The sequence below is a fragment of the Citrobacter sp. Cm038 genome (assembly GCF_030333105.1).
Lineage (GTDB): Bacteria > Pseudomonadota > Gammaproteobacteria > Enterobacterales > Enterobacteriaceae > Citrobacter > Citrobacter murliniae.
Genome location: NZ_JAOWGO010000022.1, coordinates 230,685 through 288,355, shown reverse-complemented (window position 1 = coordinate 288,355; position 57,671 = coordinate 230,685). Strand labels below are relative to the sequence as shown.

The following is a 57,671-nucleotide window of genomic DNA, read 5'->3' as shown; positions in this document are numbered from 1 at the left end:
TTCCCTCTTTTCGACTCAACCGTTATGGCAAATCGCTATGGTGCTACAGGCAACACAAGCGCAACAGTTGGGGCTACGAGCAGAATACGGAATTGATTACCAGTTGCTAAAGGCGGCAAAACGGGAGCAGAGGCCAATCGTTGAGCTGGAAGGCGCATCCAGCCAAATCGATCTGTTGTGTCAGTTACCGGATAATGGTCTGGCTTTACTGGACGACACCCTGACACACTGGCATACCAACGCCAGACTGCTGCAACAGATGATGGGGTGGTGGCTAAAAACGCCACCGGAGAATAGCGATCTTAAGCTACCCAATACCTTCAGCCAGTCGTTGTATGACGTACTGATGCACCAGCGAAATGAAGCCTGGCGGGATCGACTCTGTGCAATGCCAGCTGGCCGCTATGTGGTGGCTGTGGGCGCGCTTCATCTATATGGAGAAGGAAATTTGCCGGAGATGTTGCGATAAAAAAATGGCCAATATTTCTATTGGCCCGTCAAAGAGGAATTTCATCGTTATTATTATGCCGATGCTTAATGCATCGATCCAGGTTGATTGTCGCTCAAAGTCAGCATCCTGCCAATACTATTGCGCAAGATGGTACTATTTTTTACACCGTCATCAGGCGTATGCTTAAAGCGTATTTAGTGTTAGTCAGGAATAATTGCTATGACACCCGCCGTTAAATTACTCGAAAAAAACAAGATTTCTTTTCAGATCCACGCCTACGATCACGATCCGTCGGAGACAAACTTTGGCGACGAAGTGGTACGTAAATTAGGTCTGAATGCAGATCAGGTCTACAAGACATTGCTGGTTGCTATGAATGGCGATATGAAACAGCTGGCGGTCGCCGTCACGCCGGTCGCCGGACAATTGGATCTGAAAAAAGTCGCGAAAGCGTTAGGGGCTAAAAAAGTCGATATGGCCGACCCCATGGTCGCACAGCGCGTTACCGGCTATCTGGTTGGCGGCATTAGTCCGCTGGGACAGAAAAAACGCCTGCCTACGGTGATCGATGCACCAGCCCAAACCTTTGACTCCATTTATGTCTCCGGTGGTAAACGCGGGCTGGACATCGAACTGGCCGCAAGCGATCTGGCAAAAATTCTGGATGCTAAATTCGCTGATATCGCACGTCGTGACTAACTCTCTTTTGCCCGGTAACGCAACGTTTACCGGGCCTGCTACTGATACAGGGCGCAACTCTGCACATTCTGTCCGAGCAGTGCCCGGGTTCAAAATGGCGAACAAAATAGCCCTGTTACTGCCAGCTCACTTCACCTTTCGGTTCATACGCGCTGGCATCCAGCGGTGAATTCTTCTGTACGAACTCTTTCAGCACTTCCGCATCGATAAACCCGGTATTCACGTATCCCGGTTTGTTATCAATTCGCGGATACCCATCTCCCCCCGTGGCGTTGAAGCTTAGCGTTGCCATGCGATAGGTTTTTGCCGGATCAACAGGTTCGCCCTTGATCTGCAAATCATTCAGCTTGCCGTCTTTCGCCACAAAGCTGACGTTAGCAAACTGAGGATAAGCACCGGAGTCAGGCTTCATTTGCGCTACCGCGGTCAGATAGTCAATGGCCTCTTTACCGCTCATATCGGCATACACCACTATGTTGCCAAACGGTTGTACCTTCAGCACGCTCTTATAAGTAATATCACCGCCTTCAATGGAGTCACGAATTCCCCCCCCGCTCATCACACCAAAATCAGCGCTGGTACGCGCCATTTGTGCGGCCAGAAGCAAACGCCCCATATTGGTCTGCACAAACCGCACTTTGCTACGGTCACCTTCGAGACGCGCATTTACGCTACCAATTTTAACTTCCAGTTGCGCTTTGCCTTTATTCTGGAAAGGCGTCAGCAGAGAGAGCATCTGCTGATTTTCAACGATTTCCGGGGTGTAAAGTACGCGCTCACTTTTACCGTTATCCCAGGTGACTTTTTTCTTCAGGTTTACCGGAATAAGTTGGTAGTTCACCATTTTCATTTCGCCGTTACGGAATTCAAAGTCTGCACGACCAACATATTTCCCCCACTCATGCGCCTGTACAATCCAGATACCATTTTGCTTGTCTGGCGCACATGGTGTTCCCGGCACGTAATCAACCTGCTTTTTATTCTCCGACGCCATACACACTGGATCCTGTGAGTGACCACCCACAATCATCGCCAACGCTCCCGCAGGCAGGCTGCGCGCCATTTCCACATCACCTGGAGCGTTTGAACCATGGTTGCCGTTGTCATAATGCCCCATATGTGTGGTAGCAATAATGACATCTGGCTTTTCACCCATATTGAGTTCCTGGATCACCAGTTTGGCTTCGTCCGCAGGCTTACGAAACTCAATATCGGTGAAAAATTCCGGGTTACCAATTTTCGCCGTATCGTCAGTAGTCAGACCAATAACGGCAATTTTTAAATCCTGACGCTTAAAGATGGCCCACGGCTTGAATAAACGCTCACCGGTACTTTTCTGGTAAATATTGGCAGAAAGAAACGGGAATTTTGACCATTTTTCCTGCTGTCGCAATACGGTCAATGGATTATCAAATTCGTGGTTTCCCACCGCCATTGCGTCATAACCAATCAGGTTCATACCACGAAAATCAGGCTCCGCATCCTGGAGATCAGACTCCGGTACGCCGGTATTTATATCGCCGCCGGATAACAGCAATACGCTACCGCCTTCTGCAGCAACCTCATTACGAATGCCATCCACCAGCGTTTTTTGCGCTGAAAGTCCGTATTCACCATATTCGCTGCGCCAGAAATGGCCGTGGTGATCGTTGGTATGCAGAATAGTAATTTTGTAGGTTTTATCTTTTTCGTAAGCCTGAGCAGGCTGACCTGCCACCGCAAATGCGGCCAATAACGCCAGCGCCACGCCCCGTTGCAAAAATTTCATGTTTCTCTCCCTGACTCAATATCAACCGCTGAAATTACAATGATATGAAATAATAGCCGAAAATGTTTTCAGAAATGAGACTTCCTTCAAACACCAACCGCAGGTATGTTAGTCGGATAATAATTTCATCTGCACCCTCTAATAATCATTGAAGTGAACCTATGGCAACGAATCAAACCGCTCAACCGATCCCCGGCTCCGCTGCGCCGTCGCAAAAAGCACGCACCTCATTTGGCATTTTAGGTGCCATCAGCCTCTCCCACCTGCTTAACGATATGATTCAGTCGCTGATCCTGGCGATTTACCCGCTGTTGCAGTCAGAGTTCTCGCTGACGTTTATGCAGATCGGGATGATTACTCTGACCTTCCAGCTGGCCTCCTCTCTGCTTCAGCCTGTTGTCGGCTACTGGACGGATAAATACCCGATGCCGTGGTCGCTCCCCATTGGAATGTGCTTCACACTCAGCGGGCTCGTCTTACTGGCCATGGCGGGCAGTTTCCACATGGTGTTGCTTGCCGCAGCGCTGGTCGGTACCGGTTCATCGGTATTTCACCCAGAATCGTCCCGTGTGGCGCGTATGGCCTCCGGTGGTCGCCATGGACTTGCTCAGTCGATCTTCCAGGTCGGGGGCAACTTCGGGAGCTCTCTGGGGCCCTTACTGGCGGCTGTCATCATCGCGCCATATGGAAAAGGTAATGTGGCGTGGTTTGTTCTGGCGGCATTATTAGCGATTGTGGTACTGGCGCAAATCAGCCGCTGGTATGCAGCACAGCATCGAATGAGTAAAGGTAAGCCGAAAGTCGCTATTGTGAATCCACTACCACGTAATAAGGTGGTGTTGGCCGTTGGCATTCTGTTGGTGCTGATTTTCTCCAAATACTTCTATATGGCGAGCATCAGCAGCTATTACACCTTTTATCTGATGCAAAAATTCGGATTATCGGTACAAAATGCCCAGTTTCACCTGTTTGCTTTCCTGTTTGCCGTTGCGGCCGGAACGGTTATTGGTGGACCATTAGGCGATAAGATTGGCAGAAAATATGTTATTTGGGGCTCTATCCTTGGTGTAGCGCCATTTACCCTCGTTTTACCCTATGCAACGCTCCACTGGACCGGGATTTTAACCGTGATTATTGGTTTTATCCTCGCATCGGCCTTTTCGGCCATTCTGGTCTATGCGCAGGAGCTACTTCCAGGGCGTATCGGCATGGTTTCTGGGCTATTCTTCGGATTTGCCTTTGGCATGGGGGGCCTCGGCGCTGCGGTGTTGGGGCTGGTTGCCGACCATACCAGTATCGATTTGGTCTATAAAATATGTGCTTTCCTTCCACTTCTTGGGATACTGACCATATTCTTACCTGATAACCGACATAAAGCTTGATTTTCCTGCGGCCAAAAGTACTTTTTGGCCGCTCACACTTACAGAGACCATCAGCCTTTACCCCGAATATACCCCTCAGCTTTTCCGATCCGTGCTTTTTTATGTCTAAAATCCTGTTTTCATCAAAATTCAATAATTATTCATAAACATAATCATCAAAATTGTCATAAACTATTACCCGGAGTTAGTTTTTTTCAGGATCAACACAGCAATCAAAGGAGACGGAATGCATCACGCCACCCCGCTTATCACCACCATTGTTGGCGGCCTTGTGCTCGCTTTTATATTCGGCATGCTTGCCAATAAACTGCGTATTTCTCCTCTGGTGGGATATCTGTTAGCGGGCGTTCTGGCCGGTCCATTTACACCTGGTTTTGTTGCTGATACCAAGCTTGCGCCGGAGCTGGCGGAACTTGGCGTTATTTTGCTGATGTTTGGCGTCGGGCTGCACTTTTCTTTGAAGGATTTGATGGCGGTAAAGTCCATCGCCATTCCCGGCGCGATCGCCCAGATAGCCGTGGCGACGCTGCTGGGTATGGCGCTTTCAGCTGTGCTGGGCTGGTCGCTGATGGTCGGTATCGTCTTTGGACTGTGTCTTTCAACCGCCAGTACCGTGGTGCTACTGCGTGCTCTTGAAGAACGACAACTGATTGACAGCCAGCGCGGGCAAATCGCCATCGGCTGGCTTATTGTAGAAGATCTGATGATGGTTCTGACGCTGGTTCTCCTGCCAGCCGTCGCCGGAATGCTGGAAAAAGACAATGTCGGCTTTGCTTCGCTGGCCGTAGATATGGGCATCACCATCGGCAAAGTAGTGGCGTTTATCGCGATTATGATGCTGGTTGGCCGTCGCCTGGTGCCGTGGATTATGGCCCGCAGTGCCGCAACAGGCTCACGTGAGCTGTTCACCTTATCAGTACTGGCTCTCGCCCTGGGTATCGCTTTTGGTGCCGTGGAGCTGTTTGATGTCTCCTTTGCGCTTGGTGCGTTCTTCGCCGGGATGGTATTGAACGAATCTGAATTGAGCCACCGTGCGGCGCACGACACCCTGCCGCTGCGCGATGCATTTGCTGTGCTGTTCTTTGTTTCCGTCGGGATGCTGTTTGACCCATTAGTTCTGATCCAACAGCCGCTGGCGGTACTGGGTACCCTGGCCATTATCATATTTGGTAAATCGGTTGCCGCATACTTCCTGGTACGCCTGTTTGGTCACTCACAGCGCACGGCATTAACCATTGCCACCAGCCTGGCGCAAATTGGTGAATTCGCCTTTATCCTGGCAGGGCTGGGAATGGCGCTTAACCTGTTGCCGCAGGCCGGACAAAACCTGGTGTTGGCCGGGGCGATCCTCTCCATTATGCTCAACCCGGTACTGTTCGCCGTGCTGGAAAAATACCTCGCAAAAACCGAAACGCTGGAAGAGCAGACACTCGAAGAAGCTATCGAAGAAGAGAAACAAATCCCGGTCGATATCTGTAATCATGCCCTGCTGGTTGGTTATGGCCGCGTCGGCAGTCTGTTGGGTGACAAATTGATGGCAGCGGGTATTCCTCTGGTAGTTATCGAAACCTCTCGTACCCGCGTGGATGAACTTCGAGCACGAGGGATCCGCGCCGTTCTCGGAAATGCTGCTAACGAAGAGATTATGAATCTGGCGCACCTGGATTGTGCTCGCTGGCTGTTGCTGACGATCCCGAATGGTTATGAAGCGGGTGAAATTGTCGCTTCATCGCGTGAGAAATGCCCGACGATTGAGATTATCGCCCGCGCACATTATGACGATGAAGTAGAGTACATCACCGAGCGCGGAGCCAATCAGGTAGTGATGGGCGAGCGTGAAATTGCACGTACGATGCTGGAACTGATCGAAACGCCGCCTGCCGGTGAAATGGTCACGGGTTAATGCTCCGGATGTCAGTCAGTTAAACACGCAGGCCCGGTAAACTCAACGCTACCGGGCCCTTCGCTTAACGATCCCAGTAAGACTCTTCGAGGCTGTCTTCACGTTCAGGCAGACCCCGCGTCAGGCGCGGAGAATGCTGATTCAGCACCTGATAACTCACGCGATTAGCATATTTACATACCTGAGCTAACGATGAATAAGTCAGCCAGGTGTATTTGTGTTTACTCGAGTTCGGTACATTGCTGCGGTGGTAGCTGTTGGCGGTAATATCATGCAGCAATGCCGCCAGTGCACCATCACCAGCCCCGTTGGTGTTCATGATTTTTTCCGGCCCGCCCATGTACGGCGCAATGTGCGAATAAACGCGCAGCGGATTCGTACAATCTTTATAGCGCATCGCGCGGCTGAACTCGTACTGATTGAATTCGGCAATGGCCCCCGGCAGCAGCGGATGCTGAGTTTTGCGTTTGACCTCATCTTCCGTGAAGCCGGCCATATACAGCCCCACGGGTCCCGCAGTACAGAGCACCAGATCCACCCAGTCCAGCGCCTTGTCAGAAGCCAGTAGCGGATCATTTTCACCGGTCAGCGCCTCAGCCTCTTCTTCATTCATAGCCAGAATTGAGACATTCTCTTTCAGGAATTCCTGCCACCATTGCGGGTTATCAGCAATAACGAATTTCGTTCCCAGGGTCAGTACCACCGGAACATTGTGCTTTTTAGCAAACTCAATCGCCTTCATGGTTGCTTCCGGCATCGGCTCACCCGGCTCACAGCGCACCAGATACGATGTCAGCACCAGCGCAGAAGCACCGGCAATCACTGATTCAGGAATGCTATCCGCACGCAGCTTATTCATATGCCCGGGGCTTATTGCAAAGGTACGCTCACCGGATTCGCCAATCAGAGTGAAGCAGCGACCGATAGGGCCATCAACACCCTGGAGGTAGTTCAAATCTGTGCGGCTGGAGGTATTGCATAAATAGCGATACGCGTAGCTGCCAATTTCGATATTGCTGCACATGACGCCCAGCAGTACTGAGCGATCATCCGCCAGCACCGAGTAGTTGTGCATAGTGTTGCCGATGGTTCCACCTGCAAACTGATGGGTGATCAAATTTTCACGTACCAGCTCCTGGTAGAGCGCTTCTGCGACATCATCACCAATCACCAGAGAATGCCCGGCGCTTAATCCATAACGTTTCACAAAGTCGTCATCAACTCTGGCTTCAATATCCACCAGCGTTTGATCAATACCGACCACCCAGGCTGCGCTGGTCTCGTTTTCAGTTTGAATTTGTTGCAGCAACGGATCGCGCGCGTTGACAGGAAAATAGTGTTTGGATTTACGTTTACCGGGAAATTTCATGGTCGATTTTACGGGTGGTTAACTAAGCGGTGCATGGTAGCACATTCCTGACTGCGCATGCGATGAGGCATAAGTTTCAATATCAGACGGTGAGATCTCAGTTTATCCGGCATCAGTTTCTACAATAAATCACCCTTCACAAGGAGCGTTTTATGAAGCCAGATAACAAGATCCCCGTACTTGACAGAATTTCAGACGAAATGAAAGCCGTGGTGAATTTTCATCGTGATGATCTGCCGCCGTGGCCCGCCGCCGATGATTTTGTGGCCCAACGTCAGCATTATATCCATGAACGGCAGTTCTGGAATGCTGATGGCCCACAAATGAGTACCAGAGAGTGTGTCATTTCTACCGCACAAAGCCCCGTTACCACACGCATCTATTCGCCGCAGTCCTATAGCAAGGCCACGCTGTACTACCTGCATGGCGGGGGTTTTATACTTGGCAATCTCGACACACACGATCGCATTATGCGTCTGCTGGCGCACTACACCCAGTGTACCGTGATTGGTATCGACTATTCGCTGTCACCGGAGGCTCGCTTCCCGCAGGCCATCGAAGAAATTGTCGCCGTGTGTCAGTACTTCCATCTTCACGCCCGTGAGTACTCACTTAATGTGAGTAACATCGGTTTTGCTGGTGATTCTGCCGGCGCAATGCTGGCGCTCGCCAGTGCGCTATGGTTGCGTGATAAGCAGATAGAATGTGGCAAGGTGACAGGCGTGCTTCTGTGGTACGGGCTTTACGGTTTACGCGATTCACTTAGCCGCCGGCTGATGGGGGGAGAGTGGGATGGCTTAACTCATCAGGATCTGGAGATGTACGAGAACGCGTATCTGCGTAGCACTGAAGATCGTGAATCACCCTATTATTGCCTGTTTAACAATGACCTGACGCGCGACGTGCCGCCATGTTTTATCGCAGGTGCGGAGTTCGACCCGCTGATCGACGACAGTCGGTTACTCTATCAGACGCTACAGGCGCACCAGCAGCCTTGTCAGTACAAAATGTACCCCGGCATGCTGCACGCCTTCCTGCACTATTCGCGGATGATGAAAACCGCCGACGATGCCCTGCAGGATGGCGCGCATTTCTTTAGGGCGCAGCTTTAGCGGTACGCTTCAGTCAGTTTCAGCATCATCTCGATATGTTCCGGTGCGGCATTCAACGCCGGAATATACTCATATTTCTTACCACCTGCCTCGAGGAATATTTCCCGGTTTTGCACCGCGATCTCCTCCAGCGTTTCGAGACAATCTGCCGCAAATCCCGGACACATAACCTGGATATGACCGGTACCTTTCTCCGCCAGCATTTTTAGCGTTTCGTCGGTGTAGGGCGTCAGCCACGGCTCCCGGCCAAAACGGGACTGGAAAGTCATCATCACTTTTTCCGGTGCCATACCGAGGGCCGACACCAGCTCACGCGTGGTGTCGCGACAGCGTTGCGGATAATCATCACCTTCATCGGCGTAACGTTGCGGAATACCGTGGTATGAAAGCAGCAGCAAATCGGGTTCGCCATGTCGTGCAAACGAGTCACGGGCGCTTTTAGCCAGCGCATCAATATAGGCGCTGTCATCGGCATAATCGCGAATAAAGGAGATACCGGGAATGCCCCGCTTACGCGCTAAAATTCGCGCCAGTTCGTCCCACACCGCCGCCACCGTAGAGCAGGAATATTGCGGGTAAAGCGTTAAAACTACGATGTGCTCGACCCCATTCGCCAGCAGTTCATCTACTGCACTTTCCAGCGAGGGGGAACCGTAGCTCATACCCAGGGCAACGGGGGTATCCGGCAACTGTGCAGCCAGGGCCTGCTGCTGCGCCCTGCTGTATACCATCAACGGCGAGCCATCTTCCATCCAGATGGACTGGTACAACTTCGCCACGCGCGGCGCGCGCAGCGGCAGGATCACACCGCGCAACAATGGCCACCATAACAGGCGGGAAGTATCGACCACGCGTTTATCGCTTAAAAACTGACGCAGATAGCGTTTAACGGCTTCGGGGGTTGGGGCATCGGGGGTGCCAAGATTAGCCAGCAGGATACCGGTTTTCGTCTGACGCATTACCGCCTCTTATCGATTCAAATTGTTGATAATTGTAGCGGAAAAGCGAGGAAGAAGAACTAATTGCTGTAAGAGGTAAAATAAGAATATGCCTGATGGCGCTACGTTTATCGGGCCTACACGAAAACGGTAGGCCGGATAAGGTGTTCACACCGCCATCCGGCACTGACTGCAGTAAAACTTAACCGAGGATTTTTTCAAGAGAAGCGCGAACGGCGGCAACAGCCTGAGTACCGTCTACTTTCGCATATTTAGTATTACCCGCTTCCGCTTCTTTCTGGTAGTAACCAATCAGCGGAGCAGTCATCTGATGATATTCAACCAGACGCTTACGCACAGTCTCTTCCTGGTCATCTTTACGGGTGGTCAGCTCATCGCCGGTCACGTCGTCTTTACCTTCAACTTTAGGCGGGTTGAATTTGATGTGATAGACACGACCAGAGGCCGCATGAACGCGACGACCTACGATACGGTCAACGATCAGTTCGTCCGGTACGGCGAATTCCAGAACGTAATCAACAACAATACCCGCTTCTTTCATGGCGTCAGCCTGCGGAATAGTGCGCGGGAAGCCGTCCAGCAGGAAACCATTGCGGCAGTCTTCCTGAGCGATACGCTCTTTTACCAGCGCGATCACCAGCTCATCAGTTACCAGTTTACCGGCATCCATGATGTCTTTCGCTTGTTTGCCCAGCTCGGAGCCAGATTTCACGGCAGCACGCAGCATGTCACCGGTGGAGATCTGCGGAATACCGTACTTCTCCATGATGAACTGAGCCTGAGTTCCTTTACCCGCGCCCGGAGCGCCAAGCAGAATGATACGCATTACGAAAATCCCCTTAAAGGTTGTCGATATTTTTAAAAAGCGCTAAACGATACCACCATCACGCAATTGGCTCAAGAAAGGTGCTTGCCGCTGAAACGGTTAATGGCGGGAAAATTAAGAAAAGAGCGGTTTCAGAAGGTAAAAAGCCGGATTAAGGTGCTCGCACCTTAATCCGGCTTACAAAAATACTCGGCATTGTGCCGGATAATCGCCATCCGGCACTAAAGAACAGCTATCAGGAAACCAGCAGCTGATTCATACGACGGATAAACTGGTTAGGATCTTCCAGCGTGCCGCGCTCAGCGAACAGCGCCTGATCCAGCAACAGTTCAACCCACTCTTTAAACTGTGCTTCGTCCTGGGTATCTGCCGTGCGTTTTACCAGCACATGATCCGGATTGAGTTCAAAGATATATTTCACTTCCGGTACGGCCTGGCCCGCAGCGGCAAACAATTTCGCCATCTGAGTGCTCATTTCGTCCGCGTCGGTAGTGACAATCGCCGGAGTGTCGGTCAGACGGTGCGTCAGACGCACTTCTTTTACACGATCGCCCAGCAGAGTTTTCACGCGCTCAACGAACGGCGTCAGCGCTTTTTCCGCCTCTTTTGCCGATTCGTCAACTTCGTCCGCCAGCTTGTCGATGGACTCGTCAGCTTTAGCCACAGACTGGAACGCTTTACCGTCGAACTCGGTCAGGTAGTTCATCATCCACTCATCAATGCGGTCAGAAAGCAGCAGGACTTCGATGCCTTTCTTACGCAGCAGTTCCAGGTGCGGGCTGCTCTTCGCTGCCGCATAGCTGTCTGCAGTGATGTAGTAGATTTTCTCCTGCCCTTCTTTCATGCGTGACACATAGTCTTCCAGCGACACCGTTTGTGCAGAGGAATCGGTATGTGTGGACGCGAAGCGCATCAGTTTAGCGATAGTTTCCTGATTGGCGTGATCTTCCGCCGGACCTTCTTTCAGTACCAGGCCAAACTGTTTCCAGAAGGTCTGGTATTTTTCTGCATCGTCTTTCGCCAGTTTTTCCAGCATTTGCAGCACACGCTTGGTCAGCGCACTGCGCAGGTTACGGGTGACGCTGCTGTCCTGCAGGATCTCACGGGAAACGTTGAGCGGCAGATCGTTGGAATCTATCAGACCGCGCACAAAACGCAGGTAGTTCGGCATGAACTGCTCAGCGTCGTCCATGATAAATACACGCTGGACGTACAGCTTCAGACCGTGTTTATGATCGCGGTTCCACATATCCCACGGCGCCTGAGACGGGATATACAGCAGGCTGGTGTACTCCTGCTTACCTTCCACACGGTTGTGGCTCCAGGTCAGCGGGTCAGTGAAATCGTGCGCGATATGCTTGTAGAATTCGTTGTACTCGTCATCTTTGATTTCCGACTTGTTACGCGTCCACAGCGCCTGCGCCTTGTTGATTTTCTCCCAGGAAACGACGGTTTCACCGTCTTTCTCTTCCTGTTTCTCAATCTCTACCGGCAGTGCGATATGGTCGGAATATTTGCTGATGATGGAGCGCACGCGCCAGTCATCAAGGAATTCATCTTCACCTTCACGCAGATGCAGAGTGATTTCCGTACCGCGATCGTCTTTGGTAATGTCCGCAACGGTATACTCGCCTTCGCCAGCAGATTCCCAGAACACGCCGTTTTCCGGTTTGTCGCCCGCCGCACGAGTCCGCACGGTAACTTTGTCAGCAACAATAAATGCAGAGTAGAAGCCCACCCCGAACTGGCCGATCAGTTGGCTGTCTTTAGCCTGATCGGATCCCATGGATTCGAGGAAAGACTTGGTACCGGATTTAGCAATGGTCCCCAGATGATCGATAACGTCATCACGGTTCATCCCCACGCCGTTATCGGCAATGGTCAACGTACGCTTATCTTTATCGAAGGAGACACGCACACGCAGTTCGCCGTCACCTTCATACAGGTCCGGGTTAGACAGCGCGCGAAAACGCAGCTTGTCTGCCGCATCAGAGGCGTTAGAGATAAGCTCACGCAGGAAGATTTCTTTATTGGAATACAGAGAATGGATCATCAGGTGCAGAAGCTGTTTTACTTCTGACTGAAAACCACGAGTTTCTTGTCCTTTCATGTCGAAAATACCTCAATGCCAATTACAAGGTAAAAAAGCGTTGAGAGGGAGATGGGGATAGCGGAGGGGTATTTCAAGCGGGAGCAAAAATTTTTGCTCCCGATTGATTAAAAACGAATCTTATGCCGTCCGGCAAGAGAATGGGACAACGTAGTGCCGTCAACCATTTCCAGCTCGCCGCCTACCGGTACGCCATGAGCGATACGGCTGGCTTCAACGTCATACTGCATGCAAAGCTCGGCAATATAGTTGGCGGTAGCCTCTCCTTCGACCGTCGGATTGGTCGCAAGGATAACTTCATTGATTTGCTCAGACGCCAGACGCTGTTCCAGACGGTCAAGCCCGATATCATCAGGCCCGATACCATCCAGCGGCGACAGGTGTCCCATCAGCACGAAATAACGCCCGGAAAATTGCCCTGTTTGCTCAATGGCATAGATGTCCGCCGGACTCTCAACCACGCAAATTTGACCATTTTCCTTGCGACGCGGATTCGCGCAGATGCTACATACTTCTTGCTCTGTGAAGGTGCGGCAATCAGCACAGTGACCGATTTCCGACATCGCCTTCGTTAACGCCTGCGCCAGACGCATCCCGCCGCTGCGATCGCGCTGTAGCAGCGTGAACGCCATGCGCTGCGCTGACTTCGGGCCTACGCCCGGCAGACAGCGCAGTGCTTCCATAAGCTGAGTTAACAGCGGGCTGGTTTGCATCAGAACGGCATCTTAAAGCCAGGAGGCAGTTGCATACCGGAAGAAACAGAGGCCATTTTCTCTTTCTGGGTCTCTTCAATGCGACGTGCCGCATCATTGAATGCCGCAGCAACCAGATCTTCCAGCATCTCTTTGTCGTCTTCCAGCAGGCTAGGATCGATTTCCACGCGACGGCAGTTGTGCGCGCCATTGATGGTCACTTTAACCAGACCTGCGCCTGATTCGCCAGTCACTTCCAGCTTGGCGACTTCTTCCTGCATCTGCTGCATTTTTTCTTGCATCTGCTGGGCCTGTTTCATCAGGTTACCCAGACCGCCTTTACCAAACATAGGCTTCTCTCTCAATCACGTTAAGGGATGACGACCATAAAACCATGAGATATGGCTTACGATCAAATGGGGCGAATACTCTCTTCGTCCAGGTCCGCATCAAAAAAACGACGCAGCGTCTGAATGTTATTATCCGCAATAATCGACTCACGCGCCTGCGCGAGTTTCTCTTCATAAATGGCCTGACGCCACTCCAGCGGCGTTCGCACCACAGGATTATCATCTTCAACGATGGTCAATTCAACCGCTGAGCCCATTAAGGCGCTCAATGCTTCCGTAAGTTTCTGCTGTGCGCCACTGGAATTGAGGTGCCGCTGCGTGGAACGCAAGTGCAGGCAAACGACATTGCCATTCTCTTCTTTCCAGGCATTAAGCGCCACCTGCTCTACCAGCTTGGGTAGCGAAAGCTGGCTAACCTGCGCGGCCCAGGGGTCGCGCTCAATCGCTTCTGCTGCCAGCTTAGCGGCCAGCTCCGGCGTTTTTTCATGCTCCAGCGCTTTTTTCAACGCTTTCGGTGTGGCAACAACCTCTTTTACTTCTGCTACCGGATTGGTTGCTTTCCAGCGATAGGCTTCTTTTTTCGCCGGAGTCTGCTCCAGCGCAGACGCTGCCGGACGAGCCTGAACACGTTCCGACACCGAAGCCAGTCTTTCCAGCGCAGCATTATTCACCGGCCGCGCGCGGGGAGCGGCTGCCGGTTCACTCTTTTTTGTTTTGGTTGCTCCCTGAGCTCGCTGCAGTTGGTTGCGCGCGGCAAGAACCCGACTGGTAGCGTCAGATAACGGTACATCCGAATGTGCAGGTGCAGGTGCAGACTGCTGTACAGGGACCTGCGTCGGTGTCATCACCGCGGTAGGTGCAGCAGGCGCAAATGACTGTTGCGGTACTTCAGGTTCCGGTAACGGAACTCGCGGATGAAAAGCTAACGCACGCAGCAGCGTCATTTCTACACCCATTCGTCTGTCCGGCGCATACGGAAGCTCTTTGCGCCCGATTAACAGGGTCTGGTAATAAAGCTGCACATCGGTCGGCGGTACAGTGCGTGCCAGATCACGCATACGCTGTTCAATGGCAGCCATATCGCTGCTCAATGCCGCAGGCGATAGCTGAACCATCGCAATACGGTGAAGCAGGGTCAACATCTCAACCAGCAACGTTTCCCATTCAATTCCGCGAGCGGCGGCATCATTCACCAGCGCCATAACACGCTCGCCATTCCCTGCCACAACAGCTTCAACCAGAGAAAGCGCCTGGTCGTCATCAAGCGTGCCGAGCATCGCGCTCACTGCCTGAGTCGTGACCTGCCCATCACCGCTGGCAATCGCCTGATCGGTCAGACTCAGCGCATCGCGCAGGCTACCGTCTGCAGCACGAGATAACAGCTGCAGTGCGCGTGGTTCGTGGGTGATGTTTTCCTCATTGAGGATATGTTCAAGCTGATGGCGAATTTGTTCGACATCCAGCGCTTTAAGGTGGAATTGCAGGCAGCGAGACAGAATAGTAACCGGCAACTTCTGCGGATCGGTAGTCGCCAGCAGGAACTTAACGTGTGCAGGCGGTTCTTCGAGCGTTTTAAGTAGCGCATTAAAACTGTGGCGCGACAGCATGTGCACTTCATCGATCAAATAGACCTTAAAGCGGCCACGCGCCGGCGCATACTGAACGTTATCCAGCAGATCGCGAGTGTCTTCGACCTTAGTACGAGACGCGGCGTCAATTTCAATCAAATCGACAAAACGCCCCTGCTCAATTTCACGGCAGTTGTCACACACACCGCAAGGTGTAGCGGTAATGCCAGTTTCACAGTTGAGTCCCTTCGCCAGCAGACGGGCGATAGAGGTTTTTCCGACGCCACGGGTGCCGGAAAAAAGATAAGCATGATGAATACGCCCTAACGACAAGCCGTTCGCCAGTGCCGTCAGCACATGTTCCTGGCCGACGACGTCAGCAAAGGTTTGTGGGCGCCATTTTCGGGCTAAGACCTGATAACTCATTGGCAGGCTCTGAAAGGCTGGAGGGTGGATTCACAAGGGGGTAATGCTAACACAACCTCGCGCAGACGGCGAGGTTGTGTGTCTCGGTATTACTTTGGCCGATAAAAGATCGTCCGAAATCAGTGCCCCGGGAACGGAACCAGGCTGTAGCAGGTCAATCCCTGTTTTTCCAGGCGCTGTTCACCGCCCAGATCGAACAGGTTGATGATAAAAGCCGCATCGGTGACTTCACCACCCAGACGACGGATCAGCTTCACTGTTGCTTCAATTGTTCCGCCGGTTGCCAGCAAATCGTCCACTACCAGTACTTTGTCACCCGGCTTGATGGCATCAACATGGATTTCCAGCTGATCGGTGCCGTATTCAAGCTCATAGCTCTCAGCAATCACTTCACGTGGAAGCTTACGCGGTTTACGTACGGGTACAAAACCAACGCCTAACCCCAACGCTACCGGTGCGCCAAACAGGAAGCCACGCGCTTCGGTGCCGACAACTTTAGTAATGCCCGCATTTTTGTAGCGTTCAACTAACAGTTCAATGCTGAGTGCATACGCTTTCGGGTCTTCCAGCAAGCTGGTGACATCACGAAAAAGAATGCCAGGTTTTGGGTAGTCGTTGATGCTTTTGATGCTATTTTTGAGAAACTCAAGCTGCTGTGCAGTCGCGGTCATAAGTTTGTGCCTGATTAATACAGTATTGCTTCACGGCGCACTATACACTTTATCCTTCAAGCTGCCTCTTTGTTGGCCGCCTTCATTCATCCCAGGCACTTACTGATGTAAGCTTCGGGGATTCATTCAGTTGCCGTTTCGACGCAACTTGAATGATTTTGTGTCTATATAAGAGCAAAGGTTACATTTGTTTAACCTTTGACCGCCTGCGCCTGTGCTCGAAAACGGTCAAATTTACTGGCTGCGTGAGACAATTGCAACTGGCATTATTGCGCTTCAGTGCTTTTGTTGCTTTTCATCAATCACCGGTATCCGCCACATGAAAATCAATAAACAGGCGAGAATAACCAACAGTAATCCACGCACCCACATCATATTAACCAGCCACAGCGAGATTCCAAATGTAACCAATATCAACAATATAGCGCGCGGCTTTGCCCCCGGAGGCATCGCACGGTGTTTTTGCCAGTGGCGCAGATAGCCGCCAAACCATGAACGGTAGAGCAGCCAGTCGTGAAAACGCGGCGATGAGCGGGCAAAACACCAGGCAGCCAGCAGGATAAACGGCGTAGTGGGCAACAATGGCAATACCACACCCAGCGTTCCCAGCACTACCGCTATCCAGCCAATGATGATTAGAATAATGCGTTGCATAGTTTAAGTACTTAACACAGAGAATCGCTACTTTAGCATAACAGTTCTCATTTTCATCGGAGTGTTATCGTGAAAACCGTCATGCTGTTACAGAAGCTCGAAAGCCAGTTCAACAGCCTGCAACAACTTTGCGCACCACTGGCGCACCACGCAACACTCAGCGCCCGTTTTGATCGCCATCTTTTTCGCACGCGCAGTACGCTGTTGCAGGCCTGTCTGGATGAAGCTAGCGCGAATCTCACCGCACTGCGCCACGCTGTTGAACAGCAACAACTACCACAAATTACCTGGCTTGCGGAACACCTTGCCTCACAGTTAGAGGCTATTATGCGCGAAACTGCTACCTGGTCGCTCAGGGAGTGGGACAGTGCCTCCCCTGGGCTCGCTCGCTGGCAGCGCAAGCGCGTCCAGCACCAGGAGTTTGAGCGCCGTCTGGTCGAGATGACGCGTGAACGCAAAGAGCGTCTGGCTCAGGCTACAGGCTTTGAAGAACAGCAAAAACTGCATCGTGAAGTGGAAGCTTTCGAAGCGCGTCTGGCACGCTGTCGTCATGCGCTGGAAAGAATAGAAAACGTGCTGGCGCGTTTAACCCGTTAACCCCGGAGAAATTATGTCACTTGAGAACGCCCCGGACGACATCAAACTGGCTGTCGATTTAATTATGCTTCTGGAAGAGCATCAGGTTGCGCCTGAAACCGTACTGAAAGCGCTGGAGATTGTTAAGCGGGATTACGAAAAGAAAATACAGCAGCTCCCTGCATCATAAAAAAGAGCTGAATCTGTTGGTATCGGCCTACGAGTCCAGAATTATTGCACTTCGTAGGCCAGATAAGGCGTTTACTTATCACCCCACAGCCGGTGTCGGGTCATCACCTTTGAAGTCACGTTTAACTTCAGTCACTGTGTCACCTTTGGCGTTATGCAGGTGAACTTCGAGTTGGTTAAAGGCGATATCAATATCGTTTTCACGGCACAGACGGTCAACCGCGCGGTTAAGTTCATCCACCGTATGGCTGCGATCGCGCAGTTCACGAACATATAATCGCAGCTCATGATCCAGCGTGCTGGCACCAAAGGCGGTAAAGAACACCGCCGGTTCCGGATCATGCATCACTTTCGGATGTTCCTGCGCCGCCTGCAGCAGCACCTTCTTCACCTTGTCCAGATCTGAGCCATAAGCAACCCCAATACGGATCACCAGGCGTGTGGTGGTATCAGAGAGCGACCAGTTGATCAGACGTTCCGTTACAAACGCTTTGTTCGGAATGATCACCTCTTTGCGATCAAAGTCGGTGATGGTGGTTGCACGAATGCGAATCTTACTTACCGTACCAGAGAACGTCCCAATCGTGACCGTATCGCCAATACGGACCGGGCGTTCAAACAGAATGATCAGGCCCGAGACAAAGTTACCGAAGATCTCCTGCAAGCCAAAACCGAGACCGACCGACAAGGCCGCAGCCAGCCACTGTAGTTTATCCCACGATACCCCGAGCGATCCGAACACCGTCATCGCGCCGATAGCAATGATCGCGTAATTGAGGATCGTAGTGATGGCATAAGATGCGCCCTGACGCATTTTGAGTCGTGAGAGCACTAACACTTCTAACAGTCCGGGCAAGTTGCGGATCAGCGCCCATGCCACCATTGACGCAATTATCGCAAACAGCAGGCTGCCCATGGTGACATCTTTCACTACTGCGGCCCCGGCCTCTGTACCGTTGTAATGCCAGAGCGTGATGCTGTCGAGGTAGCTGAACACGGTGATCAGATCGGACCAAATTGCCCAGAACAGAACGCCAAACAGAGCAACCATCAGTAACATCGTAATACGCAGCGTTTGCTGGTTAACCTGCTCCAGCGCAATGGTCGGTTCTTCCTGCGGTTCAGCGCCTTCGGCCCCTTCTTTTACCAGGTTCTGACGGCGCGCTAATGCACGGCGCCAGGCAATGCGACGTGCGGCCACGCTCAGCCCACGCAGTACAGTCTGATACAGCAGGTTCCAGACAATGACCAGATAGACCGTTTCAATCCAGCGCCCAGACAAACGCAGCGTGGTATAGAAATAACCGGTAGCCGTCAGCACCATTAACGCAATCGGGATAATCGACAGCACGGTAATAGTGACCAGGCGCAGACCATGCGACTCTTTATCACGCCAGCTTTCGCGACACATTGGCCATACAAGGAAGGCGATCAGCAACAGGTTCAGGAAAATGACGACCTGTCCGAGAACGTCGTCCATCAGATTAAGCGGCGAGAGTTCAGCAACCACTGACCAGAAGTTCAGCGGCAATAATGCCAGACTAATGCGCACAATCTGGCGACGCCAGTGGCTGGTCTGTTTCGCAGGCATACCGAAGTGGCGGATCGCCACGCCATCTTTTTCCAGTACTTTCCAGCACAAACCAAACACCAGCCAGAAAATAGCCATCTTCTTACTGAATGCCCACAACAGATCGCTGACGTTCAGTTGCATGGTAAGCAGGATCAGACCAACGGCAAGGATAATCAGGCAGGCAGGTAACGCTCTAATCAGATCAATCAGTATCGCTTTTGGCGTATTGAGCTGACTGTCATTACGCAAGTTACCTACCGCAGCAGCGAGTTTTTCCTGGTACGCTTTCAACCATTTCAAACGCCAGCGAATTAGTCCGGCAATCAACAGCAGCGGTAGCCCCGCCAGAAAAGCAATAAATACCGCTGGCCAGGCTTTCTCCCAGTTCACCGTGATTTTCATCGACTTGAACTGATCTTTTAACGTTTGAGGGAAGGCTTTGATCCAGTCCCAGTCCATCGGACGGTTACTGTTAACCCAAAAGATTTGCTGGGTCAGGATCCCTTTCAGATTTTTCGATACGCTCATTAACTGCTGCTGGTTAATCTGCAGGTTAATGGCCATCATCAGTTGATTACCCAATTGCTTATTCAGTTGGTCCAGCAGCTCACGGCGCATATCCACGACCTGGAGCAAGGCATCATGAACTTCAGTGTTCACTTCGCTGGTGTGCCCTTCCTCCAGTTTGGCGACAAAAGCGTCATTCTGGAACAGCGCGTCACGCTGCTGGTTAACCTCGAATTGTTCCAGACGCAAATCGGCGATCCGATTGGTCATATCAGCAAGTTCATCCGCTGAGGGTAATGTTTGCTGTTGTTGATACAGAATACGCGACAGCAGCAGACTACCTTTCAGAACAGCAATTTGTTCTTTAATGTTGCGTTCAGACTGCATCGCCCGATCAAGCCAGTTTTTGACCTTGATATTTTGCTGCATCAGCGCATTGCCGTTTTCGGTGGCGGAAATCAGACGCTGGCTTAGCTGATGGTTGACCTCAAGTTCCTGTTTGACTAGCGGATTGGTCTGGATACGTTCAGCTTCATCGGGCGTTACCGCTTCCTGCGCCGTCTTTTCGGTGAGCGTCAGCCGTTTGCTGTTCACCGCTTCCTGCAGGAGCTGTAACTGATGTTCAAGTCGGTTGCTGTTGGCTGTCACATAATCACGTTGTTTCTGCAAGGTGTCCTGCAAAACCGTGTTGCCTTCCAGACTTTTACGCTGCTGATCGATCTGCGCATTGAGTAGCGCTTGCTGCGCCTGCAGCAGAACCTGCTGGCTGGGGCGTAATGCCGCTTCACCGACGTTGGTACCATCCAGGCGATTGCGGATTTGCTGCATTTGCTGTGATGCGGTGTACATCGCATTTTGTACACGCTCAGGCTGCGTCTGCAACGAGACCAGTTGGCTGTTGTAAGCCGCCAGATCGTTTTGCGAGCTTTGCAGGTCATCCAGCACCTGAGCGACGCGTGTTTCAAGTTGTCGTAAAGAGAGCGTGCTCAGCGTTTTTCGCGTTTCATCGTCATTATCGACATCACTGAGCGAATTTAACGCCTCCGTCGCCTGGCGCATTTTCTCTGGCGCCTGGGCAACTTTCTGGCGAAGCTGAACGGTCTCATCCTTCACGCGGTCAATCTTATCCAGCGTGGCGAGGGTCTCGATAAGATCCTGCTGAACCAGTTTATCCTGCGCGGAAAGATCTTTTTGCTTACTCAGCGCATCCAGTTGGCTCTGGATATCCGCTTTCGTCGGCAGTTCACCATTCTGTTGCGCTCGCGCAAATGCGGATGACTGACAAGACAGCAAAATAATGAAGAATAAAGTGGTAATAGCAATAAGATGCTTTGAGCGTTTATAAAGCTGCAACATAGTCATGAGAATGAACGTTTCTAACCGGAAAGTGACCGAAAATAGTCAAGCGGCTAGAATATCACGGCGCTGACAGACAGAATAGCGCCAGGGAAAATGTCCAGGAAAATTCCTGGACTGAAATCGAGGGGTTAGCTTGTTTCCGGCACTCGCAGCGTTGGGCAAAGAAGGCACATTTCCAGCAGCACTGCGACGTATTCACGTGCGTTTTTTTTCAGGTCAAAAGATTCCGGGGCGAACAACCAGTTTTCTATAATCCCGGAAAGGTAGCTGCGCATTAAGACCGCTACACGGCGCGTGTTCAGATTCTCTGGCAGCATTCTTGCGTTCATACAGTGACGTAGCGTTTGTTCAATACGGTCATAGTTTTCAAGACACAGGCTGCGTTGCGCCATTTGAAAAGCAGCTATTTCCCCGACAAATTCGCATTTGTGGAATATAATCTCCATCAATAAACGCCGGCGTTCTTCTGTCACGGTAGCTTCAAGAACGTAAACTAAAATTTCTCTTAATACTGATAGTGGATCGTCGGGGAATTTTGCCTGATACTCAGTCTCTAGTTCATCAATATTGGGTTTTGCCAGATCCCAGATTTCACTGAATAAATCCGACTTGTTTTTGAAATGCCAATAGATTGCACCGCGAGTGACGCCAGCAGCTTTTGCGATCTCCGCGAGCGAGGTGGATGATACCCCTTGTTGCGAAAACAGACGCAGAGCGACATCCAGAATGTGCTGACGTGTTTCCTGCGCTTGTTGTTTGGTTTTTCGTGCCATATGTCGGTGAATTTACAGGCGTTAGATTTACATACATTTGTGAATGTATGTACCATAGCACGACGATAATATAAACGCAGCAATGGGTTTATGGGCTTTAAGCCATTGATCAATTTGAAATCGGACACTCGAGGTTTACATATGAACAAAAACAGAGGGTTAACGCCTCTGGCAGTCGTTCTGATGCTCTCAGGCAGCTTAGCGCTAACAGGATGTGACGACAAACAGGCCCAACAAGGGGGCCAGCAGATGCCAGAAGTTGGAGTTGTGACGCTCAAAACTGAACCTCTACAGATCACAACTGAACTCCCGGGTCGCACCAGTGCTTACCGCATTGCGGAAGTTCGCCCTCAGGTCAGCGGCATTATCCTGAAGCGTAATTTCACAGAAGGTGGTGACATCGAAGCGGGTGTGTCTCTCTATCAGATTGATCCTGCTACTTACCAGGCCGCGTATGAAAGCGCAAAAGGCGATCTGGCCAAAGCACAAGCAGCGGCAAATATCGCTCAGCTGACGGTTAAACGTTATCAGAAATTGTTGGGTACCAAGTACATCAGTCAACAGGATTACGATAGCGCGCAGGCAGATGCACAACAGGCGAATGCCGCCGTTGTTGCAGCTAAAGCGGCAGTAGAAACTGCTCGTATCAATCTGGCCTATACCAAAGTCACATCGCCAATCAGCGGCCGCATTGGTAAGTCATCGGTCACTGAAGGTGCTCTGGTGCAAAACGGTCAGGCGACCGCACTGGCAACCGTTCAGCAGTTGGATCCAATCTATGTCGACGTGACGCAGTCAAGCAACGATTTCCTGCGCCTGAAACAAGAGCTGGCGAATGGCACGCTGAAACAAGAGAACGGTAAAGCAAAAGTCGAACTGGTCACCAGCGACGGAATTAAATTCCCGCAGTCCGGTACGCTGGAGTTTTCTGACGTGACGGTTGATCAAACCACCGGGTCGATTACGTTACGCGCAATCTTCCCTAACCCGGATCACACCTTACTGCCGGGTATGTTTGTCCGTGCACGTCTGGAAGAAGGGACCAATCCGACCGCATTACTTGTACCTCAGCAGGGCGTTACCCGTACGCCGCGTGGTGATGCCAGCGCATTAGTTATCGGTGCGGATGACAAAGTGGAAACCCGCCAAATTGTGGCAGCACAAGCGATTGGCAATAAATGGCTGGTCACTGAAGGACTTAAGCCGGGCGACCGCGTGATTGTAAGTGGGCTGCAAAAAGTACGTCCTGGCGCACAGGTAAAAGCGCAGGAAGTCACCGCTGATAATAACCAGCAAGCCGCAAGCGGTAACCAGCCTGAACAGTCCAAGTCTTAACTTAAACAGGAGCCGTTAAGACATGCCTAATTTCTTTATCGATCGCCCCATATTTGCGTGGGTGATCGCCATAATCATCATGTTGGCAGGGGGGCTCGCGATCCTCAAATTGCCGGTGGCGCAATATCCTACTATTGCACCACCTGCAGTGACGATCTCCGCGACCTACCCTGGCGCTGATGCAAAAACAGTACAGGATACTGTTACGCAGGTTATCGAACAAAATATGAACGGTATCGATAACCTGATGTACATGTCCTCAAACAGTGACTCCACGGGTACCGTGCAGATCACCCTCACCTTCCAGTCTGGTACTGATGCGGATATCGCCCAGGTACAGGTGCAGAACAAACTGCAGTTGGCGATGCCGTTGCTGCCTCAGGAAGTACAACAGCAAGGGGTTAGCGTTGAGAAGTCATCCAGTAGCTTCCTGATGGTTGTTGGTGTTATCAACACCAACGGCACGATGACGCAGGAAGATATTTCGGATTACGTCGCCGCTAACATGAAAGACGCTATCAGCCGTACCTCGGGTGTTGGTGACGTACAGCTGTTCGGTTCTCAGTACGCAATGCGTATCTGGATGGATCCGACTGAGCTGAACAAATATCAGCTTACGCCGGTTGATGTGATTACCGCGATTAAAGCACAGAACGCCCAGGTTGCAGCCGGTCAGCTTGGTGGTACGCCACCGGTGAAAGGCCAGCAACTGAACGCCTCTATTATTGCTCAAACGCGTCTGACCTCTACCGATGAGTTTGGCAAAATTCTGCTGAAAGTGAACCAGGACGGTTCCCAGGTTCGTCTGCGCGATGTAGCGAAGATTGAGCTGGGCGGTGAAAACTACGACATCATTGCGAAGTTCAACGGTAAACCTGCGTCTGGTTTGGGTATCAAACTGGCAACCGGTGCGAACGCTCTGGATACTGCTGCGGCTATTCGCGCTGAACTGGTGAAGATGGAACCGTTCTTCCCATCAGGCCTGAAAATTGTTTACCCGTATGACACTACACCGTTCGTAAAAATCTCTATTCACGAAGTAGTGAAAACACTGGCAGAAGCAATCATCCTCGTGTTCCTGGTTATGTATCTGTTCCTGCAGAACTTCCGCGCGACGTTGATTCCGACTATTGCCGTACCGGTCGTATTGTTGGGTACCTTTGCGGTCCTTGCCATTTTCGGCTTCTCGATAAATACCCTGACGATGTTCGGGATGGTGCTCGCCATCGGCCTGCTGGTGGATGATGCCATCGTTGTGGTCGAGAACGTTGAACGTGTCATGTCCGAGGAAGGACTACCGCCAAAAGAAGCGACGCGTAAATCAATGGGCCAGATTCAGGGCGCACTGGTGGGTATCGCGATGGTGCTGTCAGCGGTATTTATTCCGATGGCATTCTTCGGTGGCTCTACCGGGGCGATTTACCGTCAGTTCTCCATCACCATTGTTTCTGCAATGGCGTTGTCGGTACTGGTGGCACTGATCCTGACCCCTGCTCTTTGCGCAACCATGCTCAAACCGATTGCTAAGGGCGATCACGGAGAAGGCAAGAAAGGTTTCTTCGGTTGGTTCAACCGCATGTTCGACAAGAGCACGAACCACTATACCGACAGCGTAGGCGGCATTCTGCGCAGCACGGGTCGTTATCTGGCACTGTATCTGATCATCGTGGTGGGCATGGCCTATCTGTTCGTTCGTCTGCCAAGCTCCTTCTTGCCGGATGAAGACCAGGGGGTATTCCTGTCCATGGCTCAGTTGCCTGCGGGTGCAACGCAAGAGCGTACCCAGAAAGTGCTGGACGAAATGACGGATTACTATCTGACCAAAGAAAAAGCGAACGTTGAATCGGTCTTTGCCGTTAACGGCTTCGGTTTTGCGGGACGTGGTCAGAACACCGGTATTGCGTTCGTGTCATTGAAAGACTGGAGTGAACGTCCAGGCGAAGAGAATAAGGTCGAAGCGATTACAAGTCGTGCGATGGCGGCATTCTCGAAGATTCAAGACGCAATGGTCTTTGCCTTTAACCTGCCGGCGATTGTTGAGCTGGGTACAGCAACAGGCTTTGACTTCCAGTTAATTGACCAGGCCGGACTGGGCCATGAAAAACTGACCCAGGCTCGTAACCAGCTGTTCGGTGAAGTGGCGAAACATCCTGATCTGTTAGTTGGCGTACGTCCTAACGGTCTGGAAGATACTCCGCAATTCAAGATCGATATCGATCAGGAAAAAGCGCAGGCTCTGGGTGTTTCCATTAGTGATATTAATACAACACTGGGTGCAGCATGGGGCGGAAGCTACGTGAATGACTTCATCGACCGTGGTCGTGTGAAGAAAGTTTACGTCATGTCTGAAGCCAAATACCGTATGTTGCCGGAAGATATTGGAAACTGGTATGTCCGCGGTAGCGATGGACAAATGGTACCGTTCTCCGCGTTCTCTTCCTCGCGTTGGGAATATGGCTCGCCGCGTCTGGAACGCTATAACGGTCTGCCTTCCATGGAAATTCTGGGCCAGGCCGCACCAGGTAAAAGTACGGGTGAAGCTATGGCGATGATGGAGCAACTGGCCAGCAAATTGCCATCCGGTATCGGTTATGACTGGACTGGTATGTCCTACCAGGAACGACTGTCTGGCAACCAGGCCCCTGCCCTGTATGCCATTTCACTGATTGTCGTCTTCCTGTGTCTGGCGGCGCTGTATGAGAGCTGGTCAATTCCGTTCTCTGTTATGCTGGTGGTTCCACTGGGGGTTATCGGTGCGTTGCTGGCAGCGACTTTGCGCGGCTTAACCAACGACGTTTACTTCCAGGTAGGCCTGCTCACAACCATTGGGTTGTCGGCGAAGAACGCGATACTTATCGTCGAATTCGCCAAAGACTTGATGGATAAAGAGGGTAAAGGTCTGGTTGAGGCGACGCTGGATGCTGTTCGTATGCGTTTACGTCCGATCCTGATGACGTCACTGGCCTTTATTCTGGGTGTTATGCCGCTGGTTATCAGCTCTGGCGCGGGTAGTGGCGCGCAGAACGCCGTTGGTACAGGTGTAATGGGCGGGATGGTCACGGCAACCGTGTTGGCTATCTTCTTCGTTCCGGTTTTCTTTGTGGTGGTCCGCCGCCGCTTTAGCCGCAAGAATGAAGATGTTGAACACAGCCACCCGGTTGATCATCATTGATTCATTGCTAAAGATAAGGCCGCGCAAGCGGCCTTTTTTTTGAAAAAATCATAAATTGAGCTTATTGTGATTTCGTTTATTTTCTGTAAGGTAAATAAGCGATATAATCCCTGTAGGCTTAAAGGCTATTCTTAAAGAATCCTGAGGTTTCTTATTTACTTTAATAAATATTAAGATTAATCCTAGTCACTCATTGCATTGTAGACTGTTGCCTTTTGTTGCTAAACCTAAACAAGATAACCTGATGATTGCCCGAACAATAAAGAAATTGTTCCATTTCGAATACCTGTATTTATCAGTTAAAGTGTAAAAATGGAACTGCATCATAATTTGCCGTAAATGTAATTTTTCGTGATACGACGATGAAATCTTTTTTAGAGTAGATTATAGTTAAACCATCAGGAGTCGCGGGCAAGTTCCAGGTAGTTTGTTGTATCCATCCCGAAAGGTGTTCGGTTAGTTAAGCCTCTAAGAAGGGGATGCGTTATGGATGAATACTCACCCAAAAGACATGATATCGCACAGCTTAAATTTCTCTGTGAAACCCTGTATCATGACTGTCTTGCAAACCTTGAACAAAGCAACCATGGTTGGGTTAATGACCCGACTTCAGCAACCAGCTTGCAGCTCAATGAACTGATAGAGCATATTGCAACCTTCGCACTTAATTATAAAATTAAGTACAATGAGGACAATAAGCTGATCGCTCAGATTGATGAATACCTGGATGACACTTTTATGTTGTTCAGCAGTTATGGTATTAATACGCAGGATCTACAGAAATGGCGAAAGTCCGGTAATCGGTTGTTTCGCTGTTTTGTCAATGCCACCAGGGCTAATCCTGTAAGTTTGTCTTGTTAAAAATTATTACAATCATAGGTAAGAGTTATGTCCGATAAACCATTAACTAAAACTGATTATTTGATGCGCCTGCGACGCTGCCAGACAATAGACACACTTGAACGCGTTATTGAGAAAAATAAATATGAATTGTCTGACAATGAACTGGCTGTATTTTACTCAGCAGCAGATCATCGTCTTGCTGAATTGACCATGAATAAGCTGTACGACAAGATCCCAACTTCCGTTTGGAAATTCATTCGCTAATTGCTCACGAGGTTAAGTCAGGTATAGCGGTACATTTGTTTGTCTGACTGACCGTTTTCTCGTTTCTAACTATTACTTAACTCTAATCATGTGACAGTGATCACGCAGAAGTGTCGGGAACGTTCCCCTTAATTGCATTGCGTTTTAGTGTACTGAGATTAACCATCAGCAAACAGGAAAATGCGCAATGAGTGAGGAAAAGCAAAAGATGATCGCCGGCGAATTGTATCGCCCGGCAGACGATACTTTACGCAAAGATCGGCTTCGCGCACGCCAACTGATCCATCGATATAATTTCACCGCCCCCGATGAACAACATGAGCGGCAGGCTATTCTGCATGACCTGTTGGGTCAAAGCGAGGGAGCTTATATCGAACCTACATTTCGTTGCGATTACGGCTATAACATCTACCTCGGCAAAGAATTCTATGCCAATTTCGACTGCGTCATGCTTGATGTCTGCCCGATCCATATTGGCAATAACTGTATGCTTGCACCGGGAGTCCATATCTATACCGCAACCCACCCGCTGGATGCCGATGAGCGCAACAGTGGTAAGGAACTGGGAAAACCAGTGACTATCGGGAATAACGTCTGGATAGGTGGGCGAGCCGTGATAAATCCTGGCGTAACTCTGGGTGACAACGTCGTTGTTGCATCAGGTGCCGTAGTAACCAAAAGCGTCCCGGCAAATACCGTAGTTGGGGGTAATCCTGCGCGGGTCATCAAAACGCTGTGAACAGAAATGTAACTGTTATGCTAAATTGTGGTTAATCTGTTACTTTTTTCAGACAGGATCCCCTCTTAAAATAGGCCGATCCCTCCTGATTATTGAAGACATCACGAAGGCAAGAAATGACAGAAATACAGCGCCTGCTTACCGAAACAATCGACGACTTAAATATTCGCGAGAAGCGCGACAACAGACCGCGCTTTAGCATCAGCTTCATTCGCAAACATCCTGGGTTATTTATCGGCATGTATATTGCCTGGTTTGCTACGCTGGCGGTTATGCTGCAATCAGAAACACTGGTCGATTCAGTATGGTTGCTGGTGGTACTGTTCGTAATACTGAATGGTTTTTTCTTTTTTGACGTGGCACCGCGTTATCGCTTTGAGGATATTGACGTACTGGATTTCAGAGTCTGCTATAACGGCGAATGGTACAACACACGTTTTGTTCCATCCTCACTCATCGATACCATACTGCACTCTCCTCGGGTAGATAGTGAGCATAAAGCACAACTGCAAAAAATGATGACACGTAAAGGCGAACTCTCTTTCTACGACATCTTCACCCTGACCCGTGCACAGACCAGTCAGTAATCGCTGATAAAAAAGTGCGTACCCGAATGGCACGCACTTGAGTCCCAGTGATGTTGGCAAAATAACTAACGTCTTTTCTTCCGACCCTGTACCGCTTTAAATCGCGGATTCGTTTTGCAGATGACGTACAAGCGCCCTTTGCGTTTGACAATCTGGCAGTCAGGATGTCGTTGTTTTGCGCTACGAAGTGAATTGAGTACCTGCATCTTAACCTCGCTTAGCGCCAATGAAATGGCCAAAACGTTTCTGGAAACGCGCCGCGCTACCTTCGTTATCGAAGGTTTTTTGTTTTCCGGTATAGTACGGGTGAGACTTAGAAGAGATATCAAGGGTAACGTATGGGTACACCTGGCCCTCAAACTCAATCTCACGTTCTGTTTTAATGGTCGAACCAACCTTAAAGTACTCATTGGCACTGGTGTCGTGAAACACCACGGTACGATAAAAAGGATGGATATCCGGTTTCATGATTACCTCAAATCGTTACGTTATAACATAACCAACAAAATACACCACTCCCGCACATATCTCAACCTGATTTGTACTATGGGTAATTAACAAGATGATAAATGGCCCTAAATATATGATACCCATCGAATAGCTTTTTTGGCTTTCAGATATACTTTCCATACGCTGTGTTAATAAGGACATCACTGTGACAACACGATATCTGATAGGTCTGATGATAGGTGTGCTTATTCTGTCCATCCTTGCGCCTGTTGGTTTAAGCCTGTGGCTGGCGCATCGTCAGGTCGAAACGAAATTTATTGATGAACTTGACTCCTTCACCAACAGGGTCGCTTTACGTACGGAAAGAGTCGGCGATCAGGCGAAAAAAGCATTACGCAAAATTGAAACTTTTCAGGGAGTACCTTGCGGAGAAGAACATTTGCTGGAAATGCGTCGATTGTCATACAGCTACCGTTATATTCAGGAAGTGCTGTATCTCAAGAACAACGTTCCACAATGCTCTTCCCTGGAGAAAAGGAGTCGGGCTGCCGCATTCCCACCGGCAATGAAAATCACGCGTGATGGTTACCAGGCATGGTTAACCACCCAAAACGATTTGGGCATCCAGCGTTTTATGGCGGCATTAGGCAGCGAGCATTATGTTGTGATGATCGATCCCAATTCCTTCATTGACGTCATTCCGTTTGGCTCATGGCCGATTGATGTCGCCATAATTGGCACCACGCGCAAAACGGTCGTCGCCAGTAGCGATAATCTCCCACCAGACATCTTGCATAACCTTCAAATAGATAATGCCATTACGCACTTAGAAAAAAATGGCGTTATCTATAATGCCCGTCCCTTCCCCGAATTAGGCATCACTATCGTAAGCTGGGCATCGACACTGCCTCTGCAAAAAATATGGCACAGACAGGCGCTTATCTGGCTCCCGGCGGGGATTATTATTGGTCTGTTAACTGCCGCATTTATTCTGAGCATTTTTCGTCGCTTACAGTCCCCTCGTCACCAGCTGCAGGAAGCTATCCGTCATCGGGATATTAAAGTTTATTATCAGCCGATTATTTCGATCAGGACCGGAAAAGTGGTCGGAGCCGAGGCACTGGCCCGTTGGCCACAGGCTGACGGGAGTTTCCTCTCACCGGAGATTTTCGTCGGACTGGCGGAGCAAACCGGGCTGTCAAAGCAACTTACTCAGTTGATTATTGAAAGCGTATTCGACGATTTGGGTAAATGGCTACACCAGCATCCAGAACAGCATATATCCATCAATCTTGAGTCAGACAACCTGACATCAGAAACCCTCCCAACCCTGTTAAGCCAGAAGGTAAATCACTGGCAGATCAAACCTTCGCAAATCGCCCTGGAACTGACCGAACGCGCATTTGCCGATCCGAAAACCAGTGCACCGTTTATCGCCAGATACCGCCAGGCGGGGCATTCTATTTACATTGATGACTTTGGCACCGGCTACTCCAGCCTAAGTTATTTACAAGATCTGGATGTGGATATTCTGAAGATAGACAAATCGTTCGTGGATGCACTGGAATACAATAACGTGACTCCGCATATTATCGAGATAGCCAAAACGCTGAAGCTGGAAATGGTGGCGGAAGGTATTGAGACCGCAAATCAGGAAAGCTGGTTACGTGATCATGGCGTGCAGTACGGTCAGGGCTGGCTTTACAGCAAAGCTCTGGTGAAACAAGAATTTATATTGTGGGCAGAAAAGCGGCTTTAGCGTGGCGCTGATAAGCGGTTGAGATGGCTGGCGGCACGCCGCACAGCCAGTCACGTCAGTCATCCATAATGGGCGAGAATCCACCGTAGATCATGCGTTTGCCATCAAATGGCATGGACTCACCGAACTCCTTCATACGGGGATCGGACATCATCTTCTGATTCGCCGCGTCACGCACCTCTTTTGAAGGATATTCAATCCAGCTAAATACCACTTCTTCATGATCCTGCGCTTGCACTGCCATGCGAAAATCGGTCAACTTGCCGTCGGGGACATCATCCGCCCAGCACTCCACAACGCGCAATGCACCGAACTCCTTGAAAAGCGGAGCAGCTTTTGCCGCCATCGCGATATACGCCTCCTTGTTTTCAGCGGGTACGGCAACAACAAAACCATCGACATACTTCATGAGAAAAACCTCCGAAGTGTACTGCGCGGCAAGCCGATTCCGACCGCGTCAGTAGAGGTTAAGTTTAGTCGCCCACGTGGGATCATGCCGCAGGCTCATCGCGAACCCGAATACGAGATTGCGGTTGATGCCGAAACCACGGCAGGCAAAGCTGAATTAACGGACCAATAGCCAGCGCATACAATACCGTCCCTACCCCCACGGTCCCACCGAGTAGCCAGCCTGTGAGCAAAACCGACACTTCGATTGCGGTACGAATGGTTCGGACTGACCAGCCAGTACGCGCATGAATACCCGTCATCAGACCATCACGCGGCCCAGCACCAAAACCAGCGCCAATATACAGGCTGGTCGCCAGCGCATTCAGTATCACTGCGGAAACTAACAACCCGCTGCGCGTAAGAAGAGATTCAAATTGCGGAATAACCATCAGCGCCACATCTGCAGCCAGGCCGATCATAATGACATTACTCAGTGTGCCAAACCCCGGGCGCTGACGCAGTGGTATCCACAGCAGGAGCACCAGAACTCCAACGGCAATGATCACCACACCGATATTCATCTTCAGTAAATTCGCCACACCAAGGTGGAAAACGTTCCAGGGGTCGGCCCCTAAATCCGCACGCACAAACATGGCTGTCGACACACCATAAAGCGCCAGCCCTATATACAGTTGAAGTAAACGACGCAGCATACTTTTCCCCTGTCTCCGCTCAGATAACCTTCATCTTCGCTGCAATTGGCACTATGATTAATGTCCAGTTTTCAAAAAGTGGACTGCTATGTCATCTCGCCGCTACGGAAGTCAGTCTCTTCAACGCCTGCTTGGTCACTGGCAGGAAGTCCCTTCGCGGATGCCTCTCTGGCGGCAGCTGGCAGAAGCACTGCGTCTACTGATACTCGATGGTCGGCTGGCACTGGATAGTCGATTGCCCGGCGAACGCGAACTCGCTGCCGTTTTGGAAGTGAGCCGGACAACCATCGCCAGCGCCCTGGCGCAGCTACGTGAAGAAGGGTATCTCGAAAGCCGCCACGGTAGTGGTTCAAGGGTGATCCTACCGGAACATATTCGCCTGGTCCCAACAAGGATGCACACCAGTACAGCGCTCGATCTCTCTACCGCGGCGCTCAGCGCCGGTCCGGAAATTCATCAGGCTTACCAGCAGGCGCTGTTTGCTATGCCGCAACACCTGCTGAGTTCGGGCTATCTGCCGCAGGGATTACCTTCTTTGCGTGAATCCATCGCCCAACATTATTGCGAACGCGGATTACCCACGCAGGCTGATGAGATAATGGTAGTGAATGGTGCGGTCAGCGGATTGGCGTTGATCCTGCGATTGCTCACGGGGCCAGGCGATCGCGTACTGGTTGATCATCCCACGTATCCGCTTGCCATTGCTGCGATTCAGGGTGCATCCTGCCGCCCCGTCGGTGTGTCACTGCCTGAACACGGCTGGGATACAGCCGGTCTGGTCGCCACTATCGCGCAAACTGCCCCGAGAATGGCCTACCTGATGCCAGATTTTCACAATCCAACCGGACGCTGTATGGATGCTGCAACTCGCCAGGTCGTGGCCGATATCGCTGCCAGAACACATACAACACTGGTGGTAGACGAAACCATGGTCAACCTGTGGTACGACGCACCACCGCCACCTCCGCTCGCCGCATACAATCGCGACGCCCCCATCATTCTGCTGGGTTCCGCGGGTAAGAGCTTCTGGGGAGGACTACGTCTGGGCTGGGTTCGCGCATCGTCACGTACTATTGCCGCGCTGGTACAGACCCGCGATACATTTGATCTGGGTTCACCCGTTCTTGAGCAACTCGCCACCGGCTGGCTGTTGGATAACGCAGCCACTTTTCTTCCCGACAGAAGACAGTTGCTCACGACAAGACGTGATTTGTGCCGCGCTCTGATGAGCTCGCATTTCCCGGAGTGGCGTTTTACCCACCCAGAGGGAGGATTATCTTTCTGGGTCGAATTACCTGACACGCTGGCGACATTATTTGCCACTCGTGCAGAAAATGCAGGCATTCAGCTTGGTATCGGAACGCGTTTCGGTCTGGCTGGCGCATTCGATCGCTTCTTACGCATGCCTTTCGCGCTACCGGATGACACAATGCGTTCAGCCTTTAAGACGTTACAACCAATTTGGGATGACCTGCGCTTACAGGCCAGTAGTGGAAAACTACGCAAAATAATCTAAGTAACGAGCCTAAAGGCTCGTTACTTGCCATTGCCCATTAGAGGCAGACAACATTACTGTTGGCGGGGAACCGGGAAGCCTTTCAGGGAGATAATAAAATTATCGCCGTCTTTTTTAATCTTTGCCCCGGCATCACACCAGTCAGAAGCGATACGGAAAAATTCATCACTGCCGACATTCCAGCTCAGGCGAACATGCTTCACATAACCGGAACGCAGCAATTCACAGGCTTCGCCATAATTACAGGCGCTTGAGAGCGGTTGTTGTTTCATTTTTTCTTCTTCAGTAATCTGCGCAATGCTTTGATTTCTTTAGGAGTCAGTGCATCAACCACGGATTCTTCCGTATGCTGGCTGTCAATATCATCCGCGGAGACTCCCGCCTCTTCTACTGCGGAAAATGCAATAAGCAGCAGCTTTTCCGTTGATATACTTAAATTTTCATTATTCACTTCAGCGTAATGGCGAAGTTTTTCTTTTAGCGCTTCTTCAATTTTGACGTTCAATACTGCGGTAGGCATCGTAATAAATCCTTGTGGTCAGCCAAAGCATAGCGGGTACAAGACCCATATCTTTCCGGCAAGATTGAGGCAGTAAAAACATCAAATAACATCCCTGAAACACAGTGACAGCATTTGATGACAATAAAATGACATTACGATGACAAGAAAGAGAAGATTAAGAGAAGGAGATTGCAGTAAAGCAGAATTGGGTGGGGGCCCTGCCAGCTACATCCCGGCACACACGTCATCTGCCTTGGCTGCTTCCTTCCGGACCTGACCTGGTAAACAGAGTAGTGTTGCGGGAGAACCAACAGAGCCCCCATTGAGAGCGTTGTTAACCAACGCGCAGGCGCATTATCACTGCTGCACCCTGTAATTGCAACCCATCCAGCATCGGATGCTGTTTTCTTGTGCAATGAGGCTTCACTCCCTCGCCATTCCGGATTATGCTGGAAGATTATTGCAGGAATAAATGATGGATATACAAGACTCTTTCCCCCAACGCGTCTGGCAAATCGTCGCCTCAATCCCGGAAGGATTTGTCACCACTTATGGTGATGTCGCCCGGCTCGCCGGTTCACCGCGAGCAGCGCGCCAGGTGGGAGGTGTGCTAAAGAGACTCCCGGAAGGCAGCACCCTGCCCTGGTATCGAGTTGTCAATCGCCATGGCGCAATATCCCTGACCGGTCCCGATCTACAACGACAGCGTCAGGCATTGCTGGCGGAAGGTGTGGTGGTTTCAGGTAGCGGGCAAATCGATTTGCAACGGTATCGCTGGGTGTATTAACCCTCTCCTGACGGAGAGGGTTATAAACTGCATTAATACTGCGTGGGAGCAGGAACGGCAGAAGAAGGATTCACCTGGGTCGGAGAAGTCGAAGGAACCGTAGTCGCTGCCCCGCCACCTGCCTGCACCGGTACTTCCGTATGCTGAACAGGAACCAGCGTCAGATCGGCTTTAGTTCCGCCCTGATTGATGACTGGTTGAACAGTATCGGTAATAAAGACCAGCTTATCATTCACCATGATAGCCGCACTCAGCAGGATGCGTGCATTGGGCTGAATATCTGCCGGGTTAAACGGGAGCACGAAGCTGAATGGCGCTTGCTTGCCCTCGGTTCGAACCGCTTTTTGTGACAGCACTTTTGACGGAGCATCGGCCAGTGAAGCATCCGACAACGTGACGGTCAGCACAGCATCCGGTGGCAAAGCGACTTTCTGGCGGATCCAAACTGTACCAGAAACATTCGGCTGTTGAATTTTTGACTGTGTGTCAGCAATTGACGTATTAGGGCTTGGCGCAGGTGTCTGAATATCTGCACTTTTATCAGCACAGGCCGCCAGCGCGACCGCAACCGCTAAACCACTTACCATGTGCACGAGTTTCATTAAATTCTCCTTATCATCTATGCACCAGCGAGAACTTTCCCCGCCAGAAGAGTGGTTAACAAAAACATAACGTGACTAAGTGTGGCACAAATCAGCTATTTTTGCCTGTAATAGACCTGTTATTCAGACAATTGCACCCATCGGACCACTTTCAAAATTGCGTTATACTCTGCCTACCTCGCTGCGACATCGATATCACCTGGAGAGCACGTATGAGTCTGGCACTGAAAAATTTGCTGACATTGTTGAATCTGGAAAAAATTGAAGAAGGACTCTTTCGGGGCCAAAGTGAAGACTTAGGGTTGCGTCAGGTTTTTGGGGGACAGGTCGTCGGCCAGGCGCTGTACGCCGCAAAAGAGACCGTGCCGGAAGAACGTCTGGTGCACTCTTTCCATAGCTACTTTTTACGCCCGGGAGATAGCCAAAAACCGATAATCTACGATGTAGAAGTTCTGCGCGATGGTAACAGCTTCAGCGCTCGCCGCATTGCCGCTATTCAGAACGGGAAACCCATTTTTTATATGACCGCCTCTTTTCAGGCGCCGGAAGAGGGGTTTGAACATCAAAAAACCATGCCTGCCGCACCGGGCCCAGAAGAGCTGAAATCGGAAACGGAAATTGCCCGCTCTGTGGCTCATCTGCTGCCGCCGCTGTTGAAAGAAAAGTTTATCAACGACCGTCCGCTGGAGGTTCGTCCAGTAGAGTTTCATAACCCGTTAAAAGGTCATGTTGCCGAACCAACCCGTCAGGTGTGGATCCGTGCCAACGGCACGCTGCAGGACGATTTGCGCGTACATCAATACCTCCTTGGCTACGCTTCTGATCTGAATTTCCTGCCCGTTGCGCTGCAACCGTACGGTATTGGTTTCCTGGAGAAAGGTATTCAAATAGCCACTATCGACCATTCGATGTGGTTCCATCGTCCTTTCAATATCAATGAATGGTTGCTGTATAACGTGGAGAGCACTTCCGCCTCCGGAGCCAGGGGCTTTGTTCGTGGGGAGTTTTATACTCAGGACGGCGTGCTGGTAGCTTCTACCGTACAGGAAGGGGTCATGCGTAACCGTAATTAATAAATGCCGGTTTCGGCCTACAAGCATACTCTTTGTAGGCCGAAACCAGCAGTCGAGGGATCACGCGTTGTAGGCGTTTTCACCGTGGCTGTTAACATCCAGCCCTTCACGCTCCTGCTCTTCCGGTACACGCAGCCCCACGGTCATATCTGCCAGCTTATAACCGATGAACGCCACCACGCCGGACCAGACGATGGTAATCGCTACACTTTCCAGTTGAACCAGTAGCTGATGCCCCATTGTAACGCCTTCAGCAAAGCCCACTCCCCCCAGCGAGCTGGCTGCAAATACCCCGGTCAGGATACAGCCAACAATGCCGCAGACACCGTGGACACCGAACACGTCACAGGGGTCATCGACACGCAGAAAACGTTTCAGCATCGTCACCCCCCACAAGCCAGCCAGACCGGCAATGACTCCGATGATCAGCGCACCACCAACTCCGATATAGCCACAGGCAGGCGTCACGCCAACCAGACCTGCAATAGCACCGGAGCATGCACCTAATAAAGATGGTTTGCCACGCAATGCCCACTCACCGAAGATCCACCCCAGGATGGCAGCAGCAGTGGCAACAACGGTATTCACAAATGCCAGCGCAGCGATTTCATTTGCCGTTCCTGCAGAACCGGCATTAAAACCAAACCAGCCGATATAGAGGATAGCGGTACCGGTAAAGACCATTGGCAGGTTATGCGGTTTAAAGGCTTCTTTGCCAAACCCAACACGTTTGCCAATCAGATAAGCCCCAACTAAACCGGCAATCGCCGCGTTAATATGTACAACCGTTCCGCCAGCAAAATCCAGAGCGCCATGGGAAGCCAGCAGTCCACCGCCCCATACCATATGCGCGATAGGGATGTAGGAAAGCGTTAGCCACACCACCACAAAAATCAGTACCGCAGAGAAGCGGATTCGTTCAGCCAGTGCACCGACGATAAGCCCAACGGTAATGCAGGCGAACGAGCCCTGGAAAGCAACGTGGATATACTGATAGAAACTCCCCGTAACCGCCGTCAGCGCGATGCTTTTCAGCATTACCCAGTTGAAGTTACCGAAGAAATTATTCCCCTCGCCAAAAGCCAGCGAGTAGCCATAAACAACCCATAAAATGCAGACCAGCGCGAACGTCACTGTGACCTGAGTCAGCATCGATAAGACGTTCTTACCGCGAATCAAACCGCCGTAGAACAGCGCGATGCCCGGAATGGTCATAAACAGCACCAATGCGGTGCAAATCATCATAAAGGCATTATCAGCTTTATCTGCGACTGCCGGTGCCGCCATCGCTAGCCCCGGCAGCAACGCCAGTGAAGCAATACCCGTTTTCATCGTTGCTATCTTCATTTTTTGGTTTCCTATCACTGTGTGCCAGAAGTTACAGTGCGGCTTCGTCGGCTTCGCCGGTACGAATGCGAATCACACGTTGCAGCTCGGCGACGAATATTTTGCCGTCGCCAATTTTTCCGGTGTAGGCCGCCTTACTGATGACATCAATAACTTCATCAAGCTGGTCGTCGGCAATTGCCACATCAATCTTCACCTTCGGTAAAAAATTGACGCTGTATTCGGCCCCCCGGTACAACTCGGCATGGCCCTTCTGTCGTCCAAAGCCCTTCACTTCGGTGACGGTCAGCCCCTGAATACCAATAGACGACAGTGCTTCACGGACGTCTTCCAGTTTGAACGGTTTGATTACCACGGTAACCAGCTTCATAGATCCCCTCCAGTCAGAATTCAGTAGTGGCTGCAGATACACGAGATGAATATTGCAAGGGGTGTGCCAGGAATCGAAAAAACAGAAATGGACTGTTATTTAGTGCAGAAAACAGGGGATCGAGTTGAAAGGCTGAAACGTGATGTACATCAGAAACAATAAATGGAAAGAAAAACGCACCATGACAGTGCATGATGCGTTATTTTTTTGCACCAACAGCGTTGGCTACAGCGAAGCTGGTGCATCAGGCGATAAGCGAGTCCTCTTGCGCGCTGGCCGCCAGCTCTTCACCGGCTAACTGCAGTTGATACATCTGCCAGTATCGCCCTTGCGCCGCCAGTAATTGCTGATGCGTACCGCGTTCAACGGCCTGACCACGGTGCAGCACCAGAATAGTGTCTGCATCCACAATCGTTGATAACCGGTGCGCAATCACCACCAGCGTAGTGTGTTCACGTACCGCCGCCAGCGCCTGCTGAATTGCCTGTTCCGTTCCCGAGTCAATACTGGCGGTGGCTTCATCCAGGATCAGTACCTGCGGCGTTTCAACCAGTACCCGCGCCAGCGCTAACAGCTGTTTCTGCCCGACGGACAAATTATTCCCTTGCTCACCCAGTCGGGTGTGAATGCCATCACTCAGGCCACGAGCCAGTTCCGCCAGTTGCACGGTCTCAAGTGCCTGCCAGACCCTACCTTCTGAAATATCACGCCCCAGCGTGACGTTAGCCAGAAAGGTATCTGCCATAACCACCGGATCCTGTTGCACCATCGCTACCCCCTGACGCAGGACGTCATGACTCAATGAGGAGAGAGGTCGTCCGTCAAGACGGATTTCCCCTTGAGTCAGCGGGTAGTAGCCCATCAGCAGGCTGGCGAGCGTACTCTTGCCGCTTCCGGTATGTCCGACCAGTGCCACAAAACTGCGCGAAGGAACAGACAGGTTGATATTTTGCAGGACCAGATTGTCATCGCGATAAGCAAATGACACATTATCAACCTCAATATTTCCACTCCTCAGAGGCTGCTCATCCTCGCCATATTGCTGGCGCGGCCCATCCATCAGTTCAAAAACACGTTCACCGGCGACAACTGCTTGTTGCAGCATCGATTGCTGAGTCGTCAGCTCGATCAGAGGTTCGTTCAGACGCCCGAGATAACTGATAAACGCATACAGAACCCCGACTTCAATTGTGCTGCCAGACGTGAAGCTGAACAGCATTAATAAACCACAAAGGATCAGCGCAGAAAAAAGGCTAAGCAACGGTCGTAATAAAAAACCGTCCAGTCGCAGGGTCTGCATTCGCGCCATATAGTGCGAACGGCTGGCCTCGCCCATTCTTTCACCAAAGCGCGCCTGCTGGCGGAACTGCTGGATCACGCTCATACCGTTAATGACTTCGTTAAAGCCATCGTTAATGTCCGCCAGATAGGCGCGAACGCGGCGCACAATAGGTGTGCTGTAACGCTGATAGATCACCATCACCACCAGCACAGCGGGGAAAATAGCCATTGCCACCAGCGCCATACGCCATTCCAGACTGAACATTGCCACCAGCATGGCGCCAATTAAGGCAGCACTGCGCAGAACCGTCGCCACTACCGTCACGTACAGGTCGCGAATAACTTCAGTGTCGTTGGTTACGCGGGAGATAAGCTGCCCGACAGGCTGGGTGTCAAATTCGCTCAGTGGCTGGCGCAACGCGGCATCCATAACATCCGTACGTAGCTGCTGCACCACACCGACAGCGGCCTGGTTAAACAACAGTGACTGCGCGTAGTGCAAACCCGCAGCCAGCAGTTGCAGACCTATGTAAGCCGCGACCAACCCGGCGACCATCGCTAACGGCAGGTTGTTTTTCGCCACCATGTTATCGATGAAATAGCTAATCAACAGCGGACCACTGACTTCGGCCGCCGCGGCTACCCACAGCATGACCACCGCAATGGCCAGCGGTTTTCGCCACGGTGATCCATACACCAGCAGCCTTTTCAGGGTCGGCCATAATTGCCCAAAGCTACGCATTAGCCGCCTCCTCATTTATTTCCGGGGCGTCAGACAGCGCCGCTTCCAGCTGTTGATAACGGTACATATCACGATACCAGCCAGGTTGCTGCACCAAATAATCATGTTCTCCACGCTGGGTAATATGTCCATGCTGCATCACAATAATCTCGCTGGCTTCCGTCAAAGCAGACAGGCGGTGAGCGCTGATAATAACGGTTCTCCCTTCGCCCCACTGCCGCAGGTTGTGCAGGATCTGATGCTCAGTACGACCATCTACCGCCGACAGGGCATCGTCCAGAATCAGGATTTCCGCATTGAGCAGCAACGCGCGGGCGATGGAAATACGCTGTTTTTGCCCACCTGACAGCATAACGCCACGCTCACCGACTTCGGTGTCATACCCCTGGGGAAGACGTAAAATATCCTCGTGTACGCTGGCTAAGCGCGCCACATGTTCAATCTCGTCCTGCGTCGCCTGCGGGCGTCCAAGAGCAATGTTGTTGGCGACCGTATCCGAAAACAAAAATGGTGTCTGACTAACAACTGCCAGCCGACTGCGCCAGCTATCAAGCTGTAAGCGCGTTAACGGAATATCATGAAAACGCACATCGCCCTGCGTAATATCGAAGTGGCGCTGGATCAGCGCCAGAATGGTACTTTTTCCTGCACCTGTCGGACCACAGATACCCAGCATCTGCCCTGGCTTAAGCTGAAAGCTGACGTTTTCAAGCGTTGGGTGAGTCATTAACGGATAGCTGAATTCGCGGATCGCTACCGACAATTCTCCACGACCTTCCGGCACCGACTCCACGCCATCATCTACTACAGGAGCTTCGGCAAGCATGGCACGAATGCGGCTGTACGCAGCGCTACCGCGCTCGACGATGTTAAACATCCACGCCAGCGCCAGCATTGGCCAAATCATCAAACCGAGATACATCATAAAACTGGTCAACTGACCTAGCGTCAGCGATCCGTGAACCACCATCCAGCTTCCGCCGCCAATTGCCAGCAGGTTCGCCATGCCAATAGCGATATAAATTGTTGGGTCGAAGCGGGCATCAATACGCGCAACGCGCATATTTTTCTTCCCGGTATCTTCGGCGTCTGCCGCAAATAAGGCCGACTGACGGTCTTCCAGGCCAAAGGCTTTAATCATGCGAATGCTGGTCAGGCTCTCCTGAGTACGATCGTTAAGGCTGGAGAATGCCGCCTGCGCCAGTTTAAAGCGGTTATGCAACCTATCGCCGTAACGTTTAATCATCAGTGCCATCACCGGCATCGGCAATAAGGCGATTAGCGTAAGCTGCCAGCTAATTTGCGTCGACATCACGATCAATACCGCACATCCCATCACCAGTGAGTCCACCAACGTCAGTACACCTTCCCCGGCAGCAAACACCACCCGGTCGACATCGTTAGTGGCGCGCGCCATCAGATCACCCGTGCGATGGCGCAGATAAAACTCAGGATGCTGGCGGCTAAGCTGGCGGTAATAATCTTCTCGCAGCTCGACAGCAAGTTGATAGGAAGCACCAAACAGCAGTACGCGCCAGACATAGCGCAGCAAATAGACCACCACAGCGATCAGAGCAATCGTGCCGATCCACAAGAGCACTTGTTCAGTCGTGAACTGCTGAGTGCTGACGCCATCCACAATAATACCCACAACTTTTGGTGGAATAAGCTGAAGGATAGCGATGATGATAAGCAAGGCCACTGCCCCGAGGTAGCGACGCCACTCCCGACGAAAGTACCAGCTTAATTGAGCAAATAATCGCACGCGTTATGTCCTGACTTGATTTTCGGCAATGACCGCCGGAAGAATTATTCAATAGGTAGAGCAGTAGTATATTTAATCTGTTCCATGGCAAAGCTTGAGGTAACGTCCGATAGCCCCGGTACGCTGTTCACCAGGCGCTTGTAGAAATCGTCATAACGTTTCATATCGGCGACCTGAACCCGCATCAGGTAGTCGTACTCCCCCGCCATACGCCAGAAACCCAGTACCTCCGGCATGCCGGTGACTTCAGTGACAAAGCGGCAATACCATTCACTGCTGTGATGCTGGGTCTTAATCAACACGAATGCGGTTAAACCCAGCCCCAGTTTTTCCGGATCCAGTAGCGCGACTTTACCGAGGAGTACGCCGTCATCCTCCAGCCTCTTGAGTCGCTTCCAGCAGGGAGTGGTGGTCAGATTAACGGCATCCGCCAATGCCTGCAAAGAAAGGGTGCAGTCCTGTTGCAGTAAGCCGAGCAGCTTACGGTCAATTTTGTCTAACATATCCACTCCACAGAGAAGAATTTTCTCCTTACATTCTATTTTAAAGGCTAAATGGCAACAATTTTTTCCGTGCTTTTCGCTAATCTAGGCACAAAATGACAAATGGATATTAATGATGAATAGATCCTGGGTTAAAAACGCCATTAATGAAATCAATGCGGATTATCAGCGCTCCGCAGATACGCATCTCATTCGCCTGTCACTCCCGGCGTTTCCAGGTATTCAGCTCTACCTGAAAGATGAGAGTACGCATCCAACTGGCAGCCTGAAGCATCGACTGGCGCGTTCATTGTTCCTGTACGGATTGTGTAATGGCTGGATCAAAGAAGGCACCACCATTATTGAATCGTCTTCGGGGTCAACGGCGGTTTCAGAAGCCTATTTCGCCCGGCTGTTAGGACTGCCGTTTATTGCCGTTATGCCTTCCTGTACGGCAAAACGTAAAATTGAACAGATTGAGTTTTACGGCGGCCGTTGTCATTTTGTGGAAAGCGCCTGCGAAATTTATGCTGCGTCCGAGCAACTGGCACGTGAACTAAACGGTCATTACATGGATCAATTCACCTACGCCGAACGCGCTACCGACTGGCGTGGCAATAACAACATTGCCGACAGCATCTTCCGCCAGATGGAATGCGAACCCAACCCCGTTCCCAGACATATCGTGATGAGCGCCGGAACCGGTGGTACATCAGCAACGATAGGCCGCTATATTCGCTGCCAGGGTTATGACACTCATCTGATGGTAGTTGACCCGGAAAACTCTGTCTTTCTGCCATACTGGCAGGATCGTGATGCCACGTTACGCAGCCCTGTGGGAAGTAAAATTGAGGGTATCGGTCGCCCGCGCGTAGAACCGTCTTTCATTCCCGATGTCGTCGATGAAATGCTGCGCGTACCGGATGCAGCCAGCGTTGCCACTGCACATTGGCTGGAAACACAGTTGGGCCGAAAAGTCGGTGCCTCAACAGGAACCAATATGTGGGGAACGTTACAACTTGCCGCCCGCATGCGCGATGCAGGAGAAACTGGCTCGTTGGTGACGCTTCTGTGCGACAGCGGCGAACGCTATCTTGAGACTTACTACAACCCGCAATGGGTCAGTGTGCATATCGGTGATTTAGCGCCATGGAAAGCGGAAATATCCCGGTTACTGAATATCGACTAAAGCAGATAAAAAAAAGCCAGACCTAAAGGTCTGGCTTGCTGGAAGGGATCTCTCATTCGGGGGAATAAGGTAGATGCGGATTATCCAGCCAATGCGTCAAAAAGTGAGATACAGCCTGATTGCGGCAATGCCCAATCACCGATAAATGAGGAAGTTCAGCAATCAATTGCGGCATGGCGTTCCCCATAATCAGCCCGCGCCCGACGCTGCCCAACATTTCACGATCGTTCATGGCGTCACCAAATGCCATGCACTCTGCCATTGAAAAACCTAAATGATCACTCAACACCGCCAGCGCGGAGCCTTTATTGCAGCCCAGCGGCAGAACCTCCAGACAATCTACGGCGGAAAAACAGAGATTTGCCTGCTCGCCCAGCACCTCATTTAATTGAATGCGCAGGCGGATGAGATCGTCATGATCGCCGCAGAAACAGATCTTCGTTACCTGATGGGCCGGAATTCGTTTCACATCAACTATCTGATAGCGAAATCCACTGTATACGTGCGCTTTCAGGATCGACGGGATCTCTTGTCCGGTAAACCAGCCGTTATCGTTGAAGACATGCATACTGGCCTGCGTATCCCACACATGATGCAGGAGAATATCAGCCACAGCGGGGTTCAGATCCTGACGGTGAAGTACATCGCCTTCCAGCGAATGAATGCGCGTCCCGTTGCCCGTTATCAAAAAGGCATCCAGCGAGATCGTACCTAAAATATGGCGCATCTCCAGGACATGGCGACCGGTGGCAAACGTCAGAGTGATATCGCGTTCACGCAGGCGTGCCAACGTTGAGAGCGTTTCATCACCTAAATGGTGATTCGGCATCAAAAGGGTGCCATCCATATCAAACGCAGCCAGACGAGCCATTTCTTTCTCCACACTGTGACGCAGTTAACTTGTGGTTCAGTATCACCTGAGATATACGGAAGTAATAGTGAATAGATAAAACAAATTGTTCCGGGTTTCTTTACACAACATCATTCGAGAAGCATCGAAGCGGCAAGTGAAGGAATTCCCAGGAACATATATTCCAGTATGTGACAGGGGCGGAGCAGATTTGAACTCTACCTGTAGCGGCCCCTTAAGGGGCGGTAATGTGCAGCCAACAAAGAGACAGCTTGAATGATGAAGTATAAATGCGACTTTTAAATCGCCTGAACCAGTACCAACGCCTCTGGCAGCCGTCGAGCGGAGAACCCCAGTCGGTCACCGTTGGCGAACTGGCTGAGCGATGTTTTTGCAGCGAGCGCCATGCAAGAACGTTACTGAGACAGGCGCAGGATGCCGGATGGCTGATATGGGAAGCACAGCCCGGGCGCGGAAAACGGGGCCTGTTGCGCTTTTTGGTAACACCCGACTCACTGCGCAACACGATGATGGAACAGGCACTACAAAAGGGAGAACAACTCAGCGTACTGGAACTGGCCCAGCTGGCTCCCGGAGAGTTAAGAACTCTGCTGCAACCGTTTATGGGGGGGCAGTGGCAAAACGATACGCCGACATTGCGTATCCCCTATTACCGCCAGCTTGATCCGCTACATCCAGGCTTTCTCCCCGGTCGTGCTGAACAACACCTCGCCGGGCAGATATTCTCTGGCTTGACCCGCTTTGATAGTTATACCCAACGCCCCTGTGGAGATTTAGCTCATCATTGGGATATCTCCGCCGACGGCCTGCGCTGGGATTTCTACATTCGCTCCACGCTGTACTGGCATAATGGTGATGCGGTAAATACTGCACAGCTACATCAGCGCCTGTTAATGCTGCTCGAACTTCCTGCGCTCAATAAATTGTTTATCAGCATTAAACGCATTGAAGTAACGCATCCTCAATGCCTGACCTTTATTCTCCATCGCCCTGATTTCTGGCTGGCGCACCGTCTGGCAAGCTACAGCAGCCACCTTGCCCATCCTGAACAGCCACTCGTCGGCACCGGTCCGTTTCGGCTGACGCTGTTTACACCCGATCTGGTACGTATAGAGAGCCATGAGCACTATCATCTAAACCATCCGTTGCTGAAAGCTATTGAATACTGGATCACCCCGCAACTTTTCGCCCAGGACCTGGGTACCAGCTGTCGTCATCCGGTGCAAATTGCGATTGGTAAACCTGACGAGCTTGCCATGCTAAGTCAGGTTAGCAGCGGGATCAGCCTCGGATTTTGCTATTTGACGCTGCGGAAAAATTCTCGTCTGAACACGCTCCAGGCTCGCCGGTTGGTCAATATCATTCATCGTTCTTCCCTGCTACAAACTCTTGATGTGGATGAAAATCTCATTACCCCAAGCAATGCGCTGTTGCCAGGGTGGACCATCCCACAATGGGATAACCTGGACGAAGTACCACTGCCGGAAAAACTGACATTGGCCTATCACCTTCCGGTTGAACTGCACGCTATGGCCGAACAGCTTCGCCAGGCGCTGGCAATACTGGGCTGTGAATTAACGCTGATTTTTCATAATGCGAAGAACTGGGATGGCGACCATCCTCTGGCCCAGGCTGACCTGATGATGGGTGACAGGCTAATTGGCGAGGCGCCAGAATATACCCTCGAACAGTGGTTGCGCTGCGATCAGCTATGGCCGCATGTTTTGGACGCTCCAGCGTTCTCCCATCTGCAAGCGACGCTGGATGCACTACAAATTCAGGCTGATGAGGGCCATCGACACGCGGCTTTACAACAGGTTTTCGCCAGCCTTATGAATGACGCCACGCTAACGCCGCTGTTCAATTATCACTATCGCATTAGCGCTCCACCTGGCGTAAATGGCGTACGCCTGAACCCACGAGGCTGGTTTGAGTTCGCCGAAGCCTGGCTCCCACCCCCTTCAGTGTGAAGAAGCTGGTCGGCGCCACGCCCAGGCGCTACCATAGGGTTTTTGTTATTTGTCAGGAAAAGCCATGAAACGTGCCGTTGTAGTATTTAGTGGAGGTCAGGACTCCACCACTTGTCTGGCGCAAGCGCTGCATCAGTATGATGAAGTGCACTGCGTGACCTTTGATTATGGTCAGCGCCATCGCGCTGAGATTGATGTCGCACGTGACCTGGCCTTAAAACTTGGTGCCCGTGCACACAAAGTCCTTGATGTCACGCTGCTCAGCGAACTGGCTGTCAGTAGTCTGACCCGGGATAATATTCCGGTTCCGGATTATGAACCGGATGCTGACGGCATCCCCAATACCTTTGTGCCAGGGCGCAATATTCTGTTTTTAACGCTGGCGGCTATTTATGCTTACCAGGTGAAAGCGGAGGCTGTCATTACCGGCGTCTGCGAAACCGATTTCTCCGGTTATCCGGATTGTCGCGATGAATTTGTCAAAGCGCTGAACCATGCCGTTAGTCTGGGGATGGCAAAAGACATCCGCTTTGAAACCCCGCTGATGTGGATTGATAAAGCTGAAACCTGGGCGCTGGCCGATTACTGGGGCAAGCTGGATCTGGTGCGTAATGAGACACTGACCTGCTACAACGGAATTAAGGGCGACGGTTGTGGTCATTGTGCCGCCTGTAATCTGCGCGCTAACGGTCTGAACCATTATCTGGCGGATAAATCCGAGATTATGGCTGCAATGAAGCGCAAGACCGGGTTAAAGTAATTTTTGAATTGAGCCGGATTGCGGCATAACCGCCTAATCCGGCTTACAAATAATGAACTTCTGGGCCTGATAAGAAACACGCCATCAGGCAACCGACAATTACTGCACCATCTGCTCCAGCTTTTCTCGCAACTCTCCTTCCAGCGGTAGCGCTTTCTGAGTTTTCAAATCAATGCAGACAAAAGTAATTAACGCATCGGCTACGACCTGCCCTTCCGGCTCCAGAGTGATTGTCTGGTTTAAAACTCCACTTTTTCCGTTTAACTGTTGTACCTGGCTGGTTATGGTCAGCAGATCGCTCAGCACAGCAGGACGCCGGTAGTTAATATTGATGTTAACCACCACAAAAGCGATGTTGTGTGCGGTCATCCACTGAAAGCTATCACTGTTTTCAAGACCGTCCCAGCGGGCTTCTTCCAGAAACTCAAGATAACGGGCATTGTTGACGTGCTGATAGACATCGAGATGATAACCACGGACTTTAATCTGTGTTTGCATAGCGCGGGAACCCTAATTTTTTTATAAGAACATACTCTAAGGATTTCGAGTTGCAGGACAAAACACGCTGTGTTTTGAACAGCGCTTGCGCTGGCCCCTAAGAGGGAGGTCGCAGACCGAGTAACGCAGCAAGCGTATAATTCGGGCAAGTGAGCGTAACCAACACATCTACAGCTTGAAAGGCGACGAGTATAGAGGTCATAACTGGTATGACCTCTATAGTCTGGCAAATTTTTGCCACTGCGCAAGTTATTAAAGTGTTAAAAATGCCAGATTACGTTCCACAAGTGAACTTCCCATTCCCGGCACCTGCTTTAAATCATCGACGGTTTTAAACGGTCCGTACTCCTCCCGATAACTGACTATCGCCTGCGCCTTCTTCAATCCCACACCATTCATAACCCGCGCTAAATCCTCCGCAGAGGCTGTATTGATACTTACCCTGGTGCCTTCATCATCGCTGGATTTTGCCGGTGCAGTTGCTTTTCCATGCGCCGCACCAGAGGTATCTGCTTTGGTCTGGGTCATCTGACTGTTTGCGACAGGTTCCGCCGCCAGCGCACTTTGTGTCATAACCACACAAGTCAACGAAAGGGTAATAAGCAGTGCTTTAATTCCATGTTTCATACTGTTTGCTCCTTGTTTGTTAACAGTAGAATCACGATAGCGAGGTGAAGAACAGCAGACAAATAGCAAATATCAGAAATGGAAAAGGCCGCGAAAGCGGCCTTTGGGGAATACAACTTTTTGCAATTTTTTGCGAAGAGCCTCGGTTACTGCTGCTGTTCCAGCGCATCACCGACTTTAATTTTTGCAGCTTTACGCAGGTTGCTCATCAGCGCTTCGAAGACAATCTGTGCGTTATTCTGGGTAATCCCCTGAACCATCGCTTTCTTCTGCTGCTCAGGCATAGAACCCGCTTTCACTTCTTCCAGCGCCAGCAGAACTACATTGCCCTGCATATCGTTCGCCACGCCGTAGCTCGGCTTGTCTTTCGCAGGCAGCCCCAGGCCAAATGCAGCCTGACTCACGGGATCCTGGCCAGTTCGGCTCAGCGTCTTCTCTTCGCCGAAGCTAAGACCGGCTGCTTTCATTGCTTCATCACCTTTACCGGCTTTCAGCTCAGTCAGCAGTTTGTCTGCATCCAGTTTCGCCTGTTGCTCAGCTTTATTATGCTTAACGAGCGCGATGACCTGCTCTTTCACATCCGCCAGTGGCTTAACAGCCTCTGCTTTATGCTCCGCAATACGCAGCACAAACGCACGATCGCCATCCACTGTGATGATGTCAGAGTTACTGCCCGGAGAACCATTCTCACCAATCAGACCACCATTAAAAATGATGTCAGAGACAGGTTTGAAATTCAGCTCTTCCGGCAGGGTGTCACGGCTAAACCAGCCCGTTTCGACCGCTTTCATGCCAGCAGCCTGCTCAGCCCCCGCCAGGGATTCGTTATCGTTACTTGCAGCATCGCTCACTTTCTGTTGCAACGCATAGTAAGCATCCAGCGCTTTTTCCTGCTTCACTTTCGCCGCGATATCATCACGCGCTTCGCTCAGAGGTTTAACCTGTGCTGGCTGGATATCGTCCAGGCGGGCAACGAGGAAACCAACCGAAGATTTGATCACACCTGACAGCTGACCTTTTTCTTTCAGGCCAGCATTTTTCAACTCATCCGGCGTAGTAGATTCTTCCAGCCATCCCATATCACCGCCGTTACGGGCAGAGATAATGTCGGCGGATTTTTCTTTGGCCAGAGCGGCAAAATCGCCGCCTTTGTTCAGCGCATCCAGTACCGCTTTGGCTTCATCTTCCGTTTTAGTCTGAATGATGCTGTAACGGCTACGCTGAGGTTGGGTGAACTGATCCTGATGCTGGTCATAGTAAGACTGAATATCAGCATCGCTGGCTGTTTCCTGCATTGCTGCAGCATCCAGCTTGATGTAACTCACACGGAACTGCTCCGGCGTCATAAAGCGATTTTTATTCTGCTCGTAGTAGCTGGCTACTTCCTGGTCGGTCACCGATTGCTTCGCAGCAAGGGTGTTGACGTCAATCGTCGCTTCACGCACGACACGTTGTTGTGCGACCAGCGCCGCCAGCTCATCCGTTTCACCTTTCAGCATGAAATCTGTCCCGGCAACGCCGTTGATCAGTTGCTGCGTGGTGAGCTGGTTACGCAGTGCCTGAGCATACTGGTCTGCAGTCATCCCCATCTGATTCACAATCGCGTTGTAGCGGTTGTTATCAAATTTGCCATCAACCTGGAAAGCAGGAGTAGCAAAAATAGCCTGTTTAACCTGCTCGTCGCTGATGCTGAGCTTAAGCTCACGGGAGTACTGATCCAGTAGAGCCTCGTCCACAAGACGATTCAACACCTGCTGACGCAGCGTTTTCATGTAGCCTTCGTTTGCCGCCAGTTCAGAGTACTGATCGCCCAACTGCTGCTGCATGCGATTACGTTCGCTGTTAAACGCATTCTCAAACTGCCCGCGGCTAATTTCCTGGCCATTCACTTTTGCGGCGTAGTTGTTGCTTCCGCCAATCAGGTAACCACTCACGCCGGTCAAAATGAACGACACGATAATGATACCGAAAATAATCTTGAGCACGAGACTGTTAGCAGCCGTGCGTAAGCTGTCCATCATGGTGTAACCACACTCCGCTGTAGGTGACTGTATACCTCACGCAGCATAGCGTTTTCTGAACGCTGCGCGGAAAGGTCTATTGTGACAAGAAACAGGGGCAATTGTCAGCCCACAACACGTAGAAAGTCCCGGAATGGGAAATAAAAAAGGCACATCAGTTGATGCGCCCTTGTACTTTGTCACATCCCCAAGGGGATCACTCTTAGTTTACCGCGTCTTTCAGTGCTTTACCTGCACGGAAACCCGGTACTTTTGCCGCGGCGATGGTGATCTCTTTACCAGTTTGCGGGTTGCGACCAGTACGGGCAGCACGCTCTTTAACGGCAAAAGTACCAAAACCTACCAGCGCTACGTCATCACCCTCTTTCAGAGATTCGGTAACAGAAGCAATAATTGCATCTAACGCACGGCCAGCCGCAGCTTTAGAGATATCAGCCCCTGCAGCAATTTTGTCGATCAGTTGAGATTTATTCACTCTTCTCTTCCTCTTTATAATTTATATCGCACCTGAATCCTTCAAAGTGCGAACGCGCAGCAGTTATATCAGGCCTGCCATGCCCTTACAACACCCGTTAATGATGGCAGACCTAATCCGTCATCTAAATTAGCTATACAAAAAAAGGCTGGCAAGTCCGAAATGACCTGCCAGCCCTGTTTTTATTAGTGCTCTTTGCGCGAGGTCACTATTTTGCCGCTACAACCTGCATTCCAGACGGTTCATTTTGCAGTGCGAGAGTCAGAACTTCCTCAATGCGTTTCACCGGATGGATGTCCAGATCGGCAATTACGTTGTCCGGAATCTCTTCCAGGTCACGTTTGTTTTCATCTGGAATTAAGACCGTTTTGATGCCGCCACGGTGTGCTGCCAGCAATTTTTCTTTCAAACCACCGATAGGCAGAACCTGACCACGCAGAGTGATCTCGCCGGTCATTGCTACATCTGCACGCACCGGGTTACCAGTCAGACAAGACACCAGCGCAGTACACATGGCAATACCCGCACTCGGACCATCTTTCGGTGTTGCCCCTTCAGGTACGTGGACGTGGATGTCGCGTTTTTCGTAAAAATCCGGATTAATGCCCAGTTTTTCCGCACGCGCACGAACCACGGTCAGCGCTGCCTGAATGGATTCCTGCATCACTTCACCCAGAGAACCGGTGTAGGTCAGCTTGCCTTTACCCGGTACACAAGCGGTTTCAATGGTCAGCAGATCGCCACCTACTTCCGTCCATGCCAGCCCCGTAACCTGACCAACGCGGTTTTCGTTGTCCGCACGGCCGTAGTCAAAGCGCTGCACCCCCAGGTAATCATGCAGGTTATCGCCATTGATTTCGATATGCTTCAGTGACTTATCGAGCAACAGTTGTTTAACCGCTTTACGGCACAGTTTGGAGATTTCACGCTCCAGACTACGTACGCCTGCTTCACGAGTGTAGTAACGAATAATGCCCACAATGGCGCTATCGTCGACCGTCAGCTCGCCTTTTTTCAGCGCGTTACGCTCAATCTGCTTCGGCAGCAGGTGACGTTTGGCGATATTCAGCTTCTCGTCTTCGGTATAACCGGACAGACGGATCACTTCCATACGATCCAGCAACGGCGCCGGAATGTTCATGGAGTTAGAGGTCGCAACGAACATGACGTCGCTGAGATCGTAATCCACTTCCAGGTAGTGATCGCTGAACGCCACGTTCTGCTCTGGATCCAACACTTCAAGCAGTGCGGAAGCCGGATCGCCACGCATGTCGGAAGACATTTTGTCGATCTCATCAAGCAGGAACAGCGGGTTTTTAACGCCCACTTTGGCCATTTTCTGGATCAGTTTACCCGGCATCGAACCAATATAAGTCCGGCGGTGACCACGAATTTCAGCCTCATCACGCACGCCGCCCAGTGCCATACGAATGTATTTACGCCCGGTCGCTTTAGCGATGGACTGGCCCAGAGAGGTTTTACCCACCCCCGGCGGTCCAACCAGGCACAGGATCGGCCCCTTGATTTTGTTCACACGGCTTTGAACCGCGAGATACTCGAGAATACGGTCTTTCACGCGCTCCAGACCGTAATGGTCGGTATCAAGGATTTCCTGCGCCTGACGCAGGTCTTTTTTGACCTTGCTACGCGCATTCCACGGAACCTGTACCATCCAGTCGATGTAGCCACGTACTACAGTCGCTTCTGCCGACATTGGAGACATCATTTTCAGCTTCTGCAGTTCAGCTTCCGCTTTCTCTTTTGCCTCTTTCGGCATTTTCGCCGCGTCGATCTTACGTTTCAGCGCTTCGTTTTCATCCGGCGCATCGTCCATCTCGCCGAGCTCTTTCTGAATGGCTTTCATTTGCTCGTTCAGATAGTACTCACGCTGGGACTTCTCCATCTGCTTTTTAACGCGGTTGCGAATGCGTTTCTCAACCTGCAGCAGATCGATTTCAGATTCCATCATCGCCATCAGATATTCCAGACGTTCGTTAACGTCGGACATCTCCAGCACGGACTGTTTGTCCGCCAGCTTCAGTGGCATATGGGCAGCGATGGTGTCCGCCAGACGCGCAGGATCGTCAATGCTGTTAAGCGACGTCAGCACTTCTGGTGGGATTTTCTTGTTCAGCTTGATATAGCCTTCGAACTGGCTGATTGCGGTCCGCACCAGCACTTCCTGTTCGCGCTCATCAATGGCTGGCGAATCAAGGTACTCCGCTTTCGCAGAGAAATGCTCGCCGTTATCAGACAGCGCAGAAATACGCGCGCGCTGTAACCCCTCGACCAGCACTTTTACGGTGCCGTCAGGCAGTTTCAGCATCTGCAAAATAGAGGCCACGGTCCCGACGGTGAAAAGATCGTTTACACCCGGCTCATCCGTTGAAGCTTCTTTCTGCGCGACCAGCATGATTTTTTTATCATGGTCCATAGCCGCTTCAAGGCAACGGATAGATTTTTCCCGCCCTACAAATAAGGGTATGACCATGTGCGGATAAACCACCACATCGCGCAACGGCAATACGGGGATTTCAATGCGTTCAGAACGCTCAGGATTCATAGAGCTCTCTCTTAGTTTAGTGTCCGCCAGGTAATCGGATGGCATTGCTGTGCTTCATACCACCTTTAACATGTATGTCAGTATATGGGGATGTTTCCCACACATTCAACGCCATGTTTACGGAAAAATAAAAGGGGAGATAAAATCCCCCCTTTTTGATTAACCGATTGTATAAAATGGTTAATTATTCACCAGATGCCTGCTGTGCTTCCGGCTTACCGTAAATCAATAACGGCTTGCTTTGGCCACTGATCACGGACTCGTCGATCACTACTTTTTCGACGTCTTCCATAGAAGGCAGATCGTACATTGTGTCGAGCAGCGCAGCTTCCACGATAGAACGCAGGCCACGGGCACCGGTTTTGCGCGCCATCGCTTTTTTAGCAATCGCATCCAGAGCTTCTTCACGGAATTCCAGATCGACACCTTCAAGATTGAACAGCGCCTGATACTGTTTGGTCAGGGCGTTTTTCGGTTCTTTCAGGATCTGGATCAGCGCTTCTTCACTCAGTTCGCTCAGAGTTGCCACAACCGGCAGACGACCGATGAATTCAGGGATCAGACCAAACTTGATCAGATCTTCCGGTTCGACCTGCGACAGCAGTTCACCTTCGCTGGCTTTATCAGACTGGGCTTTTACCGTCGCACCAAAACCAATGCCGGAGCCGGTTTCAACACGGTTAGCAATCACCTTATCCAGCCCTGCGAAAGCACCACCGCAGATAAACAGGATCTTAGAGGTGTCAACCTGCAAGAACTCCTGCTGCGGATGCTTACGTCCCCCCTGAGGCGGAACTGCAGCAACTGTCCCTTCGATCAGTTTCAGCAGCGCCTGCTGTACACCTTCGCCGGAAACGTCACGCGTAATAGACGGGTTGTCTGATTTACGCGAGATTTTGTCGATCTCATCAATATAGACAATCCCGCGCTGCGCTTTCTGTACGTCGTAATCGCACTTCTGCAACAGTTTCTGAATGATATTTTCAACGTCTTCACCCACATAACCGGCTTCGGTCAGGGTGGTGGCATCAGCCATAGTGAACGGAACATCCAGCAGGCGCGCCAGCGTTTCAGCCAGCAGCGTTTTACCGGAACCCGTCGGGCCAATCAGCAGGATGTTACTTTTGCCCAACTCGACGCCATTGCTGGTGTCACCATTGCGCAGACGTTTGTAATGGTTGTATACCGCGACCGCCAGCACTTTCTTCGCCTGTTCCTGACCGATAACGTAATCGTCCAGGTGGTTGCGAATTTCGTGTGGCGTCGGCAGCGCACTGCGTTCACGGTGCGGTGCTACTTCCTTAATCTCTTCGCGAATGATGTCGTTACATAAATCAACACATTCGTCGCAGATATACACGGATGGACCGGCAATCAGCTTGCGCACTTCATGCTGGCTTTTGCCGCAAAAAGAGCAGTACAACAATTTGCCCGAGCCATCTTTGCGTTTATCTGTCATGGGTCAAAACCTCTTCTTTGTTCTTTGTGCCGCACACGACGACGCAAATGCCATTCTCAGGCGCAAGGCCGCTTGTCAGCGTTGTGCCGCCCTTCATTAGTATATACACAAAATCATTCGAGCTACATCGAGGCGGCAACTAAGCAAATCCCCGGCCGCTTACATAAGTAAGTAACAGGGGTAAGCACTGGCAGCCTACAAAGAGGTAACTTTAAGGATAAAGTGTGTAGCGGCACACCTGCACCTCAGGCATCAATTACGATGGGTCAAAATCGAGTCGACCAGACCATACTCCACCGCTTCAGAAGCGGAGAGGAAGCGATCGCGCTCAGTATCACGCTCAATCTGCTCAAGAGATTGACCCGTATGGTGCGCCATAAGTTCATTCATGCGCCCTTTCACTTTCAGGATTTCACGGGCATGAATTTCAATATCCGTCGCCTGGCCCTGGTAACCGCCCAGAGGCTGGTGGATCATGACGCGAGAGTTAGGCAGGCAAAAACGCTTACCTTTTGCCCCTGCAGTCAGCAGGAACGCGCCCATTGAGGCCGCCTGGCCCATACAAATGGTGCTGACGTCCGGCTTAATAAACTGCATGGTGTCATAGATAGACATCCCTGCGGTAATCACCCCACCAGGGGAGTTGATGTACAGGTAGATATCTTTTTCCGGGTTTTCCGCTTCCAGGAACAGCATCTGCGCCACAATCAGGTTAGCCATATGGTCTTCGACCTGGCCAGTCAGAAAAATAACGCGTTCCTTAAGTAGACGAGAATAGATATCAAAAGAGCGCTCACCACGTGAGGTCTGTTCAATGACCATCGGCACCAGCGCCATATGGGGTGCAAAGTTATCTCGTTCGCCGCTGTATGACATTTCCGTCTCCTGGATAAAATTTGAAAAAACCTGCTGTGCTGATTGTAACCTTATGGACGGATTATCAGCTAGTCCCTCTGTAATGGGTACGACATCGCCATAATTCAAGCATAACAATCTTTTGTTGTAACGCTAACACTGAAACGCTGTTTTCGCACTCTTCCCATGCAAAATCCATGACAAAAAAAAACCCGCCACCTGAAGGTGACGGGCTTGCGTATATATTTCGTGCTAAAAAAGCGACGAATTACGCCTGCTGGTTCATCAGCTCGTTGAAAGAAGTGGCTTTTTCAGTCACTTTCGCTTTCGCCAGAACCGCTTCAACAGCCTGTTCTTCCAGAGCGACGTTGCGCATGTTTTCCATCAGCTCTTTGTTTTTGCTGTAGAATTCAACAACTTCTTTCGGATCTTCGTAAGCAGAAGCCATCTCTTCGATCAGGCCCTTAACACGCTCTTCGTCAGCTTTCAGCTCATTGGTACGAATCACTTCGCCCAGCAGCAGACCAACAACTACGCGGCGTTTAGCCTGTTCTTCGAACAGTTCACGCGGCAGTTCCAGAGCTTGTTTCTCGTTGCCACCAAAACGCTGAGCAGCCTGACGACGCAGAACATCGATTTCGTTGTCAATCAGAGCAGCAGGAACGTCGATGTCATTGGCTTTCACCAGACCTTCGATCGCCTGAGTCTTAACGCGGTTACGCACGGCACCTTTCAGCTCGCGTTCCATGTTTTTACGCACTTCAGCGCGCAGACCGGCAACGGAACCATCTTCAACGCCGAAACGTTTGATGAATTCTTCAGTCAGTTCCGGCAGTTCACGTTCTTCAACTTTTTTCAGGTTGATAACGAATTTAGCGGCTTTACCTTTCAGATTTTCAGCGTGGTACTCTTCCGGGAAGGTCACGTCAATAGTGAACTCTTCGCCAGCTTTGTGACCTTTAACACCTTCTTCAAAGCCCGGGATCATACGACCCTGGCCCATCGCCAGTACGAAATCAGATGCTTTGCCGCCTTCGAACTCTTCACCGTCTACAGAACCGGTGAAGTCGATGGTTACACGGTCTTCTGCATCAGCAGCGCCGTCTTTGTCTTTCCAGGTTGCCTGCTGCTTACGCAGGGTGTCCAGCATAACGTCAACGTCAGCGTCGGTCACTTCAACAACTGGTTTTTCAACTTCAATAGCTTCCAGACCGGTCAATTCAACTTCCGGGTATACTTCGAATTCTACCGCGTAAGTGAAATCTTCACCCAGTTTGTATTCGCCCGGAACGTAGTTCGGTGCGCCAGCCGGATTAATTTTTTCTTTAATGATTGCGTCAACGAAGTGACGGCTCATCAGGTCACCCAGAACGTCCTGGCGAACAGATGCGCCATAACGCTGAGCAACAACATTCATCGGTACTTTTCCCTTGCGGAAACCGTCAATACGCACTTTCTTCGCTACGTTGACCAGCTCGCTTTTCACAGCGGTCTCGATGCTGTCAGCAGCGATAGTAATCGTTACACGGCGGCCAAGGCCTTGAGTGGTTTCAACTGAAACTTGCATCTTGTTACCTCAAAAAATCACAGTGCTCGGTCAACTCTTCTCCGCAAGCACAGGTTGTTGGCTTCGCGGAACCGGGATGTTCTCATAATCAATCACATTCCCTGTCGTCAGAATCATCCCGAAGACATTCCGAAAAATAAGACGCGCATTATAGCGGCATCACTTTTATGAGTCGAGAAC

At 51.1% G+C, this 57,671-nt stretch carries 52 protein-coding genes, 1 other RNA gene, 1 pseudogene and 1 other annotated feature (1 of these 55 only partly in view); of the genes and pseudogenes, 20 read left to right on the top strand and 34 right to left on the bottom strand.

What is annotated here, in order from left to right; genetic code table 11:
• Both OGY01_RS12720 and ybaK read left to right on the top strand, forming a co-directional pair.
• Nucleotides 1-469, top strand: partial view of a TraB/GumN family protein gene (locus OGY01_RS12720; RefSeq protein ID WP_048221929.1) — the 3' portion only. The gene continues 326 nt to the left of window position 1, outside the view; 469 of the gene's 795 nt are visible here — the last part of the coding sequence; its start codon lies beyond the left edge, outside the window; it ends in the stop codon at nucleotides 467-469.
• A gap of 201 nt (nucleotides 470-670) precedes the next feature.
• A complete protein-coding gene (ybaK, locus tag OGY01_RS12715; protein ID WP_045440673.1) occupies nucleotides 671-1,150 on the top strand; it encodes a Cys-tRNA(Pro)/Cys-tRNA(Cys) deacylase YbaK in 480 nt (159 codons plus the stop codon).
• 115 nt (nucleotides 1,151-1,265) lie between these two features.
• Here ybaK and ushA read toward each other — a convergent pair whose 3' ends face one another.
• A complete protein-coding gene (gene ushA / locus OGY01_RS12710; protein WP_048221930.1) occupies nucleotides 1,266-2,918 on the bottom strand; it encodes a bifunctional UDP-sugar hydrolase/5'-nucleotidase UshA in 1,653 nt (550 codons plus the stop codon).
• A 161-nt stretch (nucleotides 2,919-3,079) separates the two neighbouring features.
• Here ushA and OGY01_RS12705 point away from each other — a divergent pair, with 161 nt between their 5' ends.
• Together OGY01_RS12705 and ybaL are read left to right on the top strand one after the other, a co-directional pair.
• Nucleotides 3,080-4,300 (top strand): MFS transporter, encoded by a 1,221-nt coding sequence (locus OGY01_RS12705; protein WP_045440668.1) that lies wholly within the window; start codon nucleotides 3,080-3,082, stop codon nucleotides 4,298-4,300.
• Between the two features lie 226 nt (nucleotides 4,301-4,526).
• Nucleotides 4,527-6,203, top strand: a complete 1,677-nt coding sequence (ybaL, locus tag OGY01_RS12700; RefSeq protein ID WP_045440666.1) for a YbaL family putative K(+) efflux transporter — start codon at nucleotides 4,527-4,529, stop codon at nucleotides 6,201-6,203.
• A gap of 64 nt (nucleotides 6,204-6,267) precedes the next feature.
• On the opposite strand, the gene OGY01_RS12695 is transcribed toward ybaL, so the two are convergent.
• Nucleotides 6,268-7,572 (bottom strand): inosine/guanosine kinase, encoded by a 1,305-nt coding sequence (locus OGY01_RS12695; protein ID WP_045440663.1) that lies wholly within the window; start codon nucleotides 7,570-7,572, stop codon nucleotides 6,268-6,270.
• A 152-nt stretch (nucleotides 7,573-7,724) separates the two neighbouring features.
• On the opposite strand from OGY01_RS12695, the gene aes reads away from it, so the two are divergent.
• Nucleotides 7,725-8,684, top strand: coding sequence for an acetyl esterase (gene aes / locus OGY01_RS12690; protein ID WP_200012215.1), 960 nt, complete (start codon nucleotides 7,725-7,727; stop codon nucleotides 8,682-8,684).
• On the opposite strand, the gene hemH is transcribed toward aes, so the two are convergent.
• From hemH to OGY01_RS12650, 8 genes are all read right to left on the bottom strand, one after another.
• A complete protein-coding gene (gene hemH, locus OGY01_RS12685) occupies nucleotides 8,681-9,643 on the bottom strand; it encodes a ferrochelatase (protein WP_045440655.1) in 963 nt (320 codons plus the stop codon). The two genes, aes and hemH, sit on opposite strands and share 4 nt — an antisense overlap.
• A gap of 181 nt (nucleotides 9,644-9,824) precedes the next feature.
• Entirely contained in the window at nucleotides 9,825-10,469 is a 645-nt protein-coding gene (adk, locus tag OGY01_RS12680) for an adenylate kinase (protein ID WP_045440652.1), read from the bottom strand.
• Nucleotides 10,470-10,704: 235 nt separating this feature from the next.
• Entirely contained in the window at nucleotides 10,705-12,579 is a 1,875-nt protein-coding gene (htpG, locus tag OGY01_RS12675; RefSeq protein ID WP_045440650.1) for a molecular chaperone HtpG, read from the bottom strand.
• A gap of 107 nt (nucleotides 12,580-12,686) precedes the next feature.
• Complete coding sequence (gene recR, locus OGY01_RS12670; protein WP_045440647.1) at nucleotides 12,687-13,292, bottom strand: recombination mediator RecR; 606 nt, start codon at nucleotides 13,290-13,292, stop codon at nucleotides 12,687-12,689.
• Nucleotides 13,292-13,621: a YbaB/EbfC family nucleoid-associated protein gene (locus tag OGY01_RS12665; protein WP_003021764.1), complete on the bottom strand. Its 330-nt coding sequence runs from the start codon at nucleotides 13,619-13,621 to the stop codon at nucleotides 13,292-13,294. The genes recR and OGY01_RS12665 overlap by 1 nt, the downstream gene beginning before the upstream one ends.
• 62 nt (nucleotides 13,622-13,683) lie before the next feature.
• On the bottom strand, nucleotides 13,684-15,615 hold the full coding sequence (gene dnaX, locus OGY01_RS12660) for a DNA polymerase III subunit gamma/tau (protein ID WP_286493182.1): 1,932 nt from the start codon (nucleotides 15,613-15,615) through the stop codon (nucleotides 13,684-13,686).
• Nucleotides 14,287-14,351 (bottom strand) — a sequence feature (DnaX frameshifting element). (Overlaps the previous gene by 65 nt.)
• 119 nt (nucleotides 15,616-15,734) lie before the next feature.
• Nucleotides 15,735-16,286: an adenine phosphoribosyltransferase gene (gene apt, locus OGY01_RS12655; RefSeq protein WP_045440640.1), complete on the bottom strand. Its 552-nt coding sequence runs from the start codon at nucleotides 16,284-16,286 to the stop codon at nucleotides 15,735-15,737.
• Between the two features lie 276 nt (nucleotides 16,287-16,562).
• The gene (locus OGY01_RS12650) at nucleotides 16,563-16,940 is read right to left on the bottom strand and encodes a DUF454 family protein (RefSeq protein ID WP_048221933.1); all 378 of its coding nucleotides are present in this window, start codon (nucleotides 16,938-16,940) and stop codon (nucleotides 16,563-16,565) included.
• Nucleotides 16,941-17,009: 69 nt separating this feature from the next.
• On the opposite strand from OGY01_RS12650, the gene priC reads away from it, so the two are divergent.
• Together priC and rsmS are read left to right on the top strand one after the other, a co-directional pair.
• A complete protein-coding gene (gene priC / locus OGY01_RS12645) occupies nucleotides 17,010-17,537 on the top strand; it encodes a primosomal replication protein N'' (protein ID WP_200012209.1) in 528 nt (175 codons plus the stop codon).
• Nucleotides 17,538-17,550: 13 nt separating this feature from the next.
• Nucleotides 17,551-17,706 (top strand): pleiotropic regulatory protein RsmS, encoded by a 156-nt coding sequence (rsmS, locus tag OGY01_RS12640; protein ID WP_071828900.1) that lies wholly within the window; start codon nucleotides 17,551-17,553, stop codon nucleotides 17,704-17,706.
• Between the two features lie 78 nt (nucleotides 17,707-17,784).
• On the opposite strand, the gene mscK is transcribed toward rsmS, so the two are convergent.
• Together mscK and acrR are read right to left on the bottom strand one after the other, a co-directional pair.
• On the bottom strand, nucleotides 17,785-21,147 hold the full coding sequence (gene mscK / locus OGY01_RS12635; protein ID WP_048221934.1) for a mechanosensitive channel MscK: 3,363 nt from the start codon (nucleotides 21,145-21,147) through the stop codon (nucleotides 17,785-17,787).
• A gap of 125 nt (nucleotides 21,148-21,272) precedes the next feature.
• Entirely contained in the window at nucleotides 21,273-21,917 is a 645-nt protein-coding gene (acrR, locus tag OGY01_RS12630) for a multidrug efflux transporter transcriptional repressor AcrR (protein ID WP_045440631.1), read from the bottom strand.
• A 141-nt stretch (nucleotides 21,918-22,058) separates the two neighbouring features.
• Between acrR and acrA the strand changes: the two genes are divergently transcribed.
• The 6 genes from acrA to OGY01_RS12600 all read left to right on the top strand — a co-directional run bounded on the left by acrA (nucleotide 22,059) and on the right by OGY01_RS12600 (nucleotide 28,857).
• Nucleotides 22,059-23,252 carry a multidrug efflux RND transporter periplasmic adaptor subunit AcrA gene (gene acrA, locus OGY01_RS12625; protein WP_045440628.1) on the top strand — a complete coding sequence of 398 codons (1,194 nt, stop codon included), beginning with the start codon at nucleotides 22,059-22,061 and terminating at the stop codon, nucleotides 23,250-23,252.
• Between the two features lie 22 nt (nucleotides 23,253-23,274).
• Nucleotides 23,275-26,424, top strand: a complete 3,150-nt coding sequence (acrB, locus tag OGY01_RS12620) for an efflux RND transporter permease AcrB (protein ID WP_045440626.1) — start codon at nucleotides 23,275-23,277, stop codon at nucleotides 26,422-26,424.
• Between the two features lie 486 nt (nucleotides 26,425-26,910).
• Entirely contained in the window at nucleotides 26,911-27,285 is a 375-nt protein-coding gene (gene tomB / locus OGY01_RS12615; RefSeq protein WP_003021733.1) for an Hha toxicity modulator TomB, read from the top strand.
• 27 nt (nucleotides 27,286-27,312) lie between these two features.
• Nucleotides 27,313-27,531: a hemolysin expression-modulating protein Hha gene (gene hha / locus OGY01_RS12610; RefSeq protein WP_002892050.1), complete on the top strand. Its 219-nt coding sequence runs from the start codon at nucleotides 27,313-27,315 to the stop codon at nucleotides 27,529-27,531.
• Nucleotides 27,532-27,718: 187 nt separating this feature from the next.
• Nucleotides 27,719-28,270: a maltose O-acetyltransferase gene (maa, locus tag OGY01_RS12605; protein ID WP_045440624.1), complete on the top strand. Its 552-nt coding sequence runs from the start codon at nucleotides 27,719-27,721 to the stop codon at nucleotides 28,268-28,270.
• A 116-nt stretch (nucleotides 28,271-28,386) separates the two neighbouring features.
• A complete protein-coding gene (locus OGY01_RS12600; RefSeq protein WP_045440622.1) occupies nucleotides 28,387-28,857 on the top strand; it encodes a YlaC family protein in 471 nt (156 codons plus the stop codon).
• A 65-nt stretch (nucleotides 28,858-28,922) separates the two neighbouring features.
• Here OGY01_RS12600 and ykgO read toward each other — a convergent pair whose 3' ends face one another.
• Together ykgO and OGY01_RS12590 are read right to left on the bottom strand one after the other, a co-directional pair.
• Entirely contained in the window at nucleotides 28,923-29,063 is a 141-nt protein-coding gene (ykgO, locus tag OGY01_RS12595) for a type B 50S ribosomal protein L36 (protein WP_005125190.1), read from the bottom strand.
• Between the two features lies 1 nt (nucleotide 29,064).
• Nucleotides 29,065-29,325: a type B 50S ribosomal protein L31 gene (locus OGY01_RS12590; protein ID WP_045440619.1), complete on the bottom strand. Its 261-nt coding sequence runs from the start codon at nucleotides 29,323-29,325 to the stop codon at nucleotides 29,065-29,067.
• Nucleotides 29,326-29,512: 187 nt separating this feature from the next.
• On the opposite strand from OGY01_RS12590, the gene pdeB reads away from it, so the two are divergent.
• Nucleotides 29,513-31,066, top strand: a complete 1,554-nt coding sequence (gene pdeB, locus OGY01_RS12585; RefSeq protein WP_286493181.1) for a cyclic di-3',5'-guanosine monophosphate phosphodiesterase PdeB — start codon at nucleotides 29,513-29,515, stop codon at nucleotides 31,064-31,066.
• A 55-nt stretch (nucleotides 31,067-31,121) separates the two neighbouring features.
• On the opposite strand, the gene OGY01_RS12580 is transcribed toward pdeB, so the two are convergent.
• Both OGY01_RS12580 and yczE read right to left on the bottom strand, forming a co-directional pair.
• Nucleotides 31,122-31,475 (bottom strand): DUF1428 domain-containing protein, encoded by a 354-nt coding sequence (locus OGY01_RS12580; RefSeq protein WP_045440607.1) that lies wholly within the window; start codon nucleotides 31,473-31,475, stop codon nucleotides 31,122-31,124.
• A gap of 82 nt (nucleotides 31,476-31,557) precedes the next feature.
• Nucleotides 31,558-32,169: a membrane protein YczE gene (gene yczE, locus OGY01_RS12575; RefSeq protein WP_284097027.1), complete on the bottom strand. Its 612-nt coding sequence runs from the start codon at nucleotides 32,167-32,169 to the stop codon at nucleotides 31,558-31,560.
• 88 nt (nucleotides 32,170-32,257) lie between these two features.
• Here yczE and yczR point away from each other — a divergent pair, with 88 nt between their 5' ends.
• Nucleotides 32,258-33,685, top strand: a complete 1,428-nt coding sequence (gene yczR / locus OGY01_RS12570) for a MocR-like transcription factor YczR (RefSeq protein ID WP_200012195.1) — start codon at nucleotides 32,258-32,260, stop codon at nucleotides 33,683-33,685.
• 53 nt (nucleotides 33,686-33,738) lie between these two features.
• Here the strand turns inward: yczR and OGY01_RS12565 are convergent, their stop codons facing one another.
• The 3 genes from OGY01_RS12565 to ffs all read right to left on the bottom strand — a co-directional run bounded on the left by OGY01_RS12565 (nucleotide 33,739) and on the right by ffs (nucleotide 34,500).
• Entirely contained in the window at nucleotides 33,739-33,957 is a 219-nt protein-coding gene (locus OGY01_RS12565; protein ID WP_045440600.1) for a hypothetical protein, read from the bottom strand.
• Complete coding sequence (locus OGY01_RS12560) at nucleotides 33,954-34,205, bottom strand: hypothetical protein (RefSeq protein WP_286493180.1); 252 nt, start codon at nucleotides 34,203-34,205, stop codon at nucleotides 33,954-33,956. Before OGY01_RS12560 ends, OGY01_RS12565 begins: the two co-directional genes overlap by 4 nt.
• 198 nt (nucleotides 34,206-34,403) lie before the next feature.
• Nucleotides 34,404-34,500, bottom strand: an RNA gene (gene ffs / locus OGY01_RS12555) — signal recognition particle sRNA small type.
• An 84-nt stretch (nucleotides 34,501-34,584) separates the two neighbouring features.
• Here ffs and OGY01_RS12550 point away from each other — a divergent pair.
• Nucleotides 34,585-34,974 (top strand): annotated as a pseudogene (locus OGY01_RS12550) (MGMT family protein).
• Between the two features lie 32 nt (nucleotides 34,975-35,006).
• Here the strand turns inward: OGY01_RS12550 and OGY01_RS12545 are convergent.
• Nucleotides 35,007-35,576: a YbaY family lipoprotein gene (locus OGY01_RS12545; protein ID WP_045440593.1), complete on the bottom strand. Its 570-nt coding sequence runs from the start codon at nucleotides 35,574-35,576 to the stop codon at nucleotides 35,007-35,009.
• 212 nt (nucleotides 35,577-35,788) lie between these two features.
• On the opposite strand from OGY01_RS12545, the gene tesB reads away from it, so the two are divergent.
• Nucleotides 35,789-36,649 (top strand): acyl-CoA thioesterase II, encoded by an 861-nt coding sequence (gene tesB / locus OGY01_RS12540; protein ID WP_045440591.1) that lies wholly within the window; start codon nucleotides 35,789-35,791, stop codon nucleotides 36,647-36,649.
• A 60-nt stretch (nucleotides 36,650-36,709) separates the two neighbouring features.
• On the opposite strand, the gene amtB is transcribed toward tesB, so the two are convergent.
• From amtB to decR, 5 genes are all read right to left on the bottom strand, one after another.
• A complete protein-coding gene (gene amtB, locus OGY01_RS12535; RefSeq protein ID WP_048221942.1) occupies nucleotides 36,710-37,996 on the bottom strand; it encodes an ammonium transporter AmtB in 1,287 nt (428 codons plus the stop codon).
• A 31-nt stretch (nucleotides 37,997-38,027) separates the two neighbouring features.
• Entirely contained in the window at nucleotides 38,028-38,366 is a 339-nt protein-coding gene (gene glnK / locus OGY01_RS12530) for a P-II family nitrogen regulator (RefSeq protein WP_002891893.1), read from the bottom strand.
• A gap of 244 nt (nucleotides 38,367-38,610) precedes the next feature.
• Nucleotides 38,611-40,389: a SmdB family multidrug efflux ABC transporter permease/ATP-binding protein gene (locus tag OGY01_RS12525; protein ID WP_286493179.1), complete on the bottom strand. Its 1,779-nt coding sequence runs from the start codon at nucleotides 40,387-40,389 to the stop codon at nucleotides 38,611-38,613.
• Complete coding sequence (locus OGY01_RS12520) at nucleotides 40,382-42,154, bottom strand: SmdA family multidrug ABC transporter permease/ATP-binding protein (protein ID WP_045440579.1); 1,773 nt, start codon at nucleotides 42,152-42,154, stop codon at nucleotides 40,382-40,384. Before OGY01_RS12520 ends, OGY01_RS12525 begins: the two co-directional genes overlap by 8 nt.
• 44 nt (nucleotides 42,155-42,198) lie before the next feature.
• Nucleotides 42,199-42,657 (bottom strand): DNA-binding transcriptional regulator DecR, encoded by a 459-nt coding sequence (decR, locus tag OGY01_RS12515; protein ID WP_045440577.1) that lies wholly within the window; start codon nucleotides 42,655-42,657, stop codon nucleotides 42,199-42,201.
• A 112-nt stretch (nucleotides 42,658-42,769) separates the two neighbouring features.
• Between decR and OGY01_RS12510 the strand changes: the two genes are divergently transcribed.
• Nucleotides 42,770-43,825, top strand: coding sequence for a PLP-dependent cysteine synthase family protein (locus OGY01_RS12510; protein WP_136345282.1), 1,056 nt, complete (start codon nucleotides 42,770-42,772; stop codon nucleotides 43,823-43,825).
• 52 nt (nucleotides 43,826-43,877) lie between these two features.
• Here OGY01_RS12510 and cof read toward each other — a convergent pair whose 3' ends face one another.
• Nucleotides 43,878-44,696 carry an HMP-PP phosphatase gene (gene cof, locus OGY01_RS12505; protein ID WP_045440571.1) on the bottom strand — a complete coding sequence of 273 codons (819 nt, stop codon included), beginning with the start codon at nucleotides 44,694-44,696 and terminating at the stop codon, nucleotides 43,878-43,880.
• Nucleotides 44,697-44,965: 269 nt separating this feature from the next.
• On the opposite strand from cof, the gene OGY01_RS12500 reads away from it, so the two are divergent.
• Nucleotides 44,966-46,666, top strand: a complete 1,701-nt coding sequence (locus OGY01_RS12500; protein ID WP_286493178.1) for an SgrR family transcriptional regulator — start codon at nucleotides 44,966-44,968, stop codon at nucleotides 46,664-46,666.
• A 64-nt stretch (nucleotides 46,667-46,730) separates the two neighbouring features.
• Nucleotides 46,731-47,426, top strand: a complete 696-nt coding sequence (gene queC, locus OGY01_RS12495) for a 7-cyano-7-deazaguanine synthase QueC (RefSeq protein ID WP_045440563.1) — start codon at nucleotides 46,731-46,733, stop codon at nucleotides 47,424-47,426.
• Nucleotides 47,427-47,525: 99 nt separating this feature from the next.
• Here the strand turns inward: queC and fadM are convergent, their stop codons facing one another.
• From fadM to tig, 8 genes are all read right to left on the bottom strand, one after another.
• Nucleotides 47,526-47,924, bottom strand: coding sequence for a long-chain acyl-CoA thioesterase FadM (gene fadM / locus OGY01_RS12490; RefSeq protein WP_045440562.1), 399 nt, complete (start codon nucleotides 47,922-47,924; stop codon nucleotides 47,526-47,528).
• 252 nt (nucleotides 47,925-48,176) lie between these two features.
• Nucleotides 48,177-48,551, bottom strand: a complete 375-nt coding sequence (locus OGY01_RS12485) for a helix-hairpin-helix domain-containing protein (RefSeq protein WP_286493177.1) — start codon at nucleotides 48,549-48,551, stop codon at nucleotides 48,177-48,179.
• Nucleotides 48,552-48,697: 146 nt separating this feature from the next.
• Nucleotides 48,698-50,572 (bottom strand): peptidylprolyl isomerase, encoded by a 1,875-nt coding sequence (ppiD, locus tag OGY01_RS12480; RefSeq protein ID WP_284097023.1) that lies wholly within the window; start codon nucleotides 50,570-50,572, stop codon nucleotides 48,698-48,700.
• Between the two features lie 202 nt (nucleotides 50,573-50,774).
• On the bottom strand, nucleotides 50,775-51,065 hold the full coding sequence (gene hupB / locus OGY01_RS12475) for a nucleoid-associated protein HU-beta (RefSeq protein WP_219352570.1): 291 nt from the start codon (nucleotides 51,063-51,065) through the stop codon (nucleotides 50,775-50,777).
• Between the two features lie 190 nt (nucleotides 51,066-51,255).
• Nucleotides 51,256-53,610 carry an endopeptidase La gene (lon, locus tag OGY01_RS12470; RefSeq protein WP_045440556.1) on the bottom strand — a complete coding sequence of 785 codons (2,355 nt, stop codon included), beginning with the start codon at nucleotides 53,608-53,610 and terminating at the stop codon, nucleotides 51,256-51,258.
• A gap of 184 nt (nucleotides 53,611-53,794) precedes the next feature.
• The gene (gene clpX, locus OGY01_RS12465) at nucleotides 53,795-55,069 is read right to left on the bottom strand and encodes an ATP-dependent protease ATP-binding subunit ClpX (RefSeq protein WP_045440553.1); all 1,275 of its coding nucleotides are present in this window, start codon (nucleotides 55,067-55,069) and stop codon (nucleotides 53,795-53,797) included.
• Between the two features lie 252 nt (nucleotides 55,070-55,321).
• The gene (gene clpP, locus OGY01_RS12460; RefSeq protein ID WP_003021624.1) at nucleotides 55,322-55,945 is read right to left on the bottom strand and encodes an ATP-dependent Clp endopeptidase proteolytic subunit ClpP; all 624 of its coding nucleotides are present in this window, start codon (nucleotides 55,943-55,945) and stop codon (nucleotides 55,322-55,324) included.
• 247 nt (nucleotides 55,946-56,192) lie between these two features.
• Nucleotides 56,193-57,491 (bottom strand): trigger factor, encoded by a 1,299-nt coding sequence (gene tig / locus OGY01_RS12455; protein ID WP_045440551.1) that lies wholly within the window; start codon nucleotides 57,489-57,491, stop codon nucleotides 56,193-56,195.
• Between the last annotated feature and the right edge of the window lie 180 nt (nucleotides 57,492-57,671).

Coding starts and splice junctions, on each gene's coding strand:
- amtB (WP_048221942.1), bottom strand. CDS start 37,996: ATGAAGATAGCAACGATGAAAACGGGTATTGCTTCACTGGCGTTGCTG.
- OGY01_RS12600 (WP_045440622.1), top strand. CDS start 28,387: ATGACAGAAATACAGCGCCTGCTTACCGAAACAATCGACGACTTAAAT.
- OGY01_RS12525 (WP_286493179.1), bottom strand. CDS start 40,389: ATGCGTAGCTTTGGGCAATTATGGCCGACCCTGAAAAGGCTGCTGGTG.
- OGY01_RS12695 (WP_045440663.1), bottom strand. CDS start 7,572: ATGAAATTTCCCGGTAAACGTAAATCCAAACACTATTTTCCTGTCAAC.
- yczE (WP_284097027.1), bottom strand. CDS start 32,169: ATGCTGCGTCGTTTACTTCAACTGTATATAGGGCTGGCGCTTTATGGT.
- hemH (WP_045440655.1), bottom strand. CDS start 9,643: ATGCGTCAGACGAAAACCGGTATCCTGCTGGCTAATCTTGGCACCCCC.
- cof (WP_045440571.1), bottom strand. CDS start 44,696: ATGGCTCGTCTGGCTGCGTTTGATATGGATGGCACCCTTTTGATGCCG.
- yczR (WP_200012195.1), top strand. CDS start 32,258: ATGTCATCTCGCCGCTACGGAAGTCAGTCTCTTCAACGCCTGCTTGGT.
- mscK (WP_048221934.1), bottom strand. CDS start 21,147: ATGACTATGTTGCAGCTTTATAAACGCTCAAAGCATCTTATTGCTATT.
- ykgO (WP_005125190.1), bottom strand. CDS start 29,063: ATGCAGGTACTCAATTCACTTCGTAGCGCAAAACAACGACATCCTGAC.
- acrA (WP_045440628.1), top strand. CDS start 22,059: ATGAACAAAAACAGAGGGTTAACGCCTCTGGCAGTCGTTCTGATGCTC.
- lon (WP_045440556.1), bottom strand. CDS start 53,610: ATGAATCCTGAGCGTTCTGAACGCATTGAAATCCCCGTATTGCCGTTG.
- OGY01_RS12560 (WP_286493180.1), bottom strand. CDS start 34,205: ATGCCTACCGCAGTATTGAACGTCAAAATTGAAGAAGCGCTAAAAGAA.
- ushA (WP_048221930.1), bottom strand. CDS start 2,918: ATGAAATTTTTGCAACGGGGCGTGGCGCTGGCGTTATTGGCCGCATTT.
- tesB (WP_045440591.1), top strand. CDS start 35,789: ATGAGTCTGGCACTGAAAAATTTGCTGACATTGTTGAATCTGGAAAAA.
- clpP (WP_003021624.1), bottom strand. CDS start 55,945: ATGTCATACAGCGGCGAACGAGATAACTTTGCACCCCATATGGCGCTG.
- tomB (WP_003021733.1), top strand. CDS start 26,911: ATGGATGAATACTCACCCAAAAGACATGATATCGCACAGCTTAAATTT.
- OGY01_RS12565 (WP_045440600.1), bottom strand. CDS start 33,957: ATGAAACAACAACCGCTCTCAAGCGCCTGTAATTATGGCGAAGCCTGT.
- OGY01_RS12650 (WP_048221933.1), bottom strand. CDS start 16,940: ATGCAACGCATTATTCTAATCATCATTGGCTGGATAGCGGTAGTGCTG.
- OGY01_RS12500 (WP_286493178.1), top strand. CDS start 44,966: ATGCGACTTTTAAATCGCCTGAACCAGTACCAACGCCTCTGGCAGCCG.
- acrB (WP_045440626.1), top strand. CDS start 23,275: ATGCCTAATTTCTTTATCGATCGCCCCATATTTGCGTGGGTGATCGCC.
- acrR (WP_045440631.1), bottom strand. CDS start 21,917: ATGGCACGAAAAACCAAACAACAAGCGCAGGAAACACGTCAGCACATT.
- clpX (WP_045440553.1), bottom strand. CDS start 55,069: ATGACAGATAAACGCAAAGATGGCTCGGGCAAATTGTTGTACTGCTCT.
- apt (WP_045440640.1), bottom strand. CDS start 16,286: ATGACCGCGACTGCACAGCAGCTTGAGTTTCTCAAAAATAGCATCAAA.
- ppiD (WP_284097023.1), bottom strand. CDS start 50,572: ATGATGGACAGCTTACGCACGGCTGCTAACAGTCTCGTGCTCAAGATT.
- OGY01_RS12705 (WP_045440668.1), top strand. CDS start 3,080: ATGGCAACGAATCAAACCGCTCAACCGATCCCCGGCTCCGCTGCGCCG.
- maa (WP_045440624.1), top strand. CDS start 27,719: ATGAGTGAGGAAAAGCAAAAGATGATCGCCGGCGAATTGTATCGCCCG.
- OGY01_RS12545 (WP_045440593.1), bottom strand. CDS start 35,576: ATGAAACTCGTGCACATGGTAAGTGGTTTAGCGGTTGCGGTCGCGCTG.
- OGY01_RS12665 (WP_003021764.1), bottom strand. CDS start 13,621: ATGTTTGGTAAAGGCGGTCTGGGTAACCTGATGAAACAGGCCCAGCAG.
- rsmS (WP_071828900.1), top strand. CDS start 17,551: ATGTCACTTGAGAACGCCCCGGACGACATCAAACTGGCTGTCGATTTA.
- glnK (WP_002891893.1), bottom strand. CDS start 38,366: ATGAAGCTGGTTACCGTGGTAATCAAACCGTTCAAACTGGAAGACGTC.
- queC (WP_045440563.1), top strand. CDS start 46,731: ATGAAACGTGCCGTTGTAGTATTTAGTGGAGGTCAGGACTCCACCACT.
- decR (WP_045440577.1), bottom strand. CDS start 42,657: ATGTTAGACAAAATTGACCGTAAGCTGCTCGGCTTACTGCAACAGGAC.
- htpG (WP_045440650.1), bottom strand. CDS start 12,579: ATGAAAGGACAAGAAACTCGTGGTTTTCAGTCAGAAGTAAAACAGCTT.
- OGY01_RS12510 (WP_136345282.1), top strand. CDS start 42,770: ATGATGAATAGATCCTGGGTTAAAAACGCCATTAATGAAATCAATGCG.
- recR (WP_045440647.1), bottom strand. CDS start 13,292: ATGCAAACCAGCCCGCTGTTAACTCAGCTTATGGAAGCACTGCGCTGT.
- OGY01_RS12580 (WP_045440607.1), bottom strand. CDS start 31,475: ATGAAGTATGTCGATGGTTTTGTTGTTGCCGTACCCGCTGAAAACAAG.
- aes (WP_200012215.1), top strand. CDS start 7,725: ATGAAGCCAGATAACAAGATCCCCGTACTTGACAGAATTTCAGACGAA.
- adk (WP_045440652.1), bottom strand. CDS start 10,469: ATGCGTATCATTCTGCTTGGCGCTCCGGGCGCGGGTAAAGGAACTCAG.
- tig (WP_045440551.1), bottom strand. CDS start 57,491: ATGCAAGTTTCAGTTGAAACCACTCAAGGCCTTGGCCGCCGTGTAACG.
- fadM (WP_045440562.1), bottom strand. CDS start 47,924: ATGCAAACACAGATTAAAGTCCGTGGTTATCATCTCGATGTCTATCAG.
- dnaX (WP_286493182.1), bottom strand. CDS start 15,615: ATGAGTTATCAGGTCTTAGCCCGAAAATGGCGCCCACAAACCTTTGCT.
- OGY01_RS12590 (WP_045440619.1), bottom strand. CDS start 29,325: ATGAAACCGGATATCCATCCTTTTTATCGTACCGTGGTGTTTCACGAC.
- ybaL (WP_045440666.1), top strand. CDS start 4,527: ATGCATCACGCCACCCCGCTTATCACCACCATTGTTGGCGGCCTTGTG.
- OGY01_RS12485 (WP_286493177.1), bottom strand. CDS start 48,551: ATGAAACATGGAATTAAAGCACTGCTTATTACCCTTTCGTTGACTTGT.
- hha (WP_002892050.1), top strand. CDS start 27,313: ATGTCCGATAAACCATTAACTAAAACTGATTATTTGATGCGCCTGCGA.
- ybaK (WP_045440673.1), top strand. CDS start 671: ATGACACCCGCCGTTAAATTACTCGAAAAAAACAAGATTTCTTTTCAG.